General features: G+C 40.3%; 45 protein-coding genes, 1 tRNA gene, 1 other RNA gene, 1 pseudogene and 1 CRISPR repeat array (1 of these 49 running past the window's edge). Of the genes and pseudogenes, 34 read left to right on the plus strand and 14 right to left on the minus strand.

Annotated elements, in window-relative coordinates; translation table 11 throughout:
* Positions 1 to 100: 100 nt before the first annotated feature.
* Positions 101 to 174 (minus strand) — tRNA-Pro (locus tag OD355_RS08115).
* A 160-nt stretch (positions 175 to 334) separates the two neighbouring features.
* Between OD355_RS08115 and OD355_RS08120 the strand changes: the two genes are divergently transcribed.
* The 4 genes from OD355_RS08120 (at position 335) to OD355_RS08135 (ending at position 5,207) form a co-directional block, all read left to right on the plus strand.
* The gene (locus OD355_RS08120) at positions 335 to 1,363 is read left to right on the plus strand and encodes a phosphotransferase enzyme family protein (protein ID WP_263037965.1); all 1,029 of its coding nucleotides are present in this window, start codon (positions 335 to 337) and stop codon (positions 1,361 to 1,363) included.
* Positions 1,364 to 1,374: 11 nt separating this feature from the next.
* The gene (locus OD355_RS08125; protein ID WP_263037966.1) at positions 1,375 to 2,187 is read left to right on the plus strand and encodes an NlpC/P60 family protein; all 813 of its coding nucleotides are present in this window, start codon (positions 1,375 to 1,377) and stop codon (positions 2,185 to 2,187) included.
* Between the two features lie 131 nt (positions 2,188 to 2,318).
* Positions 2,319 to 4,709: an endopeptidase La gene (gene lon, locus OD355_RS08130; RefSeq protein WP_263037967.1), complete on the plus strand. Its 2,391-nt coding sequence runs from the start codon at positions 2,319 to 2,321 to the stop codon at positions 4,707 to 4,709.
* Positions 4,710 to 4,724: 15 nt separating this feature from the next.
* Positions 4,725 to 5,207, plus strand: a complete 483-nt coding sequence (locus OD355_RS08135; RefSeq protein ID WP_263037968.1) for a hypothetical protein — start codon at positions 4,725 to 4,727, stop codon at positions 5,205 to 5,207.
* On the opposite strand, the gene OD355_RS08140 is transcribed toward OD355_RS08135, so the two are convergent.
* Positions 5,204 to 6,442: an aspartyl protease family protein gene (locus OD355_RS08140; RefSeq protein ID WP_263037969.1), complete on the minus strand. Its 1,239-nt coding sequence runs from the start codon at positions 6,440 to 6,442 to the stop codon at positions 5,204 to 5,206. The genes OD355_RS08135 and OD355_RS08140 overlap by 4 nt on opposite strands.
* A gap of 221 nt (positions 6,443 to 6,663) precedes the next feature.
* Between OD355_RS08140 and OD355_RS08145 the strand changes: the two genes are divergently transcribed.
* Positions 6,664 to 7,344 carry a DUF4397 domain-containing protein gene (locus OD355_RS08145; protein ID WP_263037970.1) on the plus strand — a complete coding sequence of 227 codons (681 nt, stop codon included), beginning with the start codon at positions 6,664 to 6,666 and terminating at the stop codon, positions 7,342 to 7,344.
* Between the two features lie 82 nt (positions 7,345 to 7,426).
* Here the strand turns inward: OD355_RS08145 and OD355_RS08150 are convergent, their stop codons facing one another.
* Positions 7,427 to 7,708, minus strand: coding sequence for a hypothetical protein (locus tag OD355_RS08150; protein WP_263037971.1), 282 nt, complete (start codon positions 7,706 to 7,708; stop codon positions 7,427 to 7,429).
* A gap of 180 nt (positions 7,709 to 7,888) precedes the next feature.
* Here OD355_RS08150 and ssrA point away from each other — a divergent pair.
* The 5 genes from ssrA to OD355_RS08175 all read left to right on the plus strand — a co-directional run bounded on the left by ssrA (position 7,889) and on the right by OD355_RS08175 (position 12,731).
* Positions 7,889 to 8,266, plus strand: a transfer-messenger RNA (tmRNA) gene (gene ssrA / locus OD355_RS08155).
* A 301-nt stretch (positions 8,267 to 8,567) separates the two neighbouring features.
* A complete protein-coding gene (locus OD355_RS08160) occupies positions 8,568 to 9,152 on the plus strand; it encodes a YciE/YciF ferroxidase family protein (protein WP_263037972.1) in 585 nt (194 codons plus the stop codon).
* A gap of 122 nt (positions 9,153 to 9,274) precedes the next feature.
* Positions 9,275 to 11,413, plus strand: coding sequence for a catalase (locus tag OD355_RS08165; protein ID WP_263037973.1), 2,139 nt, complete (start codon positions 9,275 to 9,277; stop codon positions 11,411 to 11,413).
* Positions 11,414 to 11,450: 37 nt separating this feature from the next.
* Complete coding sequence (locus OD355_RS08170) at positions 11,451 to 11,699, plus strand: hypothetical protein (protein ID WP_263037974.1); 249 nt, start codon at positions 11,451 to 11,453, stop codon at positions 11,697 to 11,699.
* A 345-nt stretch (positions 11,700 to 12,044) separates the two neighbouring features.
* Positions 12,045 to 12,731 (plus strand): SMUG2 DNA glycosylase family protein, encoded by a 687-nt coding sequence (locus OD355_RS08175; protein ID WP_263037975.1) that lies wholly within the window; start codon positions 12,045 to 12,047, stop codon positions 12,729 to 12,731.
* Position 12,732: 1 nt separating this feature from the next.
* Here the strand turns inward: OD355_RS08175 and OD355_RS08180 are convergent, their stop codons facing one another.
* The gene (locus OD355_RS08180) at positions 12,733 to 13,035 is read right to left on the minus strand and encodes a hypothetical protein (protein ID WP_263037976.1); all 303 of its coding nucleotides are present in this window, start codon (positions 13,033 to 13,035) and stop codon (positions 12,733 to 12,735) included.
* A 147-nt stretch (positions 13,036 to 13,182) separates the two neighbouring features.
* Positions 13,183 to 14,220, minus strand: coding sequence for a UDP-glucose 4-epimerase GalE (galE, locus tag OD355_RS08185; protein ID WP_263037977.1), 1,038 nt, complete (start codon positions 14,218 to 14,220; stop codon positions 13,183 to 13,185).
* Positions 14,221 to 14,443: 223 nt separating this feature from the next.
* Here galE and OD355_RS08190 point away from each other — a divergent pair, with 223 nt between their 5' ends.
* On the plus strand, positions 14,444 to 15,736 hold the full coding sequence (locus OD355_RS08190; protein WP_263037978.1) for a TIGR00341 family protein: 1,293 nt from the start codon (positions 14,444 to 14,446) through the stop codon (positions 15,734 to 15,736).
* Positions 15,737 to 15,962: 226 nt separating this feature from the next.
* Here OD355_RS08190 and OD355_RS08195 read toward each other — a convergent pair whose 3' ends face one another.
* Positions 15,963 to 17,354, minus strand: coding sequence for an inorganic phosphate transporter (locus OD355_RS08195; protein WP_263037979.1), 1,392 nt, complete (start codon positions 17,352 to 17,354; stop codon positions 15,963 to 15,965).
* A 41-nt stretch (positions 17,355 to 17,395) separates the two neighbouring features.
* Positions 17,396 to 18,046 carry a DUF47 domain-containing protein gene (locus OD355_RS08200; RefSeq protein ID WP_263037980.1) on the minus strand — a complete coding sequence of 217 codons (651 nt, stop codon included), beginning with the start codon at positions 18,044 to 18,046 and terminating at the stop codon, positions 17,396 to 17,398.
* A gap of 321 nt (positions 18,047 to 18,367) precedes the next feature.
* Here OD355_RS08200 and cas6 point away from each other — a divergent pair, with 321 nt between their 5' ends.
* The 10 genes and pseudogenes from cas6 (at position 18,368) to cas2 (ending at position 27,332) form a co-directional block, all read left to right on the plus strand.
* Positions 18,368 to 19,153: a CRISPR-associated endoribonuclease Cas6 gene (cas6, locus tag OD355_RS08205; protein WP_263037981.1), complete on the plus strand. Its 786-nt coding sequence runs from the start codon at positions 18,368 to 18,370 to the stop codon at positions 19,151 to 19,153.
* Positions 19,154 to 19,339: 186 nt separating this feature from the next.
* On the plus strand, positions 19,340 to 19,522 hold the full coding sequence (locus tag OD355_RS08210) for a hypothetical protein (protein ID WP_263037982.1): 183 nt from the start codon (positions 19,340 to 19,342) through the stop codon (positions 19,520 to 19,522).
* Between the two features lie 4 nt (positions 19,523 to 19,526).
* The gene (cas8a1, locus tag OD355_RS08215; RefSeq protein WP_263037983.1) at positions 19,527 to 20,942 is read left to right on the plus strand and encodes a type I-B CRISPR-associated protein Cas8b1/Cst1; all 1,416 of its coding nucleotides are present in this window, start codon (positions 19,527 to 19,529) and stop codon (positions 20,940 to 20,942) included.
* 7 nt (positions 20,943 to 20,949) lie between these two features.
* On the plus strand, positions 20,950 to 22,047 hold the full coding sequence (gene cas7i, locus OD355_RS08220) for a type I-B CRISPR-associated protein Cas7/Cst2/DevR (RefSeq protein WP_263037984.1): 1,098 nt from the start codon (positions 20,950 to 20,952) through the stop codon (positions 22,045 to 22,047).
* On the plus strand, positions 22,047 to 22,715 hold the full coding sequence (cas5b, locus tag OD355_RS08225) for a type I-B CRISPR-associated protein Cas5b (protein WP_263037985.1): 669 nt from the start codon (positions 22,047 to 22,049) through the stop codon (positions 22,713 to 22,715). The genes cas7i and cas5b overlap by 1 nt, the downstream gene beginning before the upstream one ends.
* Positions 22,716 to 22,726: 11 nt before the next feature.
* Positions 22,727 to 25,054 (plus strand): CRISPR-associated helicase Cas3', encoded by a 2,328-nt coding sequence (gene cas3, locus OD355_RS08230; RefSeq protein WP_263037986.1) that lies wholly within the window; start codon positions 22,727 to 22,729, stop codon positions 25,052 to 25,054.
* Between the two features lie 3 nt (positions 25,055 to 25,057).
* Positions 25,058 to 25,621: a CRISPR-associated protein Cas4 gene (cas4, locus tag OD355_RS08235; protein WP_263037987.1), complete on the plus strand. Its 564-nt coding sequence runs from the start codon at positions 25,058 to 25,060 to the stop codon at positions 25,619 to 25,621.
* Between the two features lie 13 nt (positions 25,622 to 25,634).
* A pseudogene (locus tag OD355_RS08240) lies at positions 25,635 to 26,066 on the plus strand (GxxExxY protein).
* Positions 26,063 to 27,067, plus strand: a complete 1,005-nt coding sequence (cas1b, locus tag OD355_RS08245; protein WP_263037988.1) for a type I-B CRISPR-associated endonuclease Cas1b — start codon at positions 26,063 to 26,065, stop codon at positions 27,065 to 27,067. The pseudogene OD355_RS08240 and the gene cas1b overlap by 4 nt, the downstream one beginning before the upstream one ends.
* A gap of 1 nt (position 27,068) precedes the next feature.
* Complete coding sequence (gene cas2 / locus OD355_RS08250; RefSeq protein WP_263037989.1) at positions 27,069 to 27,332, plus strand: CRISPR-associated endonuclease Cas2; 264 nt, start codon at positions 27,069 to 27,071, stop codon at positions 27,330 to 27,332.
* Positions 27,333 to 27,540: 208 nt separating this feature from the next.
* Positions 27,541 to 35,035: a CRISPR direct-repeat array (repeat unit 30 nt; unit sequence CTTTTAATCGCACCATAGAGGAATTGAAAT).
* Between the two features lie 180 nt (positions 35,036 to 35,215).
* On the opposite strand, the gene murB is transcribed toward cas2, so the two are convergent.
* From murB to OD355_RS08275, 5 genes are read right to left on the minus strand one after another with little or no spacing between them, the layout of a single operon-like run.
* Entirely contained in the window at positions 35,216 to 36,235 is a 1,020-nt protein-coding gene (gene murB, locus OD355_RS08255; RefSeq protein WP_263037990.1) for a UDP-N-acetylmuramate dehydrogenase, read from the minus strand.
* Positions 36,236 to 36,244: 9 nt separating this feature from the next.
* Positions 36,245 to 38,323 (minus strand): putative porin, encoded by a 2,079-nt coding sequence (locus OD355_RS08260; protein ID WP_263037991.1) that lies wholly within the window; start codon positions 38,321 to 38,323, stop codon positions 36,245 to 36,247.
* 59 nt (positions 38,324 to 38,382) lie between these two features.
* Positions 38,383 to 39,666: an NAD(P)/FAD-dependent oxidoreductase gene (locus tag OD355_RS08265; protein WP_263037992.1), complete on the minus strand. Its 1,284-nt coding sequence runs from the start codon at positions 39,664 to 39,666 to the stop codon at positions 38,383 to 38,385.
* Positions 39,667 to 39,724: 58 nt separating this feature from the next.
* Entirely contained in the window at positions 39,725 to 40,063 is a 339-nt protein-coding gene (locus OD355_RS08270; protein ID WP_263037993.1) for a hypothetical protein, read from the minus strand.
* Positions 40,056 to 40,634, minus strand: coding sequence for an RNA polymerase sigma factor (locus OD355_RS08275; protein ID WP_263037994.1), 579 nt, complete (start codon positions 40,632 to 40,634; stop codon positions 40,056 to 40,058). The genes OD355_RS08270 and OD355_RS08275 overlap by 8 nt, the downstream gene beginning before the upstream one ends.
* A 73-nt stretch (positions 40,635 to 40,707) precedes the next feature.
* On the opposite strand from OD355_RS08275, the gene OD355_RS08280 reads away from it, so the two are divergent.
* From OD355_RS08280 to OD355_RS08290, 3 genes are all read left to right on the plus strand, one after another.
* Positions 40,708 to 41,460: a C40 family peptidase gene (locus OD355_RS08280; RefSeq protein ID WP_263037995.1), complete on the plus strand. Its 753-nt coding sequence runs from the start codon at positions 40,708 to 40,710 to the stop codon at positions 41,458 to 41,460.
* Between the two features lie 204 nt (positions 41,461 to 41,664).
* Entirely contained in the window at positions 41,665 to 42,078 is a 414-nt protein-coding gene (locus tag OD355_RS08285; protein ID WP_263037996.1) for a DoxX family protein, read from the plus strand.
* A gap of 108 nt (positions 42,079 to 42,186) precedes the next feature.
* Positions 42,187 to 42,699 carry a YceI family protein gene (locus tag OD355_RS08290; protein ID WP_263037997.1) on the plus strand — a complete coding sequence of 171 codons (513 nt, stop codon included), beginning with the start codon at positions 42,187 to 42,189 and terminating at the stop codon, positions 42,697 to 42,699.
* 68 nt (positions 42,700 to 42,767) lie between these two features.
* Here OD355_RS08290 and OD355_RS08295 read toward each other — a convergent pair whose 3' ends face one another.
* Entirely contained in the window at positions 42,768 to 43,016 is a 249-nt protein-coding gene (locus OD355_RS08295; protein ID WP_263037998.1) for a hypothetical protein, read from the minus strand.
* A gap of 149 nt (positions 43,017 to 43,165) precedes the next feature.
* Between OD355_RS08295 and ileS the strand changes: the two genes are divergently transcribed.
* From ileS to OD355_RS08310, 3 genes are all read left to right on the plus strand, one after another.
* Positions 43,166 to 46,594 (plus strand): isoleucine--tRNA ligase, encoded by a 3,429-nt coding sequence (gene ileS, locus OD355_RS08300; protein ID WP_263037999.1) that lies wholly within the window; start codon positions 43,166 to 43,168, stop codon positions 46,592 to 46,594.
* Positions 46,595 to 46,603: 9 nt separating this feature from the next.
* Complete coding sequence (locus OD355_RS08305; protein WP_263038000.1) at positions 46,604 to 47,572, plus strand: TraR/DksA family transcriptional regulator; 969 nt, start codon at positions 46,604 to 46,606, stop codon at positions 47,570 to 47,572.
* A gap of 431 nt (positions 47,573 to 48,003) precedes the next feature.
* Positions 48,004 to 49,350 (plus strand): IS5 family transposase, encoded by a 1,347-nt coding sequence (locus tag OD355_RS08310; protein ID WP_263038001.1) that lies wholly within the window; start codon positions 48,004 to 48,006, stop codon positions 49,348 to 49,350.
* Positions 49,351 to 49,870: 520 nt separating this feature from the next.
* On the opposite strand, the gene OD355_RS08315 is transcribed toward OD355_RS08310, so the two are convergent.
* Positions 49,871 to 51,895: a KUP/HAK/KT family potassium transporter gene (locus tag OD355_RS08315; protein ID WP_263038002.1), complete on the minus strand. Its 2,025-nt coding sequence runs from the start codon at positions 51,893 to 51,895 to the stop codon at positions 49,871 to 49,873.
* Positions 51,896 to 52,131: 236 nt separating this feature from the next.
* Between OD355_RS08315 and OD355_RS08320 the strand changes: the two genes are divergently transcribed.
* The 7 genes from OD355_RS08320 to rpsR form a co-directional block, all read left to right on the plus strand.
* Positions 52,132 to 53,106 carry a DUF6427 family protein gene (locus OD355_RS08320; protein ID WP_263038003.1) on the plus strand — a complete coding sequence of 325 codons (975 nt, stop codon included), beginning with the start codon at positions 52,132 to 52,134 and terminating at the stop codon, positions 53,104 to 53,106.
* 104 nt (positions 53,107 to 53,210) lie between these two features.
* On the plus strand, positions 53,211 to 53,660 hold the full coding sequence (locus OD355_RS08325) for a protein-disulfide reductase DsbD domain-containing protein (RefSeq protein ID WP_263038004.1): 450 nt from the start codon (positions 53,211 to 53,213) through the stop codon (positions 53,658 to 53,660).
* A 72-nt stretch (positions 53,661 to 53,732) separates the two neighbouring features.
* Positions 53,733 to 55,727: a protein-disulfide reductase DsbD family protein gene (locus OD355_RS08330; RefSeq protein WP_263038005.1), complete on the plus strand. Its 1,995-nt coding sequence runs from the start codon at positions 53,733 to 53,735 to the stop codon at positions 55,725 to 55,727.
* A gap of 70 nt (positions 55,728 to 55,797) precedes the next feature.
* Positions 55,798 to 56,709, plus strand: coding sequence for a J domain-containing protein (locus OD355_RS08335; RefSeq protein WP_263038006.1), 912 nt, complete (start codon positions 55,798 to 55,800; stop codon positions 56,707 to 56,709).
* Between the two features lie 11 nt (positions 56,710 to 56,720).
* Complete coding sequence (locus OD355_RS08340; protein ID WP_263038007.1) at positions 56,721 to 57,008, plus strand: chaperone modulator CbpM; 288 nt, start codon at positions 56,721 to 56,723, stop codon at positions 57,006 to 57,008.
* Between the two features lie 128 nt (positions 57,009 to 57,136).
* The gene (gene rpsF / locus OD355_RS08345; protein ID WP_263038008.1) at positions 57,137 to 57,493 is read left to right on the plus strand and encodes a 30S ribosomal protein S6; all 357 of its coding nucleotides are present in this window, start codon (positions 57,137 to 57,139) and stop codon (positions 57,491 to 57,493) included.
* A 2-nt stretch (positions 57,494 to 57,495) separates the two neighbouring features.
* On the plus strand, positions 57,496 to 57,671 hold the 5' portion of the coding sequence (rpsR, locus tag OD355_RS08350; RefSeq protein WP_263038009.1) for a 30S ribosomal protein S18. It continues 91 nt past the right edge of the window; 176 of the gene's 267 nt are visible here — the first part of the coding sequence; the start codon lies at positions 57,496 to 57,498; its stop codon lies off the right edge, out of view.

Here is a 57,671-nt window from a genome sequence, read left to right on the forward strand (position 1 = left end):
ATGTTCTTTTGTAGATTACGGCCAATGTATGGCGGTCTTTAGAAGTTGCCTGAAAATAAAAAACGGGGCAAAATAGATTTCTCTACTTTGTCCCGTCAAGTCGGGGTGGCAGGATTCGAACCTACGACCTCCTGGTCCCAAACCAGGCGCGATACCGGGCTACGCTACACCCCGTTAAGGGAATGCAAATGTAGGGGATTTTTATTTTTCACCAAAAAATATTTTCTACTTCCTAATTTTATATTTTACCGCAATCGTTTTCAATATAATCACTATCATTACTATCCTACCAACAAAACAAATAACTTTGTCTTATTTATCTTAAACAAATACCATGATTATCGAATCCGTAAAGAACGCATTTGGCTTCAGTATCATAGAAGCGAAACCGTTAACCACAGGCCTTATCAATTCTACGTTTATTGTCTCCAACCAGGATGGTCAACAATACCTTTTGCAAAAGATCAATACAAACGTTTTTAAAAATCCTTTAGCTATACAGGAAAATTACCAGCTTATTCAGGCGCATCTTTTACATAAAGAAAGTTTTAAGTTGCCGGAGTTGATCAAAACAGTCAATGGTGATCTGTTGTTCACGGATGAGGAAGGCGGCGTTTGGCGTGCATTCGAATATATTCCTAACTCTTACAGCCCGCTGGCTTCTACTACGGTAGAGGAGGCATCGCTCGTGGCTGAGTGCTTCGGTAAATTTTCCAACGACCTCACCGGGCTCGATACTTCCAAAATACAGGCTGTACTTCCCGGCTTTCACGATCTGGCATGGAGATACCAGCAGTTCCAGGATTCATTGCAAACAGCTACAGCTGAAAGAAAAGAAAAAGCTGCAACGCTCATCAGCAAGGCAGACGATTATAAATACCTGGTGGATTATTATAATGCCATCACCAACGATAAAGAAAATTATCCCCTGCACATCCTGCACCACGATTGTAAGATCGCTAATATTTTATTCGATAAAGATTCCAAACAAATTATCTGCCCTGTAGACCTTGACACTACACAGAACGGATTTTTCTTCTCCGATATGGGAGATATGATCCGCTCCATGACGCCAAGCCTGCCCGAAGGATCTAAAGATATCGAAGCTATTGAGCTGCGTGAAGATTTCTATAACGGCATTAAAAAGCATTACCTGCAAGCTATGAAAGACGAGCTTACACCCAAAGAAGTAGAGGATATTGATATGGCCGGTAAAATTATTGTGTACATGCAGTCCTTGCGTTTCCTTACAGATTATCTGAACAATGATATTTATTATAAAACAGAATACCCCGAGCAAAACTATTTCCGCGCAGCTAACCAGTTTAAACTGCTGGACCTGGTTGTAGAATTTACGAAATAAGATCTGATGAAATGCTCATTCTTGATAAGAATATTTCCCATACATGGTGCAGAAAGTTATGGTCCCCGGGTAAAGCAGATTTGCCCGGGTTTTTTATTGATAAAATTTCTGATCGCATACAGGCTGAAAAAGATGCATTAAAGCTTACATTTATTGCACGGATTTTGTTTAAAACTATTATGCGCTCCAAAATGTTTTTATGCTTTGTATTATTTTCATTCGTGTCGTGCGACTACATCGGCATGTTTCCACAGTCAGGTAATGACACTGCAATATATGCAGACAGCAGCGCAACATTGATCGATTCACTGCCTGCTTACGACAGCGCTAACCTGCTCAATCCAAACGACAGCTTCCGGCTGGATACTTCCAACATCAGCATCTTAAGTCCCGCTACATCTGTTGACACCAGGAACGTACGCCCCGCCGAACTGGTGAACTTTGCCCAAAAGCTTTTACATGTCCCTTACAGGTATGCCTCAGCAGACCCTGCACAAGGGTTTGATTGTTCAGGATTTATAACGTATGTTTTCAATAACTTCCATATTGCTGTGCCCAGGTCTTCCATTGATTTTACCCATGTAGGCATAGAGGTTCCTGTGAACGAAGCAAAGCAGGGCGACCTGATCTTATTCACCGGCACCGAATCAGACAGCTCATATATTACCCGGTCGGTAGGGCATATGGGCATTGTTACGCAAAACACAGACTCACTTCGTTTTATACATGCATCTTCAGGAAAGGCAAATGGTGTCACCATCACGCCATTGAATGAATACTATCTCCGGAGGTTTGTAAAGGTTATTCGTGTGTTCCCGGATTAATCGGACAAATCGTCAATTCATTTATTTTTATTTCCGACAAATTGTAGCCAAAAAACTGCATTACTGCTTTGGCATTTTAATTGAACATTCTTTCTTTCACAATATTGTATATTTATAGTCAAAATATTTGTATGAGTAAATTCTTTTTTGATTCACGTGAGGATGCTGATTTTCTGCCGATAATTCCCATGAACGAGCATGATGAAAATGATAAAAATATAGTCTATCCCGATAATGCCATTATCCTGCCGCTACGCAATACTGTTTTGTTTCCGAATGTAGTAATTCCCATCACCGTTGGCAGGGAAAAAAGTATCAACGCCGTAAATGATGCTTACAGGAACGATAAACTGATTGGCGTGGTTGCACAAACAGATGCAGGTATTGAAGAGCCCACCGTAGCTGATCTGGCGCAGATAGGCACCATAGCCAAGATTGTGAAGCTGATTAAAATGCCCGACGGTGGCACCACGGTGATCATCCAGGGAAAGAAAAGATTTGAATTGAAAGAGATTACGCAGGAAGAGCCTTATTTCCGCGGAAATATTTTAACGTTGGAAGAGCCGGAATTTCCTGACAATGAAAACTTTAATGCGCACATCAGCAGCATCAAAGACCTGGCTACCCAGATTATACAGCTATCACCAAACATGCCGCCTGAGGCAGCCGTAATATTACAAAACATTGAACATAATAGTTTCCTGCTGAATTTTATTTCGAGCAACATAGCGGCAGAACTCTCTGAAAAGCAATCCCTTTTAGCGTACAATTCTATAGAAAGTAAAGTATCTAAACTCATAGCGCTATTGCACAAGGAGCTGAACTTTGTTGAGCTGAAAAATAAAGTCACCAACAAGGCAAAGGGCGAAATTGATAAGCAGCAGCGGGAATATTTCCTGCAACAGCAGCTGAAAAGTATCAAGGAAGAGCTGGGCAGCGATAATGACCGCGAACTTAATGAAATGCGCAAGAAGGCCGAAGCTAAAAAATGGCCGCAGACTGCCGCAGACCTTTTCAATTTCCAAATAGCCAAGCTGGAGAGAATGCACCCGGGCACGCCAGACTATTCAGTGATGTTTAACCATCTTGACTTTATGCTTAGCCTGCCCTGGGATGAACATACACAGGATAATTATAATTTGAATAATGCCAGGAAAGTGCTTGATAATGATCACTTTGGTATGAAAAAAATTAAAGAGCGCATATTGGAATACCTGGCTGTACTGAAGTTGAAAGGCGATATGAAATCTCCGATCCTCTGTTTCGTGGGCCCTCCCGGAATTGGTAAAACCTCTCTTGGAAAAAGTATTGCACATGCAGTAGGCAGGAAGTATGTGCGCATCAGCCTGGGCGGACTGCATGACGAAAGCGAAATCCGCGGGCACCGGAAGACTTACATAGGCGCTATGCCGGGCAGGATACTGCAGAATATCAAGAAAGTGCATACTTCCAACCCGGTTATTATCCTGGATGAAATAGATAAAGTTGGCAGCGATTTTCGCGGAGATCCTTCCTCAGCTATGCTGGAAGTGCTTGATCCTGAGCAGAATAGCCAGTTTTACGACAATTACCTGGAACTGGAATACGATCTTAGTAAAGTACTGTTCATTGCTACGGCCAACAATCTTCAGAATATACAACCTGCCCTGCGCGACCGGCTGGAGATAATAGACCTGAGCGGCTATGCAATTGAAGAAAAACTGGAAATTGCCAAGCGCCACCTTATTCCAAAACAAAAAGAAGCGCATGGACTTAAAGAGCTGAAATTCAAATTTCCTGACAGAGCAGTTCAATATCTCATTACCAGTTATACCCGTGAAAGTGGTGTAAGAGAACTCGACAGGCAAATTGCTTCCATTATGCGGAACATAGCTAAAATGTATGCTACCGAAGAAACAGTACCGCCTGTGGTTACTGTGGAAATGATCCGTGAAATACTGGGCAACGAAAGATATACCAACGAAATTTACCGGAATGCCAATATGCCAGGTGTGGCGGTAGGCCTTGCCTGGACTTATGTTGGCGGTGATATACTATTTATCGAGGCGCTGCTGAGCAAAGGCAAAAGCGAGCTGAAGCTTACCGGTAATCTTGGAGAAGTAATGAAAGAGAGTGCTTCTACGGCTTTGACCTACATTAAAGCGAATGCAGAAAAAATAGGTATTCTCGCCGAAGACTTGGAAACTAAAAACGTGCACATCCACATTCCCGAAGGCGCGGTTCCTAAAGACGGCCCCAGTGCAGGTATCACTATGATGACGGCTATAGCATCGGCTTACCTCGGCAGGAAGGTAAAATCCCACCTGGCTATGACAGGAGAGATTACGCTACGCGGGCAGGTACTACCGGTGGGAGGCATTAAGGAAAAAGTGCTGGCTGCTAAGCGTGCGGGCATCAAAGAAATTATTTTATGTTATCTTAATGAAAAAGATGTGCAGGAAATAGAGCCCGCATTTATAAAAGGTATTAAATTTGTTTATGTAAAGACAATGCAGGAAGTGCTGGATATTGCAATCACTTAACCTTAAATACCTCTTATGCGTTATCTCTTATTTTTATTTTTAGTGTTTGTATGCTTTTCGTGCAACAGTTTCATAGCCGAGGAGCATACAACGGATTCCGTGATACAGGCAAAAGCTGCCCAATCTGCCAGCGAAAAGATCATGTCGCGTGTAGACACCATGTGTTATGAGCATATTTCGGGCGACGATATTTACACCTACCGCCTCGTGAGAGACAGTAACCTGGTTGCGGGCACTGCGGTCTACGATCATTTTGAAAAAGATGACAGCCGCGGAGCATTGAAAGGTGTTATTACAGGAGATATCATGCATCTCTGGTACGAGTTTCATTCAGAAGGGGTAAACTCCGTTAGTGAAAAGTATTTCAAGATTTCCGCCGATGGCATTACAGAAGGTATTGGCGCCTTTAATGTAAGAGGTGATACCAGCTATTTCACCGACACTGCTGCCATTAATTATAATGGAGGCTTATTTTATAAACGTATCAACTGCAATTAATTAGATTTTTTTCTGAATAATGGGGATCTTGGTTTTGCCTGTTTTTTCCTGATGTCAATTGTCTTCAGGTTCAGCAGCTGGAGCAGTCCATTACGGCGGATAATCACTTTCGTACGGCCTATTTCAAATTGCAATGCTTTCTTCAGCTCATCAAGGTCGTTGGTAAATTTGCTGTTGATTGCCAGCACTTCATCGCCGGCTGCAAAGCCTGCTTCCTCTGCAGGAGAACCGGGAGCAATCTCGCCGGCTACCACTTTACCTTCTACGAAGTAAAGTTCCAGTCCTGAATAAGCATAGTCGAAATGGTCTGTGTAATTTTTATTGGGCAGCAAGTGAAATTCTTTACTGGGATAATTAAATATACAGTTGAACCTCCTGTAGATATCATTGCCTATAATGCCGCCCATAGAAGGGTAATTGCTAATATTGTGTTCATCTTTAAAAATATTTACAGGTACATTTCTAAAAGTGTATTTACCTAATTTTAATTTCTTTATCAGTGTCAGCTGCATATTTATTTTACCTCCGAGTCCTTCTGCCTGTTTCAGGAAACGGTGTTTGTTTTTTGCTATAAAGGGATTGGTATGTAAATAATTTTCAGAGAACAAAATGCTTAAGCCTGCGCCAATGTCTGCCAGGTGGTTGAAAGTTGCCTCTCTTTCGTCTTCCACAAAAGCCTGGAGGTACGGCAGGGTAGCGATATAGGGTTTTAGCAGCATTCCTTTTTTAGGATATTTTATTTTACCCGGAGACCAGAAAGCCATTTCATTGCGGTCATAATTGATCTTTAGAATATAGCGCATCAGCAGGGGAGAGCCAGCAATGCCGTCAATCCTTTTACCATACATGGATGACAATACAGACAGGTTGATGATGTGAAAATTAATGCCGCTCACGTACAACCCGCTGATCTGAAGTATATTATCTGGTGAAAAAGCTACCTGTTGCGAACCGCCGATACCACGTACCCTGCGGGTTTCCCTGCTCATAGTGATTCCGGTGCGCAGCGCAGTAACAGAATCTAAGAACATGCCGCTGCTGCCGGTATCCATAATAAAGTTAAGCGTATCTTTTTGATGATTGATCAATACCGGGAACATAACTATACCACCGCTGAACCGGGAAAACTTTACGCGCGCCAGTTCTATGCTGGCTACCGCATGATTGTCTTGTGCTTCTGCAATGTAAGTGCAAAGGCTAAAGAACAATAGGAGTATATAAGTTGCGTAAAGCATGACTCAGGTATTAATCTATCATCGTTGTAGCTATTTAATTGTTCCTTTTATTATTAAAATAAAGATTACTGGTGTATCTAAGCGTTTCTAAAATTAATACAATAAAGCCACGTTTTTTTATTTTAATTGCTGTAGATTTTAAATTCCTGTAACGTTTTGCTAAAAACGTACGTATATACAACCGAACAAAGAATATTTTTTAAAATTAAAAAGTGATTGTTATGAAAAAATTGTTTTTTTCTGCCATATCTTCTTTATTGCTTGGCGGACTGTTATTAACTTCCTGTATGCCCTCTGCAGATGGCCCACCACCACCACCTAATGCGTTGTTTAACCTTGTCAATGCCTCTCCCAAGAGCGCAGACCTGAAGGTATCATTGGGCGGAAACCCTTCGGAAATGGATTACAAAGAAGTGTTCACCCGTTTACTGGCAACCCCGGGAACTTATAAATTCAAAGTGACTAATAAAGAAGGCACCAGAGAGTTTTTGAATAAAGACGTGGAGTTTGTTTCCGGCAAATATTACTCGCTGGTTCTCGTTGATACATTGAGTAAGATGGAATTGGTAGTATTGAAAGACAGCATTGTAAACGTGTCACAAGATTCTGCAAGGATCAGGTTTGCCAATATGGTGCCCGATGTGGAAAAGATGGATTTTTATATTAAAGGGCAGGCAGAACCAGTAGCTAAAGATGTAAGCTACAAAACAGCCGTTGAATTTATGCGCGTAAAATCAGCATCTTCTGTAATCATTGAAGCTAAGGCAAGCGGTACTAACGAATTGCTGGGTACATCCGAAGCAAAAGAGTTTAAAGGCGGCAGTATAAATACCATCTTCGCGAGCGGTTTTAAATCACTCACCGATGAGGGCAAGATTCATGTAGGGTTAATGCAACATTAATCCTTATGAGTTTGTAATTAGAGAATGGCTTACCGCCATTCTCATTTTTTTTTGATTGCAGGTAAAGCAATCAAGTGTTTTGTTAATGTTCACTTGCACCGATAAGGGTGCTGATACCAATAATGCTATTCTCTACGAGCAAGCCGAGATCGCTGTCTTTATCAATCCCGAAAATTTCCAGTTCTGCTTCTCCCTGCAAAAACCTGGTTTCATAGGTTATGTTTTTAGCCTGGAATTCGTCTTTAAATTTACTGAGCGCATCATCAATCACGCGCGCTATTTCAGCTTCTCTTTTTTTATTGGCAGCTGTAGCTTCCTGCATATTGTCGCTGTCAGACAGGTCGTAAGAAAATTTCTGTAACATAATAAATAGTTTTAAGTGTTAGGCTTCACTAAATTAGGCTAATATTTTTTTCCCCGGTAAAACAGATGCTTAATCATTTGTAAAATATTAAACTGTTTATAGATTTTAGTATCTAACAACTGGATTTATTTAGCAGCAAACATGTAAATTTGCTGTTTAGTTCTTTGATAAAGATTATTTGGGGCTGTACTGGTTTTGACAGCATAAGTAATTATAGGTATAAGCATGCAGTGCGTTGTGTAATTAGCACTTAAATATGAATACTCGAACTTTAAATGGCAATAATAATTATGCCATGGCTGCCTGATCATGAATTAGGTTGTCATTAGGGCCGCGTTGAGCAGGTTTTTCTGTTACCACGCTCCGCCGCCGACTTATCAAACAAATACAGGATGCTGCGTTTGAACACCGTGACAAACGCTTAAGATCATCCGGTTAAGCGATGGGATTGGTTTGTTCTTTTCCTGCCTTTTGCCGACAATCAATAAAGAACTAAGCATGTAGAAGGCTTATGGCGACTATGTTTGGACAGCGGTTCGACTCCGCTCAGCTCCACTTTTAAAAGGGAAACTTCGGACAGGTGTTTCCCTTTTTTCATTTTATACCCGCATCTTACCTTGCGAATTACAGATTGCAGATTGCAAATTACAGATTACAGATTGCAAATTATCCATTCTCAATTATCCATTGTCCATTAATATTTTCACTTCGCAAATTCATTACTACCCTTATTCCTGCATATCACATACATAATTTTTAATTGGTACAATATTAGCTGCCTTTGAGTAAATCCAGTTATGGAAGCAATAACTTGTAATAACTATAAACTCACTATTCACCATCTAAAAAAATTACCTTAATGGAAAAGAAAAAAAACGTTGCTGAAAAAAGCACGGCTAAGAAAGTTCAAGCCAAATCTGATGTTGCCAAAAGTTTATATGACTTGTTCGAAGACGGCCTGAAAGACATCTACTGGGCAGAACATGCACTGGTACACGCATTGCCGAAAATGTTTGAAAATGCAACCGACAACAAGTTAAAAACAGCCATAAAAGAACACTTAGACCAGACAATAGTACAAGTGGCAAGGCTCGAAGAAGTATTTGCATCTATCGGATCTAAGGCTGAAGCCAAAAAATGCGATGCTATGGAAGGGCTCTTGAAGGAGGGCGAATCCATCATGCAGGAAACTGAAGCCGGCGCAGTGCGCGATGCAGGGATTATCAGCGCTGCACAGAAAGTAGAACATTATGAAATGGCTACCTACGGTACACTCGCAGCTTATGCTAAAACACTCAATGAAAGAACGGCGCTTAACCTGTTGCTTAAAACGCTGGGCGAGGAAAAGAAAGCAGACTGCCTGCTAAGCACCATAGCCGATACTACACTTAACTCACAGGCTATGTCAGACAGCTTCCAGGCTAAAAAAATAAACGCTGTTTAATTGCAGGTGTTTAGCTAAATCAATGAAACGAAGCATACCACTTTATTGCTGCACAGGAATATATTATGCGGAGTATTTCGATCAATACCGGCATCAAATAAAAAAACTAAAAAATTGTACGGATGAAAATCAATGAAAGAGAACCATTTGAAAATGGCGCAAATCCCAAAAAAGAACAATTAGGAAAATTCACGAGCGATAGCCAAGGCGAGTTAATGAATACCAACCAGGGCTTAAAAATAAATGACGACCAGAATTCTTTAAAAGCCGGAGACCGCGGCCCTTCTTTGCTGGAAGATTTTATTCTCCGGGAAAAAATCACCCACTTCGACCATGAGCGTATTCCAGAGAGAATTGTACATGCGCGCGGGTCTGCTGCACATGGCGTATTTGAATTATTTGAACCTCTGGGCCAATATACCAAAGCAAAGTTTCTGAACGATACAACTATAAGGACCCCTGTGTTTGCCAGGTTCTCAACCGTGCAGGGATCCAGAGGGTCTACAGACATGGCGCGCGACGTGCGTGGCTTCGCTGTAAAATTTTATACAGAAGAAGGTAATTATGATCTCGTAGCCAACAATATGCCTATATTTTTTATACAGGATGCCATCAAGTTTCCCGACCTGGTGCATGCTGTAAAGCCTGAGCCTGATAATGAAATTCCACAGGCAGCTTCGGCGCATGATACCTTCTGGGATTTTGTTTCTCTGATGCCTGAGACTATGCACAATGTAATGTGGTTGATGAGTGACCGCGGAATACCCCGCAGCTACCGCATGATGGAAGGTTTTGGCATACATTCATTTCGCTTTATCAACGATCAGGGCGAAGCACATTTTGTAAGATTTCACTGGAAACCCTTGCTGGGCGTGCATTCCCTCGTGTGGGACGAGTGCCAGCGCATTGCAGGTAAAGATACCGACTTTCATCGCCGGGACTTATGGGAAGCAATTGAATGCGGCCATTTCCCTGAATGGCATTTGGGCGTACAGATCATCCCTGCAGAAGATGAGCATAAATTTCCATTCGATCTTTTAGACCCGACTAAATTGATTCCGGAAGAGTTAGTGCCTGTAAGGATTGTAGGGAAGATGACCCTGAATAAAAACCCTGATAATTTCTTTGCTGAAACAGAACAGGTGGCTTTTCATCCCGGGCATATAGTGCCGGGCATCGACTTTACTAATGATCCGTTGTTGCAGGGACGTTTATTCTCCTACACAGATACGCAGCTATCCAGGTTAGGCGGCCCTAATTTCCATGAAATTCCTATCAATAAATCTATCCCGGAAGTTTTCAACAATCAGCGCGATGGTATGCACCGCATGCAGATCAATAAAGGAAAAGCTTCTTATAATCCTAACACTCTTGGCGGCGGATGCCCCTTCCAGGCTATGGCTGCTCAGGGAGGCTTTAAATCTTTTGAAGAGCGCATTGATGCATCAAAGATCAGGAGAAGAAGCAAAAGTTTCTTTGATCACTTTAGCCAGCCTACACTCTTCTACAACAGCCTTACACAACATGAACAGCGGCATTTGCAGGATGCCTTTGCATTTGAACTGGGCAAGGTAAAGACTGTGCCTATACGCCAGAGAGTAGTAAATATGCTGCTTGAGGTAGATGAAAACCTCGCCAACATTGTTGGCAACAAGTTGGGTTTAATACCGCAACGCCTGCCGCAGCCAATTACAGACAGCATTCCGGCGGATGACAATCCTGCTGACTATCATTCCTTCAAAGCCGAACTTCCGATTGATGCATCTGCACCATTAAGCATGGCAAACACTGTGAAAGACACCATTAAAACCAGGCGTATAGCCATATTAACGGCTGACGGCGTGAATGATGAAGCGTTTACGGTTGTCAAAAAAACCTTGTGTGAACTGGATGCAGTTGTCAAGATCATTGCACCTTTCCATGGTTTTGTAAAAACAGCGGGCGGAGATGAATATCCTGTTTGCGAAAGCCTGCTGACTGCTGCATCTGTAGTGTTTGATGCGGTGTATGTACCTGGCGGCGGCAGTGTGCAAACACTTATGACCAGGCCTGAGGCGGTACACTTTATTGCAGAAGCTTTCAAACATTGCAAGGCTGTAGGCGCTGATAGCGAAGGAGTTGAACTTTTGAAAATTGCATTACCGCATGATATGGTTCCTTCACCGGGTGTTGTCACCGGCAATAACCTCGATGAGTTTATTGAAGCGGTAAAACAGCACCGTTTCTTTGAAAGGGAGGAGAACCCGGTAGTGCCTGCATAGTTTATCTTATTATAAATTCACAATAAAAATTAAAAACATGGCAACCAATCAACAAAACACAGACCCGCATTACGGGCAGCATGATGAGGACCTGCAACAAGACCAGGAACTCAACAATGATTCAGAACTTGAAATGGATAATGATGCACTTGACGTAGACCCTACTCAGTCAGGCATTATCGAAGAAGATTTAGAAGAGGATGAGATATACATTGATGATGAAGATTTGGATGATGAGGAAGATGATGAGGAAGAAATGGATGAAGAGGAAGATGATGAATTGTAAAATCTACATTCTGGTAAAAATCGGATCGTCTGTAAAAGATGATCCGTTTTTGATTGGTGAAAGGTGAGTGGGAATGGTGAATGGTAAATGGTAAATGGTGAATGGTAAATGGTGAATGGTGTCATGTACTGCATTTGGTTTAATATACCCCGCTCCAAACCATTCGCAGGACAGGGTTGAAAAACAATTTATTAATACTACCTCATGTTATATCCTTTGCGATCCGCCATATGAGCTTGGCGTGAAAATAAAACGGTTTTATGAATCCATTTATCAACACTAATACGGTTGTAATTGTTGAATTTAGATTATATTGGTTTTCCATTATTAATAAAAATTACACCGTTGAGTACTATTGCCGAAAAAGTGATTGCCTTTAATAAACAACTGCACTACACAGGCCTGCTGCCGGATGCATTCAGTGTGCTGAATCCTTTTCGTCAGAACCCGGAGACGATAAAGGTAATGTCTGAATTCTATTATAAATTTTATAATGATAACCGCCAGAGGAAGTTTCTTGTCGGCATTAACCCCAGCCGGCACGGCGCAGCGCTTACAGGCGTACCATTTACCGATACAAAAAGACTGCAAAGTGCATGCGGCATAAAAATGGAAAAATGCTACTCGCATGAGCCATCGTCTGTTTTTATTTACGAAATGATCGAAGCTTATGGTGGAGCAGCAGCATTTTACAACAACGTTTATATCAATTCCCCCTTTCCGCTGGCCATTATAAAAAATACAGCGAACGGCAAATTCCTGAATGCAAATTATTATGATGATAAAGATTTGTTCCGGGCCGTGAAACCTTTTATGGTAGCCTGTTTGAGAGAACATGTTGCATTGGGACTGCAAACCGACAGGGTATTTATATTAGGAAAAAAGAATGCACAGTTTTTAGAAGCTATTAACCGTGAAGCAAAATTATTTGGTGAGCTGGTTGTGCTGGAACATCCGCGTTTTATACAGCAATACAAATCTAAAGATAAAGGCCTGTATATAGAAAAATACATAGAAGCCTTGGGAAGCTAAGCTATTGATGCCGCCTTGCTTTATTCACTACTCGCCAGAAGTTTTCTGCATCAGTTGGCAAAGGCAATGTTTCCAGGTTGTTGTTTATGAGCAATGCATCAACATCTGCGTGATCAGATTTTTGACCCGAGAAATAGCTGATTACGTCCTGCAGCGTAAAGCCGGTTTTAAAATCATCGCGCAATTCAGGGGCATTGGCATAGCACACTTCATTAGCCGGCTGATCTTCTAAGAATAACAATCCCGTATTGGCTTCAATTTGCCGGATAATGTGCAATGGTATATGTGGCTTTGCAAGGCTCATATTTTTTTCATACATGGATTATTTCAATACCACCATTCACTAAATTAGCATAAAATATTTATCAGTAAAAATTAATCCTACATTGATATAAAGAAAAAGGCTGGCACAATGGTGTGCCGGCCTCTTGAACAGTGTATATTATTCTTGCTATATCTTAGCCAGTTCAGGATGCTCTTTTAATTTAAGCTCCCATTCCCACGCAGTGCGCATCATATCTTTAAGATCGTATTTGATTTCCCATTGCAGGTTATCTACCGCAAACTGGTTATTGGCGTAGATGGCCACAATATCGCCGGGGCGGCGCGGCCCGATGTTGTAGTTCAGTTTTTGCCCGCTTACTTCTTCAAACGCTTTGATGACTTCCAGTACAGTATATCCGTTGCCTGTGCCCAGGTTAAAAATATCGCATTTAGATTTATTGTTCTCGCCCTGCAGGTATTGCAGCGCAAGGGTATGCGCATGTGCAATATCGGCCACGTGAATATAATCTCTCAGGCAGCTTCCGTCCCTGGTGTCGTAATCATCGCCATGCACGGTCATATCGGGAAGTTTACCAATTGCTGTCTGTGTAATGGCAGGCACCAGATTTTGAGGCCGGCCAATAGGAAGCTCACCGATCTCAATGGACGGGTGCGCACCCACAGGGTTGAAATATCTTAACAGGATAGTATTTGAATCGTTCACCTTGGCAAAGTCTTCTATGATCTGCTCTGCCATTTGCTTGGTAGCGCCGTAGGGCGATTCAGCTTTTTTTACAGGCGACTGTTCTGTAACCGGTATGGAATCAGGGCTACCGTAAACAGTGCACGAAGAGGAAAATACAAAATAAGGTATTTTGAACTCATGCACACATTTCAAAATATTGATGAGGCCGAAGAGATTGTTCTCATAATACATCAAAGGTTTTTCGGTAGACTCGCCCACGGCTTTATACGCCGCAAAATGTATCACGCCTTCGATATCATTATTCTCCTGGAATACAGCGTGTGTGTCTTCAAACTTCTTTAAGTCTACCTGGTAATTTTTTACTTTTACTTTTGTGATCCTTTCAATGCCTTCCAGTAAATGTGTGCTGGAGCGCGAATTATCGTCAATGGAAATCACTTCAAACCCGTTTTCTATCAGGTCTACAATGGTGTGTGATCCTATGTAGCCGCAACCTCCCGTTACAAGTATTTTGCTCATGATGTTTTTATAATTTACTTGAAAACGAAGTTATCTATTTTTATCCATGCAATAAAATTGATTTTACGAAAACGATTGACAGGCTGAAAATTAAAGCTACTGCCGGTTACACTCATTAGTTTTTCAATACCTGTACGAACTCTTTTTCGCGCTTGCTGTATTTTTATTATTTTGCTTTATCAAATTTACATTCAGGCGGAGCCTGCTGAAAATAATTAGTGCTATGAACCTGTTCTTAAAACATTTTAATATTAAAAGTGAGCTTGAACCTTATGACATTATTTTTGAAAACATAGAAAAAGGAATACCGTTCAAAGGCACTAATCTCTGGATATTGTTCTTTGCCATCATTGTAGCATCCGTTGGATTAAATGTAAACTCTACTGCGGTAATTATCGGCGCCATGCTTATCTCTCCTTTAATGGGGCCGATCATGGGACTGGGTTTATCTATCGGCATCAACGATATTGACCTGTTGAAAAGATCTTTTAACAACTATGTGGTAGCTGCCGCTATAGGCCTGGTAGCGTCAACGATGTATTTTCTGGTCACACCTTTAGATGAGGCGCATTCAGAACTGCTGGCACGTACATCTCCCACCGTATACGACGTGTTGATAGCTTTCTTCGGCGGACTGGCAGGCATCATTGCTACTTCCAGCAAGCTGAAAGGCAATGTGATCCCGGGCGTGGCTATTGCTACCGCGTTGATGCCGCCCCTTTGCACAGCAGGGTATGGCCTGGCAACCATGCAGTGGTATTTCTTCTTCGGCGCACTTTACCTGTTTTTTATCAATACGGTGTTTATAGGCCTGGCAACTTTGCTCACCGTTCGTTTCATGAAATTTCCATTGCGTAGCTGGCAGGATAAAAGAAAAGAAAAAAGATCGAACAGGTATGTAACACTCATTGTAATACTTACATTAATTCCAAGCATATACTTTGGCTATGATGTGGTAAAGACCACACGTTATGAGGAAAGAGTAGAACGATTTATTGAACATGAAGCAAATTTCCCCAATGATTATCTCTTAAAAAAGCATATCAACGCAGACAAGAAGGAAGTGACCCTGATCTATGGCGGCGAGCTGATATCCGAAGCACAGATAGATTCCGTAAGGCAACAACTGAAAAAGTATGAGCTGCACGATACAAAACTGGCTATACAACAGGGCTTTGCTTATTTAAACAACAACCATATGCAAGATGAAACCAACGCTGCGCTGAATGACCAGATGCTGAAATTGCAGGGCATCAAGTCAAAATACGACAGCCTCATGAGTTTGCAGGCCACAGCCGGGCAGATCTATAAGGAATTAAAGGTACAATACCCGCAGGTGAGATCCTTTGTTTTTCAGCCGGTAACGGTGATGGCTGATTCTGTAAAACAGGAAATATGGCTTTCCATTATCAGCCACTCCGGCAACATATCAAACCAGGACCGGATAAGAATAGGCCAGTGGCTGAAAGTGAGGTCCGGACAGGATTCCATCAGGTACATTTATGACAGAAGGTAAATTTATTGAGATGACCCTGAAAACCAGGCATACTGCAGATTTCAAAAAATAATAATTTATAAGTAAGCATGGGTAAAATTAATGACACATGCGTAATGTGCTTTTAAGAAAAGCTCATACAACTCAATAAACATTATTGAAATTAGCGCCGCAATGCCGCGTGTCTACTCTGGCGCCCGTAGCGATTCGGCGGAGCAGGCTTTTTTGCATATTTTTTCAGGCAAGCTTAGATAAAAAACTGCACTATTGCATAAATTACTGCTCCAAACAATGCACTGATAGGAATGGTGAGCACCCATGCCCACAATAAGCTTACCGTAACGCCCCATCGCACGGCAGATAAGCGTTTGGTAGCGCCTACACCAATGATAGAGCCCGTAATGGTATGCGTAGTGCTCACAGGAATCTTGAGCATTTCGGTAAGAAACAGAGTAATAGCGCCGGCAGTTTCCGCAGCCACGCCTTCAAACGGTGTTACTTTCGTGATCTTGGTACCCATTGTTTTAATGATCTTCCAGCCGCCGCTTAGCGTACCTATTGCAATTGCGGTATAGCAAGCCAGCGGTACCCAGTTTACCATACCATCCAGGCTGTACTTCGCAGGGTCGAAAGCTACAAACGCTGCCATGATAATACCCATTACTTTCTGTGCATCGTTACCTCCGTGGCCAACGCTGAAGGCCGCGGAAGATACCAGTTGCATGCGCTTAAACCACTTTTCTGCCCGCATGTAGTTGAGTGAGTTGAGGAATAACGTGAAGATGGCCATTACAAAAATAATGAAACATAAAAGGAACCATTTCATGTTGTGCCCGAACAGCAATACTTTCAGCGCGTAGGGTTTGTTGCTGGTCAGCAGCTTGTTGGCATTTTCGTAAGTCTTCTTTTTTACCATGTAAGAAGACTGGGCTTTGTGCAACTCTTTCTTCTGTTCGTGGTTCAGGTTGGTAGCGCCCTGGTATTTGGCTGTTACAGTTTGCAGTTCCTGGTCAGCTTTTACATATTCTGTTTTATGTTTAGCCGTATCCACTACCGGGTCATGTATCATGTTGTAAAACAAAAGCACCGAACCGATAATGATAGCGAAGGATAATAATTTGGTAACAATACCTTTGCGGAAAGAGTTCAGGAACCAGATAGAGATAATGAATGCCATGATCATACCCATCAACGGCGCCAGTACAATAAATATCACGGTGGGCACGATCTTGTCCATGCTCACGATTTCTGAAATGCCCAGCCCGTCTCCTGTGTGGCTGATGTAAGCATGAGCCACGGCTGCGCCTGCAAACCCGCCGATAAGCGTATGCGATGAGGAAGAGGGAATACCAAACCACCAGGTAAGGAGATTCCAGGAAATGGCGGCAATCAACCCTGCAAGTATCACATACAAGGTTACAAAATCTGATTTTACAATTTTTCCAACGGTCTCTGCCACGCCATGATCAAAGATAAAATAGGCAACAAAATTAAAAAAAGCAGCCCAAAGAACAGCCTGGAAGGGCGAAAGCACTTTGGTGGAAACCACGGTAGCGATAGCGTTTGCAGCATCGTGGAAGCCATTGATATAGTCAAAAATTAATGCAAGAGCAATAACAACAATGAGTAGAGTGAGCATAGAATGTGTATATAGCAGGTACTAAAACAAGTGATTATTTCTTACGAGTATTTAATGATGATGGATTCAATAGCGTTTGCTGCATCTTCCATTTCATCGGTTGTTTTTTCCAGCATCTGGTATACTTCTCTCTTCTTGATCACTGTTTTTACATCCTGTTCTGTATTAAAGAGGTCTTCAATGCAAAGGTCATAAATATCATCTGCCTGGTTTTCTATGCTGTTGATCCTCACGAGTGCCTCTGTCATTTGCTTCACTGTTTTCTTATTGCGCATACACCTGATGGCGCGTGCTACTTCGGCTGTACCTTCCTGTATAAGGTCTGCCATTTTCATAATACAGGAATCGCTGGTATCTACTTTGTAAAGATGAATTCTTTTAGAGGATGCATAAATGCCATCGCAGATATCGTCCAGGGAAAGCGCCAGTGCGTGAATATCTTCCCTGTCGAAAGGTGTAATAAAATTACGGCTCAGTTCTGTCAGCAACATATGTGTGCTGTTGTCATTCTCATGTTCCAGGTCATCAATTTTAGATGCGATGATTGTTTTTTGTTCCTGTGTATGACAATGAACCAGTTCTTTTAGTTGTCTGCCCATTTCTTCTACGGTTTCAGAAATTTCTTCGAACATATCGTAGAACATGGTGTTTTGCGGTGTGAACATCCTTCCGATTGTATTGATTACGCCCATTTTAAAAATTTTTACAAAATTACCACAACTCACTTTGAGAATGCCTTGATAACAGATAATTAATACAAACTTAATATAGAGGAGATTTTGTGGATAACTCGTTTAGAAGAGGAGAGATTAATTGATAAGGGATAGTTTATAATGGATAGTTCATAATGGAAATGAAGTGGTGGTGGAGAGAGGAGAATTTAATTGAATATGAAGAGGAAGTTTAAATTTCTATCTGTAATTTGAAATTAGAAATCTGCAACCTGTAATTAAAATAATAAATAATTAAATATTAAAAATAAATCTTTAACTTTAAAGGGAATTTACTAAACTATGAGATTCGGTATTACGCTAACCAGCAACATCAGGCATACAATTCCAATGAATTATCAATATCCGCTCTCTGCAGCGATCTATAAAATAATTGCCAAAGGCGATGCGGAGTATGCTTCATTCCTGCATGAAACCGGCTATGGCAAAGGATTTAAGCTTTTTTGTTTTTCTGATTTGCGGGGTAAGTTTAAGGTCAATGGAGACAGCCTGACAATGCAGGATTCTAAAGTTTCATTTGAAATCTCCTTCCATCTGCCCGAAGCTTCGCAGAATTTTGTAAAGGGGTTGTTTTTGAGCCAGACACTGGAGATTGCCGATAAAAAGAGCTGTGCTGTCTTTACCGTTGCTTCAGTGGAATCCTTGCCGAACCCCTTTTCTGGTAAAAAAGACAATGAGATTATACAGGCTTATTTTCAGCCAGCCTCTGCTGTGGTGGCCGGAATTAAGAATGAGAAGGGCAATTATACCTTTTTGTCTCCTGACGATCCCCGCTTTGCGAAAATATTGCTATTCAACTGGAAAGAAAAAATTAAATCGGTATTTGAGGAGTCCGTGGAGGATAAAATCTTGTCTGTTGAAATTGTGGCTTTGCCAAAGCCGCCAAAATCGCGCCTTATCACCGTGAAAGCCGGCACGCCGGCAGAAACAAAAATCCGCGGCTGGTTGAACTTTGGGTTGCGCGTGACAGGTGAAAAACGGTTTGTAGAATTGCTGTGGAATACGGGTGCGGGGATTTATAATAGTACAACTGGGATGATTGAATACATAAATACAAAAGCTCACTAATATAATATTAATGAGCTATTTGTAAGACTTATCTAATATTTCAATTCCTTTATGGTTCGATTTTTAATAAGTCACGATCACAAAATTAATAATTTATAAACAAAAATAGACTATAATAATAAAAAAATTAAACTTACCTAATTGGGATATTTATTCTACTTTTGCTTAAAGTAAAATAAATATCAAATGATTACGGATGATGGATATTATTTTGATTGGGACGATTTAGTTCAATATGCTGATTTTAAAGTAAAAGAACTCTTGTCACAATCATATACATTCAATGAAATAATTAATTTTATTGACGATGAAGATTGGAGAATTATTACAAAGACTTTATTAGTAAAAAAATATGGATTTAAAAAGTAGTACAATGACTGACTTTTATATAGATCCCACCGGAGACCCTTTTGCCGACGTGGGTGGGATAGTAATTAAATATTTACGAGAACAACCTCCATACGATGGAAAAAACATTTTGGAACTCATCGAAGCTGTCGCTAAAATTTATGTGAGCCACTGGGACGGGAAACTGCACGCCTTTTTTCTCAATTCAACCATAACCCAGCCTGCCTTTAAAGGCCAGCGGAAGATTGATGAAACCGTGAAGTTTTACAAAAGCCTTCTAGATGAAACAGCTCCTTCTCAGGAGGGTTTTTGCAGAATTTCCGGACGCCAAACAAAATTATTTGCTGCTGGCAGAGATAACCATATTCTCTCCGGCTCTGGTACTTTTGTTAATTTTCATCACAATTTTGATGCGGGATTACTTCTTTCGAAAGAAATATTAATCCGCATGTTCTTTGTGCCACTCGGCTTGATGCAACTTAGTGATAAAGTTGCAATGGTTACTAGTAATTATCGGAAGGTGACGGCGTTCTTTGTCACAGAAAATTGTAAAAAAAATCTACAAGCTGTAACAAGTGGAATTGCCAATGGTGTACTCAAATCAGAATTTAATAATCCGGCAAATGCCTTGTTTGCATTAGCACACACTTATATAAACACACATCTCAGAAAGTTACTTATATCCGGAGATGAAGATTCTCTTTTTAATGCGTCAAACGTTACGCTAAATCTTTATCATTTTACTAACTTCGGAGCCAGCCCGGAGGTGAATCTCTATATTTTGGGAGCACCGATATTTAAGTTTTATGCCTTCTGTAATAGATTGTTTGTAAAAGACGGATGGAATAAATTTATACGCAGCTATTATCATAACAGTAAGCATAAAAATGCCCGTTATAATGAAACTGAAGAAATTTGGGAAGAAAAGGAGTCTGCCATAGGTTTTGAGGAGTACCAGACTTGGAGAAATCCTGTTTTGGAAAACCTTCTATACGATAAATCAATTCTCGGATATATCCTTAAATGGACAGCTAAACACTCCTTCCCATTTGTTATTGTAGAAAAATATCAAACAATCATTAGAAATATGGAAAAAAAAACCATTGATAAAATCAAGCAGATTGCTGATTTTATTGTTCAAGATCGCCCAACAGACTTTATTACGAAAAGTATAAAAAGATTAAACGGTGAAAAAAACCCACAGGGTCTCAGACAGTTTTTTATCAAACTGGTAAGTGAAAATTATCAAAATAATGCCAGCGAACCTTTGATTTCTGTGGCTGATTATGCTGATTATCTCTTTCCTGATGGGGGCAACTGGAGGGAAGTAAGGGATGTTTTGCTGATAGCTATTTATGAAAAACTTCACGAATTTGACAAGACGGTGGAAATACCCGAAATGGAAGAAATTGAAGAAATTGAAACTACAAACTTTAATTAATAAAATTATGAAACTCAAAACACAGGGATTTATCCTATTGGACGTGGACGTAGTGGCTCTAAATAATGCAGGCAAGAATGCTCGCAGTAATTTTGACAATGCTGTTGCCACTAAAAAAGTGTATAAAAATGGCCGTTCCTATACTTACGTTTCCGGGCAGGCCTGGAGATATTGGTGGCGTGAAACACTTCAACAAAATTTTAATTGGGATTTATCTCCAATTACCAGGGATAACAAGATCGCATTCACAGCTGCCGACCCCATTAAATATGCTGATGATGACATTTTTGGTTATATGAAGGCAGCAAAAGATGTAATAGTAGATGAAGAGGGCAATCCTATTTTGGACAAAAAAGGCAAAGAACAAACAGAAAATGTAACGGTAACCCGTGTATCACCCCTTAAAAATTCTGTTATAGTTTCGGTAGGCTCTACTCAGACCGCAGAAAATTGGTCTAGCATGGCGAGACAGGAAGGAGACTCTGTACCCTATGTAAAAGAGGAATACAGTGCCGTGATGAAAGGAATGTTCTCGCTAGATCTTGAGCAGGCTGGAACATTCTCCAACTACAACAAAACAGGGTTTAAAAATCTAACAGAAAAACTTAAAGAGGAAGCTCTCAAAAATGGTGCTACCGAAATTGAAGATGATAAAGTGAAAGATAGCAAAGGGAATGCGCAAAAGCTGGTGAGGTTGCCGAAAGAAGTCAGAATTAAAAGAATTGAAGACACCATCAAGGCATTGAAAACTTTGTCTGGTGGAGCAATGCAAACCAATAATATGGCTGATGTAACGCCGAAATTCATCGTATTAGCAACCACTAATACGGGCAATCATCCTTTCTCTCATATTGTGTCCAGCGAAGGTATTAGTAATGAAAAAGCCTATCTGAATGTTGAGGGTATAAAAGAAGTTCTAAAAGATTATAAAGAACAATTTGTAGGAAAAGTTTTTATCGGTAGAAGAAGTGGATTTCTGGACGATTATGCGCAAGAGCTTGAGCAGTTGAAATCATTAGGAGATGGTTATCCTCAAGTACAGTTAGGATCAATTAATGAAACTATTGATAATTATTGTGAACAGTTGAAAAACCAAATTTCATAATGGAATTTTATACCATTGATATCAGAAGCTGGACAGCCAGCTTCCGATATCCAAATTTGATTAGTGGCATACAACCCACGCTGGAGGTACCGCCCATCAGTACGGTCTTGGGCCTTATTAATGCGGCTGCCGGGAAGTATCTTGCCCACAAAGAACTTACAATCGGATATTATTTTGAGTTTCAGGGAAAGGAACTGGATTTGGAAACCATTTATATGATGGATACAACCAAAGGCAAACCCAATAATGCGGCTAAATCCAATGTAATCAAAAGAGAGTTCCTGTTTGATAATTTCCTCCGAATTTATACTCCTGACGAAACGATTGCAAACTATCTCAAAAATCCTTACTTCCCTTTGGTATTGGGAAGAATGAATGATTTAGCAACAGTAGAGAGTGCATACATTGGAAAAAAAGATTTAGGGCAAATTACTAATGCAGATAAAATTCGTGGACAGGTAATTCCTTTTGAAAATAATTTTTTGCCCGGCGCAATTCAGGCATTACCTAAATATTTTTCAGATACCATTCCACGAAGAAATATTGGAACTGAGGCCTATTCTGTCATTAACTTTAAAAATAATGTACAAAGCGGGCTGAGGGCATACCGTGATACCGTAAATAAAAAAGAAGTTGACATTTATATGCACGAACTGACTTTTAATTAAACTTAAGCAGAATGGAAATTCTGGCAAAATCAGAACCCCGGATAACACTTCAAGAACATATTGACGATTGTCTTATCATTCTTGAGCATCTAAAACATTCTTTTGAGGCTGTCCCGGAAATCATTACAGATTTTGATTTTTGGGAGGTTTTGAGGTTGGCTGTGATAACCCATGACTTAGGTAAGGCACACGTTGAGTTTGGAAAAGTTTTAAGAGGTGAATCAAATGTTTGGAACCGGCAGCGGCACGAACTTTTTTCTCTTCCGTTTATCACTGGCTTAAATGTGGATGACAAAACCAAAAGCTTAATCAATCTTGTGGTTGCAGGACACCATAAAGATTTTAACACACTGCATCAGAACTATATCGCGGGAGCATATGTGGATGAAATCTTTACAGATGAATTCGGTGATGAGGGGTTGCTGTCATACGAAAAGGAATTCCAAAAAATTGACGTTGAAAATGTTCTACTTTTCCTTAGACAGAACTATAACATTGATCTGGGTAAAATTTCTATAAAAAATCCAGGTACATTCATTTTAAATTACCTGAATAAATCCTATTCACAAAAGACAAAGGATTTTTTAACGGAACAGTTTGAGACGCTTTTGCTTTTTGGTGCTTTAAAAGAGTGCGATCATTTAGGCTCAGCCAGACTAAGAAACATAGAAGTATTGAACAAACAATCATTCAATTTTTTGCAAAAGCAAAGGCAAACATTGATAAGTGAAAACAAAGATTTCTATTCTCACCAAAAGAAAGCTTCAGAAACGTTCGGCAATGTTATTTTAACGGCACCTACCGGATCAGGCAAAACAGAAAGCGCTATGCTTTGGCTTAAAAATAACATTGAAAACTTTGGACAGGGTAGGGCATACTACATACTTCCTTTTACAGCGTCAATAAATGCAATGTTTGAACGACTGTCAGATGATGAAGCAGGGATGGGTAAATCAAAGGTAGGAATGCTCCATGGAAAATTGCAGGACTATTTATATGATTATTTAGATAAGGACATACAGTACGCAAGTATTTCTAAAAAGGAGGCAATCCAAAACGTCCGGGAAAAATTTAAAACGCTTGCTACACCGCTGAAGGTGATAACGCCTTTCCAACTGACAAAAAACTTATTTGGTTTAAAGGGGTTTGAACAGGGAATATTTGAATGGACAGGCGGCTACTTTATTTTTGATGAGATTCATGCTTACAGTCCTGAAGTATTTGCACAGATAAAGGTATTTCTTGAATTCATCGTCAACAAACTTAATGGTAAGGTCTTCGTAATGACCGCGACAATGCCTACTTTTTTAAGAGCGGAATTGCACGCAGGGGTAGGAATGCATACAGATATTGTGGCAGATGAAAATCTTTATAAAAACTTCAACCGGCATCGTGTAATTCTTCGTGAAGGCTTGCTTTCTGAAAATATACCCCTAATAGAAAATGAACTAAAAGCAGGGAAAAAAGTGCTGGTGGTCTGCAACACAGTTTTACAGGCACAGAACGTTTATGAAGAACTAAAAGATAAAGCTAACAAGGCAGTATTACTGCACAGTGCTTTTACCGGCGAACATAGAAATCATAATGAGACAATTTTAAGGGAAGGAGAAAAAGATACAAACAGTCCGGTGCAACTGCTTGTTGGAACACAGGCTATAGAAGTAAGTCTTGATATAGATTATGATGTTATTTATACTGAACCTGCTCCCATTGATGCACTTATTCAGCGATTTGGCAGGGTCAATAGGAAACGGGAAAAAGGTATTTGTCCCGTAAATATTTTTAAAGAGTCTCAAAAGAATGACCGATATATCTACGAAAGTAGCCTTGTTAAAAGAACCATAGAAGTTTTTGAACGTTTATTTTCTTCAGAAAATAATATTCTTGAGGAAGCAAAATTGCAGGAATATATTGACTTTGCTTATCCAGCTTGGAATGAAAAAGAAAAGGATAGATTTGATACTATTTATAGTTTGCTAAAACATTTTACAGAAACAGGTTTAACACCATTTATACATTCAAAAAACAGGGAAGAAGATTTTTATAAGCAATTTGATGGTATTAAAGTTTTACCGCAAAGGTTTAAAGAGCGTTTTGAAAAATATCTTACGAATTATGATTTTATCGGAGCCGAAAGACTTAAGGTTCAAATCAGGAAAAACAAGTTCGCTCAATTACTTGCTGAAAATAACAATAACTTATACAACACTTCCTTCAACTTTGAAACCGAAAAGGGAAAATTGCTTTCTGTGGATTACTGGATATTGACCAAAAAGTATGATGAAGACTTAGGCTTACTCTATAACGAACAGGAAATTTGGGAAACTGAAATACTATAATCTATGCCTCTCACCGCCACCCATATCAACTACTACATCGTCTGTCACCGCAAACTATGGCTTTTTGCCAACGGCATCAATATGGAGCATACCAGTGAAGTTGTTTACGATGGCAAGCTGCTGCATGAAACCAGCTACCCGCAAAGAGCCGAAAGGAATGAGGAAGTGAAGTTATCTGCAGATTATGGAGGAATACAGCTAACCGGCCAGATTGATTTCTATGACGTAAAAAATAAAACTATTCACGAAACCAAACGCAGCGATAAAGTTGAAGAGGCGCATGAATGGCAACTGAAATTTTACATATGGCTGCTGGAGTTAAACGGCATTGCCGGTGTACAAGGAAAAAATGAATATCCAAAACTAAGAAGCACACAGGAAGTATCGCTCTCGGATGACGACCGCACTTTTTTGAAAGAGCTTCTTCCAAAAATTACTGAACTGGTACAAAGCGGGAACTGTCCGCCAAGGATCAACGCTAAGATTTGCAAGAGTTGCAGCTATTATGAATTGTGTTATGTGGAGGAGATTGAGTCTGAACCGGGATTTATAGGATTAAAAGATTAGCCGTTTAAATATGATGAAATATTCATATATTACTGAAAGGATAATTAAATGTGCCATGAAAGTTCACAGCGTGATTGGCAACGGATTTCAGGAAGTTATTTATTAACGGGCAATGAAAATTGAAATGAAAAAAGACGGTCTCATATTTTTTCGGGAGTTTGAAATGCCGATTTATTATGATAACATACAAATAGGCACGAGAAGAGTTGATTTTTTAGTTGAAGACATAATAAGCGTTGAATTAAAAGCACTCATACGGTTAGAAAACGTTCATTTGGCACAGGCAATAAACTATCTTGAAGCTTATAATATAGAGATTGGCTTATTACTCAATTTCGGTGTAAACAGTCTGGAATTTAAGCGCCTCACTAACAAGAAATACAGGCAATCGAAAATCCCAAAAATCCTTTCATCTCATAAAAACACGGTTCAGACTGTATCATGAAAAAATCTTACTACCTCTTCAACGCCGGCCGCATGAGCCGCAAAGACAATACGCTGAAGTTTACCCCGGTTGATGAGGAGGGAAATGAGCTGCCGCCTAAATATATTCCGGTTGAGGGCGTTGATAACCTGTATTGCTTTGGAGCGCTTGATGCCAACAGCGCTCTCTATAATTTCCTGGGAAAAGAGCAGATCAGTGTACATTTTTTTGATTACTATGAACATTATACCGGAAGTTTTTTATCCAAAGAATATTTGCTGAGCGGGAAAGTAATTATCCATCAGGCCGGTCATTACACCAATAAAAAGAAAAGAGCATTGCTGGCCAGAAAATTTGTGGAAGGTGCGGCGTTTAATATGGTAAAGAATCTGCGTTACTACAACAATCGGGGTAAGGATGTCAGTCAGCAAATAGAAAAAATCGAATTGCTTTCTTTAGAATTGCGGCAGTATGATCAGGTAGAAGCATTGATGGGCATTGAAGGAAATATCAGGATGGTTTATTACGAAGCTTTTGACCTGATCATTAATGATTTTGCAATGGGCAACCGTACGAAACAACCTCCTTCAAATGAAGTAAACGCACTCATCTCATTCATGAATATGATGTGCTACACACTCTGCCTCGACATGATTTACCATACACAACTCAATCCAACCATTAGCTATCTGCATCAACCGGGCGATAGAAGGTTTTCACTTGCATTAGACCTTGCAGAAATTTTTAAACCAATATTGGTTGACAGGACTTTGTTTGCTTTATTGAACAAGAGAATAATTACTTCCAAAGATTTTGACAATACATTCAATTGTTGCCTGCTAAAATCAAACAGCAGGAAGAATGTAGTAAAGGCTTGGGAAGACAGGCTTAATGAAACAATCAGGCACCGCAGCCTTGCCAGAAGCGTAAGCTATAAACATCTGGTAAAGCTTGAATGTTATAAACTGGTAAAGCATATACTGGATATGGAGGAATATAAACCTTTTAAAGCCTGGTGGTAATATGTACGTAATCTTAGTGTACGATATAGAACAGAAGCGTGTAGGAAAAATGCTTAAATTGTGCAGGCAATATTTGAACTGGATACAGAACAGCGTGTTTGAAGGGGATATTACTGATGCAAAACTGAAGGAGCTGCTGTATAAGGCTAATAATATTATGGATACCGGATACGACAGTATAATTGTGTTTAAAAGCCGCAATGAGAAATGGCTGGATAAGCAGGTAATCGGCAAAGAGAAAAACAGCATTGACAACTTTATGTAAGTTGTCGGTGAGTGTGTATTATTCGGTATTGATAGTTCTTTGACATATTGGAAAAACAAAAAGCATTCATAATCATACGGTTTAGAAAGTTGTCGGTGCACGCTATAGATTTTATTACCGGACGTCGACAACTTTTACTACTAATTTTGCATAGCTTTGCAAGCTGAAACCCCTTAAAACAGGGCTTTTTTAGTCGTCGATGTAGCGGCTTTTAATCGCACCATAGAGGAATTGAAATATAATTTGCAACTTTCCATCCATGTCCGCCTTTTTTCTTTTAATCGCACCATAGAGGAATTGAAATATGGCTAAAGCAACTGTAATGCCTTATAAGGAGGTACTTTTAATCGCACCATAGAGGAATTGAAATAAAAGTATTGAAGAAATAAAGCGTGCAGGCAAAAGTCTTTTAATCGCACCATAGAGGAATTGAAATATTTTTATCAGGAATCACCTGATCAACCGATGTGACTTTTAATCGCACCATAGAGGAATTGAAATAAATTAGAAGGTATAATTAAAACCGCTTATAATTTCTTTTAATCGCACCATAGAGGAATTGAAATTTTAACGACAACCTTGCCGAAACCATCAAGGAAAACCTTTTAATCGCACCATAGAGGAATTGAAATCGAGAAAAAAGCCTTTCCTAATTGCCCCATCACGCCTTTTAATCGCACCATAGAGGAATTGAAATGCGCAGATGCTATCAACATGAAGGAGTTCGACACTCTTTTAATCGCACCATAGAGGAATTGAAATAGATATATGAGGGAATGCCGGTAAACAGAAATGTAACTTTTAATCGCACCATAGAGGAATTGAAATTTAGATATTGTGAGTGTAGCCGATTTCAACGCCTTCTTTTAATCGCACCATAGAGGAATTGAAATTTTGATTAAGAGTTTGTTGCAAAATTCTACACAATTCTTTTAATCGCACCATAGAGGAATTGAAATAGGATTTAAGCAAAGGAGAAGGCAAAAAAAAAGCCGCTTTTAATCGCACCATAGAGGAATTGAAATTATTTATCGGGTTTAGTACAAAATTACAAACCGTATCTTTTAATCGCACCATAGAGGAATTGAAATATACTTGAACACTCCTTTGTGCATTTTCTTTATCCTTTTAATCGCACCATAGAGGAATTGAAATTCAGTATAACCATTCGGGTTATCAAAATAGCCTATTCTTTTAATCGCACCATAGAGGAATTGAAATAAAAGGCTATGTGAAAAATCACAGCGTAGGGATGAACTTTTAATCGCACCATAGAGGAATTGAAATCACAGAAAGCACTTGAAGAAGCGAGAGAGATTAACTTTTAATCGCACCATAGAGGAATTGAAATGCGGTTTTGCCGGGAATGGTTACAGAATTAGCAAGGCTTTTAATCGCACCATAGAGGAATTGAAATGTGTTTTCCACGATATGGTACGTGTGTAGGCTTTAACTTTTAATCGCACCATAGAGGAATTGAAATTCATCAAATTTAAAGTAAACTATACTACCTATTGATACTTTTAATCGCACCATAGAGGAATTGAAATTCAGTTTTGCAGTTTCGTTTAAATGGCGGGATACTTCTTTTAATCGCACCATAGAGGAATTGAAATTTCGATGCTGAAATTAAAGATGGCAAGGTTGTTATTCTTTTAATCGCACCATAGAGGAATTGAAATAATAGAAGGAGGATTAATTCAAAAAGAAGAACAAGCTTTTAATCGCACCATAGAGGAATTGAAATTAGATGAACCAAGCAAAAAACATGAAACAACTAACAACTTTTAATCGCACCATAGAGGAATTGAAATTCAAGCAGGGCCGCTCTCGTCTCTTCGTCTTGCGCTTTTAATCGCACCATAGAGGAATTGAAATGTAACAGGCCTGTTGGCAGCAGCAACGGCTTATACTTTTAATCGCACCATAGAGGAATTGAAATTCCGGCAACAAAATCCTATAATCTCCAGGTTTTACTCTTTTAATCGCACCATAGAGGAATTGAAATTTTAATGCCCCCCATGCAGGCGAAGTCACGCCGTCCTTTTAATCGCACCATAGAGGAATTGAAATTACGTCCGGGCCACCTGCAATCCTGATCCTGAAAGCTGGCTTTTAATCGCACCATAGAGGAATTGAAATTTATTACGCAAGGCGGATGGAGTGCAGATCCTTTCTTTTAATCGCACCATAGAGGAATTGAAATTTTCTGACAAACAAGTGCATGCATTTAATTACGACTTTTAATCGCACCATAGAGGAATTGAAATATTTTGAGGAGCTTTTATAACTCGCTCCTGCGTTCTTTTAATCGCACCATAGAGGAATTGAAATTCAATTATAGTGGGCAAATCTTTACCTAACATATCCTTTTAATCGCACCATAGAGGAATTGAAATAAAACACACAAGCCCGCGCTATGGTAACGCTATACGCTTTTAATCGCACCATAGAGGAATTGAAATTCATTAGTTTGTCGGCTTCTTCATCCTCTACTTTCTTTTAATCGCACCATAGAGGAATTGAAATCCTATGAAGCTAATAAGAATGATAATGTAAATGATACTTTTAATCGCACCATAGAGGAATTGAAATACGGCAATAAGTTCGAGGCAAATAAACCATATCCGCTTTTAATCGCACCATAGAGGAATTGAAATAACGAACCTATTGAAGTCATTCGCGAGAGGTTAAAAACTTTTAATCGCACCATAGAGGAATTGAAATCAAACTAACTGTTCGCTTCGCCCTACAACATCGTGTCTTTTAATCGCACCATAGAGGAATTGAAATTTTCCTTGCTTCTGTTATTGTTATTTCTGTGGCTTTCTTTTAATCGCACCATAGAGGAATTGAAATAACACAGAAAACAAGCCGCAGGTAAACCACAAAGACTTTTAATCGCACCATAGAGGAATTGAAATCTTTTAATTTGCAAGGTTTCGGAAGCTCTGATGGTCTTTTAATCGCACCATAGAGGAATTGAAATATCATAAATAAGCTCGTATTCTGTCCTTGAAATTCTCTTTTAATCGCACCATAGAGGAATTGAAATGCCGTCTGTGTGTTTCAGCGGAAAGTTTGTTGAGCTTTTAATCGCACCATAGAGGAATTGAAATATGTTAGGGATACTCAAACAGAGGTCATCAGCAATCTTTTAATCGCACCATAGAGGAATTGAAATAGTATATTTAGTTAAGAGTTTGTTGCAAAATTCTAACTTTTAATCGCACCATAGAGGAATTGAAATTCGAAGGCAATGAACATCTTTTAGGAACTACAAACCTTTTAATCGCACCATAGAGGAATTGAAATTAAAGGATATTGTGAACAAAAGGAGCTGGCGGCACTTTTAATCGCACCATAGAGGAATTGAAATTTGTCAAGTTTTCAACGGTTACAATGTAAAGTATCTTTTAATCGCACCATAGAGGAATTGAAATTACATTCAGGTTGTTAATTGCTCCTGTACCTGTCATGCTTTTAATCGCACCATAGAGGAATTGAAATGCTTATTGAACTTATCGTCTTTGATAAGTCGTGGGCTTTTAATCGCACCATAGAGGAATTGAAATCTGGATAAGCTAAAAGACCTTATACAGCCCTACGGAACTTTTAATCGCACCATAGAGGAATTGAAATTCTGGGACATTGAGAACTTCGCCAAAGGGGCGCTAAGCTTTTAATCGCACCATAGAGGAATTGAAATTTTATAGTAGTTAGATTATTAGTCTTAGCTACTACATCTTTTAATCGCACCATAGAGGAATTGAAATTTGGCATACAATAAAAAGTCCTTACCGTTTATTGTCTTTTAATCGCACCATAGAGGAATTGAAATTTTTTAAATACATCGCATTCGCCATGAATAAAATCCTTTTAATCGCACCATAGAGGAATTGAAATCTTGTTCTTTGGCCCGCTATCTTTTCTATTTTTATTCTTTTAATCGCACCATAGAGGAATTGAAATCATATAATTCCTGAGCTCCTTTATTAAATTTGTACTCTTTTAATCGCACCATAGAGGAATTGAAATGTTCTTGTGTTGACGGCATTACCTCGAGCACATCAACTTTTAATCGCACCATAGAGGAATTGAAATTTAATAATATTGTCAATATCTTCGAATGTTAGCCCTTTTAATCGCACCATAGAGGAATTGAAATTTTCAACGGTAGCTTCTTTTAAGTTGTATCTCATCTTTTAATCGCACCATAGAGGAATTGAAATCAAATATACCGCATTTATGATAAAGAAAAAAGTTTCTTTTAATCGCACCATAGAGGAATTGAAATATCAAATAACCTATAAACTTTCACATAAACTTATTCTTTTAATCGCACCATAGAGGAATTGAAATTACCATAATACCGATATATCATTATTTGCATCCGGCTTTTAATCGCACCATAGAGGAATTGAAATTTGTATGGACTAAAGAAAATTGAGATTGGGGATGCTCTTTTAATCGCACCATAGAGGAATTGAAATAAACAATTATACTATGCGTTTGTCGAGGGGAGGGAACTTTTAATCGCACCATAGAGGAATTGAAATATTGGCAAAGGCGGCAGATATAACTGTAAAGTCTACTTTTAATCGCACCATAGAGGAATTGAAATACCTCTATGCGGCGAATTGTAGTAAAGTGCCAGCCGGCTTTTAATCGCACCATAGAGGAATTGAAATATTAATAAGGCCGCGAACGTTTTCGCCCACAACCCACTTTTAATCGCACCATAGAGGAATTGAAATTTTATATTCACAGATAATGCGATAGACTTTAATATACTTTTAATCGCACCATAGAGGAATTGAAATCTGCTCTAACCCGCTATACAAAGATTTGATAAATTCTTTTAATCGCACCATAGAGGAATTGAAATACCTCTATCCTGCGAACGGTAGTGAAGTGCCAGCCCTTTTAATCGCACCATAGAGGAATTGAAATAATGAAACAGTGCACCCGGTGCAAGCAGTACAAACCCTTTTAATCGCACCATAGAGGAATTGAAATGTATCTATTCCTACTGATGTTGTTTTATTAACAGGCTTTTAATCGCACCATAGAGGAATTGAAATTTTGCAGAAGCAGCAGATAAGACTTACAGTAAGATGACTTTTAATCGCACCATAGAGGAATTGAAATTCGTCCAGGTTATCCAAAACTATTTGGAAGCATAATACTTTTAATCGCACCATAGAGGAATTGAAATTATTATGTAACTCAAGTTATTACTAACACTGTTGCTTTTAATCGCACCATAGAGGAATTGAAATACCCTAAATCGGCAATACTTTGTGATAGCTTCCTGCTTTTAATCGCACCATAGAGGAATTGAAATTTCTTCAGAATGGAGCGCACGTATGGTATCACAGCTTTTAATCGCACCATAGAGGAATTGAAATATCGGTGGTGCAGTGGCAGACGGATTAAAAACGTTGTCTTTTAATCGCACCATAGAGGAATTGAAATATAAATACGGCTAAATACGAAATGGCAAGATTTGACTTTTAATCGCACCATAGAGGAATTGAAATACATTTAAATCGTTAAAATATTCCTCATTGTGCTCTTTTAATCGCACCATAGAGGAATTGAAATCCAAACAGCATTGTTTATTGCGACCCACCTTACGACTTTTAATCGCACCATAGAGGAATTGAAATTCAACAACGCGTCTATGATCTCATTTCCATCCCAGACTTTTAATCGCACCATAGAGGAATTGAAATCTGATATTGTTATTGGAGGAGGAGCCGCAGGGTGTTCTTTTAATCGCACCATAGAGGAATTGAAATAAAAGAGTTTGTAAACGACTTCAATCAATCACAAGTCTTTTAATCGCACCATAGAGGAATTGAAATCCAGTTCGCCCAATATTCAGAAGTCTTAGCTTTTTCCTTTTAATCGCACCATAGAGGAATTGAAATCTCTTTATCTTCTTTATATCTTTTTTTGCCGTGATTACTTTTAATCGCACCATAGAGGAATTGAAATAAGGTTGCATGTAAATCACCTGTTACGCATTCGCTCCTTTTAATCGCACCATAGAGGAATTGAAATACCTCTATCCTGCGAATAGTAGTAAAGTGCCAGCCCTTTTAATCGCACCATAGAGGAATTGAAATGTGTCGAACCAGAGCCAAACCAAAATAAAGAACATAACTTTTAATCGCACCATAGAGGAATTGAAATGCTTTAGACGGTTCAGGGTATTATCGAACTATGATAACTTTTAATCGCACCATAGAGGAATTGAAATAAAGAAAAAGCAAAAGAGTTAATTCATTTCTACACGCTTTTAATCGCACCATAGAGGAATTGAAATTTTCAGGAACGTAGGGAACTATGCCAGCGGATACACTTTTAATCGCACCATAGAGGAATTGAAATTTAATATTGCTTGTGCTATGTTTTTCATTTTAATAACTTTTAATCGCACCATAGAGGAATTGAAATACATGAATAATACACAGGTTGAAGCATTCAGAAAGCTTTTAATCGCACCATAGAGGAATTGAAATGCTAAAGAATTTGTCGTAATCAATTACGTCTTCTGTTCTTTTAATCGCACCATAGAGGAATTGAAATCCAGAAGCGTAAGAAACTATTTTATCTATATTCGCTTTTAATCGCACCATAGAGGAATTGAAATCCGCTTCCCTTTGATTGTGATGTGGAATTTATAATCTTTTAATCGCACCATAGAGGAATTGAAATTTTGATGTGGACAACCTTACCATTTCTTACACAAAACTTTTAATCGCACCATAGAGGAATTGAAATTCTTTGAATGATAAAGACGGTCACCCCGAAAAGAGACTTTTAATCGCACCATAGAGGAATTGAAATCGAATTGAACAGCCCCAAGAGTCAATAATTCCCGCTTTTAATCGCACCATAGAGGAATTGAAATCTGACTTAATGCTTGTTAACCAATTTTCATCACCCTTTTAATCGCACCATAGAGGAATTGAAATTTAGGATTTAATCATGTGGTTCTGTGGTTAGCTTCTTTTAATCGCACCATAGAGGAATTGAAATCTTTATCAATCAAAATTGGCAATATACCGTAAGTCTTTTAATCGCACCATAGAGGAATTGAAATAAAGAAATACGGCGCGTGGCTTAGAAAAGAGCGTGACTTTTAATCGCACCATAGAGGAATTGAAATTTAAAGGTGAGAATGAGAACAATGGTACAAAGCCCTTTTAATCGCACCATAGAGGAATTGAAATTCTGGTTTGTCTCTCACCAGCACTTTGTCAAACGGCTCTTTTAATCGCACCATAGAGGAATTGAAATGGTGGTATTAGTATGCTTGGCAAAAATATATCATTCTTTTAATCGCACCATAGAGGAATTGAAATATAGGTGCTGACTATTTATAGCCCCCCCTATTCGCTTTTAATCGCACCATAGAGGAATTGAAATCTAACATAAACGCTTCAGGCAGTGCAATGCCGTACGCTTTTAATCGCACCATAGAGGAATTGAAATTGTTATAAGCTGTAAATTAAACTTTTTGAGCGATGGCTTTTAATCGCACCATAGAGGAATTGAAATCTTATAAAAACCACGATGAAATATCCAGCATGCTCGCTTTTAATCGCACCATAGAGGAATTGAAATTAATAACTTGAATTTGCATTTAAGCCATCATTTAACTTTTAATCGCACCATAGAGGAATTGAAAGTTTGAAGAGTTCCAGATGCGGCATTACGGCAATGTCTTTTAATCGCACCATACACGTGAAATTGATAATTGCATCACTACATCACTGGATAACTGGATAACTCTTTTAATCGCAGTAAAAGCATTGAAATACATCTACCGCCTGTGCGAAACGATTATATCACGCTGCAAGTTTTCCACTTTACCTGCCTACAATATTCACTTCCCGTTCCAGCTCAATGCCAAATTTGTTTTTCACATCGTCAATGATTTGCCGGGAGAGGGTATAGATCTCATCACCGTTGGCAGTGCCGTAATTGACCAGTACCAATGCCTGCTTCGGATGCACGCCCGCGTCATTTTTCCTGTAGCCTTTCCAGCCTGCCTGTTCTATCAGCCAGCCCGCGGCAATCTTCTTTTCATCTGTGTGTAATGTAGTGTACACGGGCATTTCAGGGTATTGCTGTTTCAACTGGTCAACGAACGCGGCCGGCAGAACCGGGTTTTTAAAGAAGCTGCCTGCATTGCCGGTTACCTTCGGATCCGGTAGCTTGGATGTGCGGATGCGGATCACCGCATTTGATATATCGCGTATGCCGGGGTTATCGATTTGCATCTTTTCCAGTTCGCTCCTGATAGCGCCATATTCCACATGCAGGATCGCTTTTTTCGGAAGCCTGAAAGTGACGTTCAAAATAATATACTGATCCTTTAAAGCGCGTTTAAAAATACTCTCCCGGTAGCCAAACCGGCAATCATTCGCATTAAAAATGCTGATCGTTTTATCGTGCACATGCAGCGCCTCAAGCTGGTGAAAAACATCTTTTATCTCTACGCCGTAAGCGCCTATGTTCTGCATCGGCGATGCACCTACGCAGCCGGGAATAAGGCTCAGGTTTTCAAGGCCGGGATAATTGTTGTCAATACAAAAAAGCACAAACTCATGCCATACTTCACCGGCATAAGCTTTTACATAAAAATAATTGTCATCTTCACCAACCAGCTCTTTTCCTTTCAGCTCATTCTTTAATACAAAACCGTCGAAATTTTTTGTAAGCAAAATATTGCTGCCTCCGCCCAGCACCAGCCGCTGTTCTTTATCTGATATAGCTAACAGTTGCCTTAACTCTTCTACATCGTGAAATACAGCAAAATGCCTGGCTGTTGCATCAATGCCGAAAGTATTGTACGCTTTTAAAGAGAAATGATCATGAACCTGCATCGGACAAAATTAATTGATGAAATTCCAGAAAATGCCAACCCTGATCCAAAGCCCGGGCTTGGGATAATAAGGCCTTACAAAAGAAAAATTATTAAAGCCGAATGTTTTATTCTGGTAGCTCAGGCTGTTTAAGTTGGCCGCTTCTGCAAATAGCCTGAAACGCTTGATCTTAAAATTGAGGTAGTAAGAAATGTCCGGCAGATTGCTGATGCGCATGGTATCGTTGTAGAAAAAATTACCGGTGAAAGGCGAATAGTGGTCCGGCTTGTAAGGCGTATTATACCTCACTTCTATGCCTGTAGCAATATCTAAGTTCTTATAAAAATGACCTTCAAAAGCAATACGGTTGCGCGTGAGTACCAACGGCACATTTACAGGTACATTACCCGCCTTCTGCTGTACATATATTTCTGCATACCACTTAAAAAACTTACCCAAAGGCGTCTCTTTTTCCGCGCCCACCTGTAATAAATTAAACAAGGAAGTATTTTGCTTTGCGGTGAAATAATCAGTAAAGTATGCATAGTTCAGCATGGCGTAATAATTGCCTGTAAGGCTGAGTTGCCATGAAGGCACATTGATCTTTGCAAAGGCATGAGTAATGTTTTCTTTAGCAAACTTGCTCTCACCGGTGATCACCGGGAAGTTTGAATGTGGTTGAAAATTATTACCTATAAGCTCTATGTATTTCGCACTGTCGGCCGATAGAAATCCTTTGGCCGATGTGTTGAATATGAATGATGGCGTGCGGTTTACGTTGGTAAAACCAATAGAAATGTCGCCGATCCTGGTGCCAAGGTTGCGCTTAAGATTGGCTGTAGCCATATAATCCCCGAAGTAGTCGCCCAATGCAAAGAACCTGCCTGATGCAAGCATATCCCATTTCTGGTTCCTGGTTTTGTTCCTGTATTCACCGCCGACAATAACGTTGTAATAATTTTTTTTGAACCGGCCGAAATCTCCGCCGAGCAATTGAAATTCACCAAACACTTTCACAAACTGTGCTATATTCTTTTTGTCGGGGTAAGTGTAGATGGCAAGCTGGTTGCTCAGCTCTTTCCATTTATCTTTATACATTACCGTATCGTTCTGTACAATCAGCCCGTAATATTGCAGGTAGCTGTCCGGGTTTGGATTTACATCCTTGAAACTGTATTCATATTCTGCATATTTTGCAGCGTGTTCAAATCGTAAGCGCGGATAAAACAGGCGGACCATAGTACTGTCATTTACTTGCAGGCTGTCTTTCTGCCCGAAGTCGTAGGAGTGCCTGTAGTACAGTGTAAAGTCCTTGTTTTCATTGCCTGAAGATATAGAAACTTTAAAAGGGCTGGGGCTTGCATTGCCAATGCTTCCAATACGTGTAGCCGCTATGTAAGGGCTGTTTACGCCTTTGCCTTTTAATTCATCAAAGTTAATGATGCCGCCATTTACAGCGCCCCTGTTCGAATTCCTGACGCCTATCAGGTTCATGCTGTATCTCTTATTTTTGCTTTGCGAAGATATGTTGGCGCGCATATTACTATGGTTGCTGTTCTGGTTGCGGAAAGCGCCGGGAGCATTCAGCAACCGGTATTCAAATGTAAAATTTACAAGCTCCTTGCGGTTTTGCGTATGCAATACATCAATCACTTGCTCCTGCCTGGTACCCATCATATAAGCCAGTGTTGTAAAGGGGCGGGTAGTGGTAAAATATTTTGTACCCTCAAGCGTATACCTGAACGGGTCAAACATATGGAAGCCGGCATCCCAACCTGGCTGCATATGCAATGGCCTGAAAAGCAGTGATTGAGAGGGTGTGCCTATATTTCCCAGGTCGGCATAGGTGTAAGGCACAGGCAACATTTTGTTGAAATCATTGATTGACGTATCAATACCATGCGTGCCGGTAGAATCAAAAAAACGGTAACTGATGGTAATGCTGTCTTCGTGCGGATTGCGTTGGGTAAGCGTATCTGCAGTATTGCCGCCGCTCCTGGAAAACCTGCCGCCGATATCATTCAGCCTGTCGAACTGCGCCTGCACACCTGAGCATACAAGTATGCTTAATAATGTAAACAGCAGCTGTTTGTTATTGACCAATTTCATTATTTTATTATCCGGCAAAATTAATTGAAAATACGCGCGCAAAATTAATGAATTGCATGTTATTCGCATTTGTATTTTTCACCGAGCTTTTTTTCTTTTTCCGAAGGTAAGAAAATAAGCCTTAAAGAAGAATCGTTGCTGAAATAGCTGATCATCCAGTTAATAAAAATGATGAGTTTGTTTCTTACACTCAGTATCAGCATCAGGTGCAGGAACATCCACACAAACCAGGCGAAAACTCCCTGGAACTGCCAGTTCGGCAAGTCTACCACTGCTTTTAGTTTACCCACTGTTGCCATTGTACCGGGGTCTTTGTAAAAGAATTTCTGCTCCGGTTTTCCCTTAAGCCTGTTCTTTAAATTTTTTGCTAAATTTTTAGCCTGGTTGTTGGCAACATTAGCCAGTTGCGGGTGCCCGTTGGGAAAATCTTCGTTTTGCATTAAGGATACATCGCCGATCGCGTATACGCCTTCGAGGTTTTTTACGCGGTGGTATTCGTCTACTATCAGCCTGTTTCCTTTACCCAGAAACTCTTTGCCGATACCATCCGGTACATTTCCGGTAACGCCTGCAGCCCAGATCAATGTTTTGGTCAGCAATTGCTGATCATTGCCATAGATCAGCATTTTACCGTCGTAATCTTTTACAAAGGCATTCAATACTACTTTTACACCCAGCTCTTCCAGGTATTTCTGAGAATATTCCTGTGCATTTTTACTCATGTTCGATAAGGTGTGCGCGCTGCCTTCTATCAGGTAAATTTCCAGCTTTGAAAAATCTGTTGAATGATAATCTTTCGGCAAAATATTTTTTTTCATTTCTGCCAATGCGCCTGCAAGCTCTACGCCGGTGGGCCCGCCGCCTACCACAACAATGTTCATATAAGCTTTCTTCTCTTCTTCGGTATTGCAGGCAAGCGCTTCTTCAAAGTTTAGTAAAATTTTGTTGCGCAGCGCTATGGCCTGTGGCGTGGACTTCATGGGGAATGCATAGGTCTCAATATTCTCATTGCCGAAATAATTATTCTTACAACCTGTCGCAATGACCAGCTCATCGTAATCATATTCATCATTTAGTGTTAATACTTTTTTAGCCACAGTGTCTACATATTTTACCGGTCCTAAGCGCACCTGTACATTAGACGCCTGCTGAAAAATTTTTCGAAGTGGAAATGATATGGATGCAGGCTCCAGGAAAGATGTGGCTACCTGGTAAAACAGTGGCTGAAACTGGTGAAAATTATTTGTATCAATCAGTGTAATGTCGTAATCCGTATTTCTGAGGTATTTGGCAGTACGCAGCCCTGCAAAGCCGGCGCCTATGATGATTAGTTTTATACTCATGGCCTTAGTGTTTTGGTTGGACTGCTAAGGTAGGGCATTTAATAAAGCAGGAAATAATTTATTTATATCCCTGTAATATTACAAAGGCGATCAGCAAAAGGATTATGATGAAAAATAGCACATATAAGGCTAAATTCAGGTCTTTGAGCTTTTTTCTTTTCCGTTCAGGGCGGGTGTTTATCTGTTGCTTCAGCTTAGAGTCTATAGACAGCACATCCTTACGCATCTTGGATACCGAGCTGTAAGCCTGCAGGCCTTCCAGGGCATCTTTGAGAAACGGATCTTCCAGCATCTCTTTTTCAAGCCGGTTTGCTTCCTCACCGGAAATGTCCTGGTTCAGGTATTTCAGCAGATCCTCTTCGGAATATTTGATTCGTATATTGTTGTTTTCACCCATTTGATCTTTGCTGTTTTTTCTCCATAAATTGTTTCAGGTTTCTTTTGCCGTTCTGGATAAAGCTTTTTACCTGCAAAGTGCTGAAACCGGTTATCTGCTCAATTTCTTTGTAAGATTTGTTTTCAAGATAAAAAAGTTCTACACACCTGCGCTGTTCACTATTCAGCTCATCCAGCGAATCATGCAGGTGTTCAAAGATATTTTCTTTTTCCAATTTTTGCTGCAGTTCATTGTCTTCACCGCGATCGTGTTTATCATCAAAAAGCTCTTCTGTTTTGAGAACAGCATGCTTTTGTTTCCTTATTTTGATAAGGCAGTGATTCTTAGATACGCTGTATATCCATCCTTTGAAATAAGAGACTTTGTGTTTTTTTATCTCATTAAGCGTGTGAAGAAATATTTCCTGCACGCTGTCTTTAGCGCTTTCTTCATCGTTAAGGTATTTCATGCACACACCCAGTAGCAACATGGAATAGCGTTGCAAAAGAATGCCCAACCAATAATCATCATTGGTTTTGTAAAAATTATTCAGCAATTCTTCATCACTGCTGTATTTTTTCTGCTCAATCACAACATGAATTTATGTAATTATTTTATTACACAGTATTAATTTTATAATAATTCCATATCTTGCCAATCATTCTATGCATTTCGTAATTGCTATAACTCCTCTGAACCCTTTACGCGCAGAAGCATCTCACCGTGCGGAGATGGTAAATCAGATGCTATTTGGAGAAACAGCCCAGGTAACAGGGGTTAGTGACGACTTCTACCGGGTAAAAACTACTTTTGACAATTATGAAGGCTGGATACAGAAATCGCAAACGCTGGATGTAACCAAAAAATTTTTTCGCAAAAAAGTCAAAGGCATTTCTACCGAAAACAGGAACATTCTTTTTAACAATGAACCCATGTTGCTGCCCGCAGGCGCCCCCGTGCTTGATACAAATAACATTGAACATATTCCCTTAAAATACGGCAGGGTGCCGCTAAATACAGGCCTTACGCGCAACAGCCAAAACATTATCAGCATTAGCAAAAGTTTTTTGAATGCGCCGTATATTTGGGGTGGCAGAAGTATGTTTGGCATTGATTGCAGCGGCTTTACCCAGCAGGTGTTCAGGATGTTGAATGTTTTCCTGCCGAGAGACGCTTATAAACAATCAGAAGAAGGGGAGGTGATTGGTTTCCTGCCGGAAGTGCAGTGCGGCGACCTGGCTTTTTTTGATAATGCTGAAGGCAGGATCACCCATGTGGGAATTTTACTGAACGATAAGCAGATCGTGCACGCATCGGGCAAGGTCAGGATTGATAAAATTGATACGGAAGGCATTATTAATGTGGAAACCTGCGTAAGGACACATCATTTACGCATCATAAAAAGAATAACGTACTAAAAATAGATGCATCAAATAAGCTATAAGATTAAATATGCAGATCAACCGGAATGGGTACTAAATCTAAACATGCCGATAACCATAGAAACAAAAAATCCAGCCCGTTAGCAGGCAAAAAGGAAAAATATAGATAACCTCGCATAAAGCGGTTTGGTCTATTGGTGTATTTCACCCCCAACTACCTGGACCATTAAAACATAAAAAATGAAACTAACAGCTACAAAATACAATACAACCGCGCTCGACTGGGGCTTACTTCTATTAAGAGTTTTTACAGGCATTGCCATGATAGCCAATCATGGATTGGGGAAAGCGCAGAAATTACTAAATGGAGGTGAAATAAAGTTTGCTGATCCTATTGGCATCGGCGCTAAGGCTTCTTTATCCCTGGCTGTTTTTGCAGAAGTCTTTTGTGCCCTCCTGCTTATATTTGGGCTATTTACAAGGCTGGCCACACTGCCTTTGATAGTCACTATGGCAGTCGCCGCATTTGTTGTACACGCAACAGATCCTTTCTCCAAAATGGAATCAAGCCTGCTTTTTTTATTTGTGCTGTTCCTCTTGTTTTTAGCCGGCCCGGGTAAGTACTCGGTTGACAGGATGATATCCAAAGGTTAATAATTATTTTGCTGCTTGATTATTTCTTAATCTAGTTCAATGTTCCGCTGTTGCGATGTGGGTAGCTTTGCCCCATAACATTGATTATTCACTAAAAAAACACAGATTATGGCAAGCACAACATGGATTATTGACAAAGCGCATTCAGAAATTACTTTTAAAGTAAAACATATGATGATCTCTACTGTCAGCGGGCGATTCAATGATTTTGATTCTACCGTAGATACAGATGGAGAAAATCTGTCTACAGCTAAAATACAATTCAGCGCAGAAGTAAACTCTATAGACACCAGAAACAGCCAGCGGGACGGCCATTTGAAATCGGCTGATTTCTTTGATGCAGAAAATCATCCGCAGATTACGTTTGTTTCTACAGGTTTCGATGGAGCGCATCTCACGGGCGACTTAACTTTAAGAGGCGTAACAAAACAGGTGACGTTATCTGTTGAAACCGGCGGCATTATTACCTCTGACGGACAAAAGCGCGCAGGCTTTGAAGTAGAGGGCAAGATCAACCGGAAAGATTTTGGGCTTAGCTGGTCGGCATTGACAGAAGCGGGCGGTATGGTAGTAGCAGATGAAGTAAAGATCAGTGCAAACGTTGAATACGTGCAAGCGTAACCATACCTATGCATACAACAAAAATCTGTCACCATTTTCCGGCGACAGATTTTATTTTATCAAAACCATTATTCCCTGGGTGTTGCCAGGCTCGGATCGTAGGAGAATAGGATTTCTCTTGCCTGCCCGCTTCCTGGTGCATCTTCTTCAATTTTTTTAAATCCTCTTCTTTCGAGTTCCACTACCTGGAGTTGAATGTCATTTTCTTGCTTATCATCTGCCTGTAGTGCAAAAACATTCTCTTCCCTTGCCTGCAAGCCAAGTTCCTGTGCTCTTTGTTTTATTTCTTCGGTGGTAAGTTGTTGCTGTTGGTACATATTTATTTTTATTTATTGAATAATACTATGAAAACAGCAATTTCCAAACCAAACTTTTATGCGTTACTACAATGATTTTGTAAGATCATGCATCTTAGCCTAATTACTATTTTATTATTAACTTTGCACACATTTTACAACAAATTTCAATGAGTAATAAATATAAAGAGTTTGCTTCGCTGAATCTGCCGCAAATAGAAAAAGAGGTATTGAGTAAATGGCAGTCTGAAAATGCTTTTGAGAACAGTATTCAACTGCGAAAAGACGCACCGTCATTTGTTTTCTACGAAGGTCCGCCCAGTGCAAACGGCATGCCCGGTATTCACCACGTAATTTCCCGCACCATCAAGGATATGATCTGCCGCTACAAAACCATGAAAGGCTATAAAGTAGAGCGTAAGGGCGGATGGGATACGCACGGTTTGCCTGTAGAGCTTGGCGTGGAAAAGGAACTTGGCATTACGAAAGAAGATATTGGTACAAAGATCACAGTTGAAGAATACAACAAGAAGTGCCGGGAGGCTGTATTGCGTTACAAAAAGGAGTGGGACGATCTTACTACAAAAATGGGTTACTGGGTAGACCTGCACAATCCCTATATTACATTCGAAAACAATTATATTGAAACGCTCTGGTGGCTATTAAAAAAAATGTACAACCGCGGCTACCTGTATCAGAGCATTTCCATCCAGCCATATTCGCCTGCCGCCGGAACCGGTTTAAGTTCGCATGAACTGAACCAGCCCGGTACCTACAAAGATGTGAAGGATACCAGCGCTACGGTGTTGTTTCAGTTGCTTAAAAATAAGAATGAAGGCAATGCCGCTGCGGAAAAAATATTTAATGCCTTAGCTGACAGCCAGGCTGGTACTGAGCCCGCTGTCTACTTTATGGCATGGACCACCACGCCCTGGACACTGCCTTCCAACTTAGGGCTCACTGTAGGCCCTAATATTGATTATGTGTTGGTGCAGACTTTTAATCCTTACACGTACGATCTGCAAAACGTAATACTGGCAAAAAATCTTGTAGGGAAATATTTTAAAGCCGAGGAAGAAAACGGTTCTTTTGACGATTTTGAAGCCGGCGATAAAAGCATCCCCTGGAAAATACTGGCTGAATTTAAAGGCCTGGAATTAGAAAACCTGCGCTATGAACAACTGATGCAGTACGATGCCAATACGGCTGCTATCAGCGGCGGCGACCCTTTTCGGGTGTTGGTTGGAGATTTTGTAACCACAGAAGATGGTACCGGCATTGTACACACAGCTCCGGCTTTTGGAGCCGATGACTACCGTGTGGGGCAGAAGTACGGTATTGGAGTGCTTACTATGGTAGATAAGGAAGGAAAGTTTGTAGAAGGCATGGGAGAGTTTAGCGGCAGGTATGTGAAGAACTATAAAGATGATAATGACTATCAGGATGTTAATGTAGATATCTCCATTAAATTAAAGAAAGAAGGTAAGGCTTTTAAAGTAGAGAAGTATGAACACAGCTATCCTCATTGCTGGCGTACAGACAAACCGGTTTTGTATTATCCGCTGGATGCGTGGTTTATTAAAACTACCGCTCAGAAAGACAGGATGATAGAACTGAACAAAAAGATCAACTGGAAGCCAAAGTCTACCGGGGAAGGCAGATTCGGTAATTGGCTGGAAAATATGGTTGACTGGAACCTGAGCAGAAGCCGCTATTGGGGCACTCCCTTGCCGGTGTGGAGAACAGAGGATGGTACTGAAGAAGTTTGCATAGGCAGCGTTAAGGAACTGACTGATTTGTATATAAAGGCCTCCGAAGCAGGGTATAATAAACATATCACGTTAAAACTCAACAATTCATTGCTTGACATTGACTTGCACAAGCCAATTGTAGATAATATTGAATTGCTTTCTGCCTCAGGTAAACCTATGAAGCGGGTACCGGACCTGATAGATGTATGGTTTGACAGCGGTGCTATGCCTTTCGCCCAGTGGCATTTTCCTTTTGAGAATAAAGAAAAATTTGCTGAAAACTACCCGGCGGATTTTATTTGCGAGGGTGTGGATCAAACCCGCGGATGGTTTTATACGCTGCATGCCATCAGTTCACTCGTGAAAGAAGATGTGCTGGAGGAACTGAGGACTGCCGGCTTAGAGGTTGATGAAAGTAAATATCCCGGTAACGCTTTTAAAACAGTGGTATCCAATGGGTTAGTTTTAGATAAGTATGGTAATAAAATGTCTAAACGCCACGGCAATACCGTTGATCCTTTTGAAACAATTGATAAATATGGTGCAGATGCCACACGCTGGTACCTGATGACTAACGCATCACCCTGGGACAACCTCAAGTTCGATATTGATGGTATCAAAGAAGTACAACGGAAGTTTTTCGGTACATTGTACAACACTTACCAGTTCTTCGCTTTGTATGCCAATGTAGATGGTTTTGCTTTCAAAGAAGGCCGTATAGCTGATGATAACAGGCCTGAAATTGACCGCTGGATATTATCCACCCTTCATTCATTAGTAAAGACAGTTAATGAAAACCTGGAAGAATATGAACCAACCATTGCTTTCAGAGCTATTGACCAATTTGTAGATGAACATTTAAGTAATTGGTATGTAAGGCTTTGCAGGCGCCGTTTCTGGAAAGGTGAATATGAAACCGACAAAATTTCTGCTTACCAGACTTTGTATGAGTGCCTGGAAACAGTCAGCAGGCTTATAGCGCCGCTTGCTCCTTTCTTCAGCGACGAACTTTTCAGAAACTTAAATGCTGTTACAAACAGGTTTGAAGCCACAAGTGTACATCATACGGATTACCCGGTAGCCAACGAAGCGCTGATCGATAAACCCCTGGAAGAGCGAATGGAGCTTGCGCAGGATGTTTCATCACTGATACTTTCTCTCAGGAAAAAAGAAAACATCATTGTACGCCAGCCTTTGCAGAAAGTATTGATACCTGTATTGGATGCCCATATGAAAACCCAGCTTGAAAGGGTGGAGGACCTCATTAAGTCAGAGACGAATATTAAACAAATAGAATACATAACAGAATCCAACTCTGTAATTTCAAAAAAGATCAAGGCTGATTTTAAATCTTTAGGTAAAAAGCTCGGCCCAAGGATGAAAGCAACGGCAGCGGAAATTGAAAAGATGTCTCAGGAAGATATTGAAGTTCTGGAACAGACGGGCACCTTCACGCTTACGGTTAACAATGAGCCCGTGGAGTTGGTTCCCGGAGACGTAATTATCACTGCGGAAGATATACCCGGCTGGTCAGTAGCAGGCAAAGGAAAAGTAACCATTGCCCTGGATATTACTATTAACGAGGAACTGAGGCAGGAGGGCAACGCAAGAATGTTTATAAATCGTGTACAAAATATTAGAAAAGAACGTAAATTTGATCTTTCTGATCGTATTTTTGTACAAATTTTAGACAGTCAGGCTTTAAAGCCATCCATAATTAGATTTAAAGATTATATTTGTGCGGAAATTTTGGCAGATGAACTAACATTTGTATCACATCTGGAAGACAGCGTTGAGGTGGAGGTGGACAATAACCTGTTATACATTACAATTCATAAAAAAGGTTAATATTTTGATATGGCTACTACAAAGAAAAAAGCGGTACAACAATCGAAAGTGAGCAAAACAGCGCCGAAGGCACCGGTGAAAAAAGCTGCAACTGCGAAACCGGTTGCTAAAAAAGCTGTAGCTAAGAAAGCTGCTGCAGTTAAAAAAGCAGCTCCTAAAGTAGCGGCGCCTCCCAAAGCGGCGATAAAAAAAGCAAGTACTGTTAAAAAAGCTGCCCCGGTAAAGAAGGCGGGTGCTGCGCCTATGGCAAAAAAAACAGTAAAAGCTGCAGCTCCTGAAAAAGCGGCTGTTCCTGCAAAAAAAGCTGCAACTGCGCTTGCACCAAAGAAAACGGCTGCAACCGCCAAACCAGCTTCTAAGCAACCGGCTGCTCCTGTTAAAGCCGCGGCAGCGCCTGTAAAGAAAAACGATAAACCCGCAGTAGCTAAAAAAGCAGCTAAAGATGCGCCTGAGATAGCCAAAAAAGTAAAGAAAGAAAGTCAGCCTTTGAAAGAAGTGAAAGTGCCTAAGATCTCAACTACTTCTAAAAAATCCTATAAACCTTCTTATACACCGCTGGAGCAGAGAGAGGCCGACGGCAATCAGCAACCTTTGGTAACTTATTCGGAAGAAGATCTGCAGGAGTTTAAAACACTCATCTCAAAAAAATTAGCAGATGCAAGGCGCGAAGTAGCCTATTTACAGGGCATCATTACGCGTAAAGACGATATGGGAGGCGATGTTGAAAGCAGGTACATGACTATGGAAGACGGTACCGTAAGTATGGAAAGAGAGCAACTAAGTCAAATGGCAAGTCGCCAGATTGCTTATATTGATAACCTGGAGAAAGCATTAATCAGGATTGAAAACAAGACTTATGGTATTTGCCGTGTTACCGGCAAGTTGATTGATAAAGCCCGCCTGCGTGCAGTACCTCATGCTACCTTAAGCATTGAAGCCAAACTCAACAGGAGGAACGGCAGCAGCAATGCGCAATAATTTAATTTAGTTACAATAAAATACAGGCAGCTTCACAAGGGCTGCCTTATATTTTTTATAATCTGCAAACCCTTGGTGACCTACAGAATTTTTAACCACAATAAGCATAAGGCTGATACAAAATACTACAAAGATGACGTCCTTGTCATCATGGAAGGTCAGCATAACATTTTATTCCTGTTCGGCTGTAATCCGTAATGCTCCAATACGCCTTAGTATGTTCAACTGTGCTTTGATTTCCGCTATTTCCATACGCTAAATTATTTTTTGCATCAAATGAATATTTATTTTACCTACGGATATATACTTATATGCATAAATAGTCGCTCCTTAATTTGGTATTAAAGCATTGATATTCAATAAATTATTTACTATTTTTCTTGTTTTTTATTGCCGGATTTTGTAAATTCGAGCTTTAAAATCTTGCAAATATGTTGGGAAAAAATCCTGAAAAACAGCCTGAACTATTTCGCCCGATGTTGGTGGACTTTATTGACAATAAGCACGAACTCGTTTTGCTTGCCGACAAAATAGATTGGGATTATTTTGAAAAAGAATTCTCTGCGCTATATTCCAAAACGGGCAATCCGAGCCATCCGATCCGCTTTATGGTGGGCTGCCTGCTGCTGAAGCACCTTTACAATTTGGGAGATGAAACTCTTGCATCTACCTGGATTATGAACCCCTACATGCAGTATTTTTGTGGCAGAGTTTTCTTTGAACACAAGTTTCCCTGCGACCCAAGCAATTTTGTTCATTTCCGAAAAAGAATTGGCGAAAACGGCATTGAAAAAATCTTTGGCTATAGCGTAAAAATGCATGATGCTAAAACAAATACCTCAAATTTTGTTCTATCGGATACGACCGTTCAGGAAAACAATACCACTTTTCCTACCGATGCCAAACTGTGCAAAAAAGTGATTGATTATTGCAATGCCATTGCTGAAAACGAAGACATCAAACAAAGGCAGCGTTACACGAAAGTCAGCAAGCAATTGTTGCGCAACACCTACAACGGCAAGCATCCGAAAAGAGCAAGGCTGGCTAAAAAATCCCGGGAGAAATTAAAAACCATTGCGCGGCGACTCATTCGGGAACTGCAACGCAATCTCACACCGGCACAACAAATTTTTTACAGCAAACAGCTTTCGCTCTACACCAGGGCGGTGAACCAACAACGAAACGACCCCGATAAAATTTACAGCATCCACAAACCATTTACTCGCTGTATTGCCAAAGGAAAATCGCATAAACAGTACGAGTTCGGCAATAAGGTCGCATTGATAACCACCTCGGGCAAAGGGAAGAAAATCATTCTCGGCATTAAGGCATTTTTACAGACACCTTACGACGGCCACACTATAGAGCCCCTCTTGGAGCAAATGGAAGCAGGCGGTCAGCGGCTCCCGAAAGAATTGGTTTACGACCGCGGCGGAAAAGGAAAGTCGGAAATAAAAGGTGTAAAAATCTCTGTTCCAAACAAGGCCAGGAAAACAGATACCGCCTATCAAAAACAAAACAAGCGCAAGAAGTTCAGAAGCAGAGCGGCAATAGAGCCTATCATTGGGCATTTGAAAACAGACTTCAGGCTGGCTCAAAACTACTTCCTGGGAGAATCCGGACCACAAATCAACGCATTATTAGCCGCAACAGCATGGAATATGAAGAAAATGATGGAAATTCTCAAAGAGAAAATCATTTTCTATTTTTCATATTTCCTGCAAATGGTCTTTAATTGGCTTTTCAATCATAAAAAATTAAAAATACAAACTTGTTAAGGAGTAACTAAATAAGCAAATGAAATAGCCATAACCAAAGTTGCATATCAACCGCGAATGAATAAAGGCTATTCCATGTGACCATAAAGAAAAATAAATATACACACATGAAATAGCCATAAGCAAAGTTGCATACCAACCGCGAATGAATAAAGGCTATTCCATGTGGCAACTAAAAAACAAATAAAATATACACACATGAAAATTTTATTTCATTGCAATAAAATGGCTATTTTATTAACTTTGCTGTATAATTGAGGCGATTATGGCACAGACAGTAGAATTAATAGTTAAGAATATCAAAAGTTTGAGAGAGGTTAAGCACCTTTCTCAAAAGGAAGTATGTGCAGATTCGGGTGTCCGCAATGACAATACAGCCGCATTGAGAATAGAAAGGTGGAACCCTCTGTTTCTACATTTGAAAAACGGGCTTCCGTCTTGAAGTGGATACGGCCGAGTTTTTTGACGAAGGGTTGCAGCCTGTTCTGTAAGAGTAGGTCCCCCTTAGCTGCTCCATGCTTTACACCTCCTCCCCATGTTTGTAAGTCCGTTTCAGTGGAATAGTCCTGGTGGTAGATACCAGTAACGGGAATTTCTCCACATGCACATAGCTTGGGTCAAGGCCAAAGCTGCGTTCTTCGCTCAGGCTGTATTTCTTTATGCCAAAATACAATTTCATGATCAGCCTTTCAAAATAAGGTAGTTCATTGTCGGTGGAAAGATATTTTTCCATTACAATAAAATGCCAGTCGCCGGCAATATTGTTTCTTTCCAGGCTTTCGTAACGGCTGGTGATGTTCACTTCTTTATTAGCAATGAGGTCTTCCACCACCCGGCGCATCATGGCTTGTATCTTTTGTTCTACCCTGAAGCCCAGCCTGAACTCCACGCGGATAATATCGTTGGGAATAATGTGCTCTACGGTGTATTCTGACGTGTACGGGTCATCCAGTGTATCCACATGCACAAACCAATAGATATCAGCACGTTTCGGCTTCCTGTTCAAAATGGAATAGATGATCTTATGCTCAATTTCCTTAGGATTATCTGCGCTGGTCATGTAAACCAGGTGGGTAGTGTACCGGGCAACCGTCTTATCATTGCTCAACTCCTGGATCATGGGAATATAATGCTCAAGGCGCACAAATTCCACGTAGCGGTTCTTGATCTTGCGGCTTCTGTACCACACATACATGATGGTAAACAATATGCCGCCGATTATGAGCGTTACATAACCGCCGTGCGGGAATTTTTCGAGGTTAGCTATAAGGAAAGATATTTCTATAGTGCCGTAAACACCCAGGAACAACAATATAAGTGATTTTTTTACGCGTTTTTTGATAAGATAAAAGGCAAACAACAATGTGGTTGTTATCATACACAAAGTAATGGCCAGGCCATAAGCGGCTTCCATCCTGGATGATTTCTGGAAATACAATACCACGCCGACACAACCTGCCCATATCAGGAGGTTCAGGCCGGGTATAAACACCTGTCCTTTCTCTTCTGAGGGATATTTTATTTTCATCTTGGGCCATACGTTCAAACGGATAGCTTCAGAGATAAGGGTAAATGAACCGGAAAGCATGGCCTGTGATGCAATGATGGCAGCCATGGTGGCTATAACAATACCTATGATCCTGAACCATTCAGGCATGATCTGGTAAAACGGGTTTTCCAGTATCTCAGCTGCCGGGAATTTGCTCGAAAAAGTTTTGTCTGCCAGTAGTTCTGTATTGGCGAAAACTTTGCCTTTCATGGTTAGCAGGTAAGCAGACTGTCCCATGTAATTGAGTATTAAAGCAGCTTTTACAAATATCCAGCTTATGCGTATGTTTTTTTTGCCTGCATGCCCGAGATCGGAATATAGGGCTTCGGCACCCGTGGTACACAGGAATATGGCTCCTAAGATCCAGAATCCATGCGGGTATTGCGTCAGCAGCCGTGCAGCATAGTAGGGATTGAAAGCCTTTAATACACTGTAATCGTGGTGGATGTTGATGATGCCCATGATCGCCAGCATGGAAAACCACACAAACATTACCGGGCCGAAAGCCCTTCCAATGTTTGCCGTGCCTAATTGTTGCACGATGAATAACCCTGAAAGTATTGTCAGCACAATGCTCACAACACTGCTTTGCCGCATGGTTTCAAGGCCGGGGATCTGCCGGATACCCTCAATAGCAGAGGTAACGGTGATTGGCGGTGTAATGATGCCGTCAGAAAGCAGAAATGCACCGCCGATCATAGCCGGAAAGATCAGCCACTTCTTCTGTCTTCGTACCAATGTCAGCAAAGAAAATGTACCTCCTTCACCTTTGTTATCTGCATTTAGCATTAGCAATACATACTTCACAGTTGTTTGCAGGGTTAATGTCCAGATTATGCAGGACAGGCCTCCGAGTATCAGTGTTTCATCAAGTATTTTACCATTGATCACAGCGCTGAAAACGTATAAGGGAGATGTGCCGATATCACCGTAGATAATACCTAAAGCTACTAACAGGCCTGCGGCGCTTAGGGTGTGGATGTTTCTTTTATTCACTTTGTAAAAGCTTTGAAGTCTTCTGCATACAAAATCTATGCAATGTTAGGGTATATTTAAATCTAATATTATTTTTTACCGCTCATTTTTATGAACATTCGTTAAAACAATGTGTTGTGGCAATAAGTGATGCTCATTGTTTTCTTTACTGAAAAGCTGCGGGCGGGAAATTTATAAGGGGCTGATTGGGTGCGCACAGGAATTTATCGGTTATATTTGTTGCAAAATATTTATCCTTGGTTTCCTTATTTAAAGAAAAGTCTGCTGTTTCTGTTTTTTTACTGATACTGCTCAGTGCGGTAGTGCATGTATCTTTTTTGTTTAATGCACCTGCTGTGGTTGTCACTGCCAAAGACGGACTGATAGATTTTATAATGGCGCCAATGAAAAACTGGACGCCGGTTTTCCTGTCTTTTTTATACCATCTTATCGTGATTGTACAGGCGCTAAGATTAAACTACCTATTGCAGAGCAGGAAAATGTTGCCGCAGGGGTATTTACCGGCTATGGTTTATATATTATTTACAGGGCTGTATCCCTTGTGGAACAATATGACACCCGGTTTATTCATTAATTTTTTCATTATCTGGATGTTCAGCCTGTGCTTACATTTGTCTCACAGGGATGATAAAAATGGTATTGTGTTCAATATCGGTTTCATAGCCGGGCTATGTGCGCTGCTGTATATACCTTCTTTCATGCTGGTGTTAATTATGCTAATCGGTATTTTTACTTTTACCACTTTTACCTTAAAAACGTTTCTTATTTATTTACTTGCCGTTATCCTGCCGTTGTATTTTGCAGTTTCCGTTTTTTACCTCACGGATATGCTGCCGCTTGCTATGAAATACATTCCTGATTTCGGCTGGGAGATACCACAATTCAAAGACAGCCGTGAGCTGATTATTGCATTTTCTGTACTGGTATGTATGGTGGTACTTGGATTAATGAAAACACCCTACGCCAACATGCTGATTGTTGCCAGGAAGGGCTGGTCTTTAATGCTCACTGCTTTATTGTTGCTTTCTGCGGGCATTGTATTTTTAGAAGACCATTCCCTGGAAACACTGATCATCATTGCCGTTCCTGCGGCAGGCATAGCCGCTAATTTTTTTATTTACAACCGGTCTAAAATTGTTTCTGCCTTATTTTTCTGGGTAATCATACTGGCCTGCTGGTATGTAGGATGGGGAAAATTTATTTTAAAATAAGCTTCAGCAAACCTATATTTGTACTACCTGAATTTAGAACTATTTAATTTTAAACCTTTTGTATTGAGTGTTATCAAATGATCATATTTAAACCAAGACAACATATGAAGAAATTATTACTGACTTTAATTGTAGCATTTGTAGCATTTTCTGCTTTCAGCCAGAAAGACCCGGTATCATTTAGTTCCAGTGCAGTTAAAAAAGGAAACGGAGTTTATGAGGTAACTATTGTAGCCAACGTACAGAAGCCCTGGCATATCTATTCCCAATTTACACCCTCCGGCGGCCCGGAACCAACAGAGATCGTTTTCTCTAAAAATCCGCTGGTAACGCTGGACGGCAAAGCCAAAGAGATAGGAAACCTGAAAACAGTGTACGACAAGAATTTTAAGACCAATGTTAAATTCTTTGACGGCAACGTAAAATTCGTACAGAAAGTTAAGGTAAAAAATAATGTGAAGACATCCCTAACTGCAAATGTCAATTATATGGTGTGTGATGACAATCAATGTCTGCCACCAACCAGCAAATCCGTTGTTATAAAATTGCAATAAAACGCGCTATATTTTTGATAAGATTAAAGTCTGCTTAGATTTGCAGACTTTTTCATTTTTAATATTATTTGCATGAAATATTTTTCCCCGTTAGTGTTTGCTTTCTTGTTATGCTCCCTCACAGGTATGGCACAAACAAATTCTCCGGTTACCTTTAAATATGAAGTTCAAAAAGTAAACGACAGTCTTTCCAACCTGAAAATAGATGCGACTATTGCTGAAAACGTGCAGTTGTTTACCACAAAAAAATTCTCTGAAGAAGATGCGTTTATTACCCAGATAGAATTGGACGAGCGTATTAAGCAGTTTACACGTGCCACAGATACGATCACCGAGATCGGTACACTCGAAACCGAAAACAACCAGGCTGTGGGTGGAAACATTCATTATTACAAAGATAAAGTTACTTTCCTGGTGCCTTTGCACAATGTAAAAGAAGCAATTACGATCAAAGGCCTGATCACCTGGCTGGCCATGCAGGGAGAAAATTTCCCCAGCGGCGTAGAAGAAATAGTGACCGTCTACGACCCGGCCAAACAAAATGCTAAAGTATCGGAAGCAGCAGAAGGTGGCCTGAACGCGGCCGCTACAGCCCCTGATAATAGTAATCAATCTGCATGGGCCTTATTGGGTTTAGGATTTTTAGTTGGCCTGGCAATGGTGTTTACGCCCTGCGTATTCCCGCTTATACCGGTTACGGTCAGTTTTTTCCTAAAGAAAAGCAAGAGCAGGGCAGAGGGCATTCGCAGCGCTTTTATCTATTCATTATCTATAATCGCTATTTATACCATTCCCACGCTGATCATTACAAAAATATTTGGCGATAAGGTATTGTACCAGGTATCTACCAGCGCAGGGGCAAATATTTTATTCTTCCTCATCTTTTTGATTTTCGCCATTTCGTTCTTTGGCGCTTTTGAACTAACGCTGCCGAGTAAATGGGCCAATAAATCTGATGAGAAAGCGCGCAAAGGGGGTGTAATGGGCATTTTCTTTATGGCGCTCACACTGGTAATTGTTTCGTTTTCCTGCACAGGCCCCTTCGTGGGCAGCATGCTGGCAGAAGCGAGCTCAAAGGGTACAGGCCTGGGTACAGTGCTGGGTATTTTAGGTATCAGCGCTGGCCTGGCATTGCCATTCAGCCTGTTTGCTTTATTCCCGTCTATGCTCAGCAGCCTGCCAAAGAGCGGCGGCTGGTTAAATACCGTGAAAGTTGTATTTGGTTTTGTTGAACTGGCGCTGGCATTAAAATTCCTGTCTATGGTAGATCTGCAGTACCATTGGGGTTTATTAAACAGGGATGTATTCCTGGCTGTATGGATCGTGCTGGCGGTGCTTTTAGGATTGTATTTATTGGGAAAACTGAAGTTCAACCACGACAGCGACCTGAAATACATCAGCGTGCCGAGGTTGTTCTTAGCCATATCAAGCTTCTCATTTGCTTTGTATATGCTGCCCGGCCTTTGGGGTGCTCCTTTAAAATTCTGGAGCGGAATTTTCCCTCCGGCGTCCACCCAGGATTTTGACCTGAACAAATTGCAGTATATGTCCGGCAACCACACAGCGAGCTTTGCTACCGGTACGGCGCAGCCTCCCAAATTGTATGCAGATAAACTGCACGTGCCCTTTGGCCTTACAGCCTATTTCGATCTGGAAGAAGGCATGGCAGCGGCCAAAGCGCTGAACAAACCGGTAATGCTTGACTTCACGGGCTGGTCCTGTGCCAACTGCCGGAAAATGGAGAACGAAGTGTGGAGCGATCCTGAAGTATTGAAAAGAATGCGCGAGAATTTTGTACTGATCAGCCTGTACGTAGATGAGAAAACGGATCTTCCGCCTGCACAGGTTTATACAGATGAGAACGGCAAAAAAATCACCAATGTGGGCGATAAAAACCTTGACTACGAGATTACCCGTTTTGGTTTCAATGCCCAGCCTTTGTACATGTTCCTTGATACGGATGGCAAAGAGCTCAGCAATATTAAATACGGCTATAACTCTAACATTGAAAAATTTATCAAACACCTGGATGCGGTAAAAGCAGAGTTTGAAAACAGGAGTAAATAATTTTATAACTCCTTTAAAGGCTAATGTATTAGATTTGTATACAGATAACTTAAACTTATAAATCTGATACATGGCTTTTATTGATTACTACCAGATACTGGGCATTGATAAGAATGCTTCGCCTGATTCTATAAAGAAAGCGTACCGTAAACTGGCCCGCAAATACCACCCGGACCTGAATCCCAACGATAAAGTGGCCGCTGAAAAATTCAAGCAGGTTAACGAAGCCAATGAAGTACTCAGCGATCCTGAAAAACGGAAGAAATACGATCAGTACGGGGAGAACTGGAAACATGGCGAAGAATACGAACAGGCGCGGCGTGCACAGCAGCAGCAGTACCAGTCCGGCGGCGGGCAGTTTTATTCACAGGCAGATTTTGGCGAAGGAGATTTCTCAGACTTCTTTGAACAGATGTTCGGAGGTGCTGCAGGCGCCGGTTTCGGGCATCGTGCTTCGGGTGGCAGAAGCCGCCAGTACAAAGGGCAGGACTTCAATGCAGAAGTGGAAATTGCCCTGCGTGAAGCTTACACAACACACCAGCGCACCTTTACCATCAATGATAAGAACGTACGCATTACCATTCCTGCCGGTATTGCAGACGGGCAGAAGATACGGCTGAAAGGATATGGCGCCCCCGGTGTAAACGGCGGCCCGGCTGGCGACCTCTACATTACTTTTAAGATTTCCGGCGATACACAATTCAAAAGGCTGGACAACGATCTTTATACCAATGTAAACATTGATCTTTATACGGCTGTTTTAGGTGGCGAGATAACTGTAGATACCATGGACGGTAAGGTAAAACTAAAAGTAAAGCCCGGAACACAGAACGGTACCAAAACACGGCTCAAAGGCAAAGGCTTTCCCGTTTACAAAAAAGAAGGGCAGTTCGGTGACCTGATAGTAACTTATAACGTGCTCATTCCAGTGAATCTTACTGAACAGCAAAAAGAATTATTCAAACAATTAGCGCAATCTTAAAAACTGGGATCATGGAAAGAAATTTAATTTTAGTTGAAGAATATTGTACCAATTGCAGCGTGGAAACTTCGTTCATTGATTCTCTGGAAGAGCTCGGATTGATTGAGGTAATTGAAATGGAGAGGCAGCGTTTCATTGATGATGCATTTGTGCCCGATCTGGAGAAATTTACAGCATGGCACTATGACCTCGACATCAGCCCTGCCGGGATAGACACTATTCACCAGCTTTTGCAACGCATGGAAAGCATGCAGCACGAAATAGATGACCTCAAAAGAAGGTTGCGCTTTTTTGATTAAGCTTAAGAATATTTTGCCCTTTAAGTTTCTGCTTCCCACACGATGCAAAAAAACTTATTTATTTCCCGATAATATCTTACCTTTGCACCTCGAAATTTAATTATTTAACCAAAAACAAATTCAGGGTAATGAACAATTACGAATTGATGGTGATTTTTACCCCTGTGCTTTCTGACGAAGAATTCAAAACCGCTCAGAAAAAATACGCCGACTATATCACAAGTCATGGCGGAGAAATCGTGCACAGCAACCCCTGGGGATTAAAATCACTGGCGTATCCTATCCAGAAAAAAACCACAGCCATTTACTGGGTTCTGGAATACAGTGCGCCATCCGACTTCAATGAGAAGTTTAAAGTACAAATGAACCGCGATGACCAGGTTCTTCGTCACATGATCACTGCACTCGATAAATACGCCGTCGAGTACAATGCCAAAAAGAGAAGTGGTGTAAAAAATACCGAACCTGAAAAAGCAGCAGAATAATTATGGCTAAAGCAAATGAGATCAAGTACCTTACTGCACACAAACAGGAAAAACAACAGAAAAAATTCTGCCGTTTTAAAAAGTATGGTATCCGTTATGTTGACTACAAAGACACTGAATTTCTAAAGAAATTCATCAACGAGCAGGGTAAATTATTGCCTCGCCGTTTGACAGGTAA

The organism is Haoranjiania flava, assembly GCF_025631005.1.
Lineage (GTDB): Bacteria > Bacteroidota > Bacteroidia > Chitinophagales > Chitinophagaceae > Haoranjiania > Haoranjiania flava.

What these genes read in the sequence shown, in the direction of transcription:
- ileS (WP_263037999.1), top strand. Translation starts at nt 43,166, where the DNA reads ATGAGTAATAAATATAAAGAGTTTGCTTCGCTGAATCTGCCGCAAATA.
- OD355_RS08340 (WP_263038007.1), top strand. Translation starts at nt 56,721, where the DNA reads ATGGAAAGAAATTTAATTTTAGTTGAAGAATATTGTACCAATTGCAGC.
- cas3 (WP_263037986.1), top strand. Translation starts at nt 22,727, where the DNA reads ATGGAAATTCTGGCAAAATCAGAACCCCGGATAACACTTCAAGAACAT.
- OD355_RS08200 (WP_263037980.1), bottom strand. Translation starts at nt 18,046, where the DNA reads ATGGGCGTAATCAATACAATCGGAAGGATGTTCACACCGCAAAACACC.
- cas4 (WP_263037987.1), top strand. Translation starts at nt 25,058, where the DNA reads ATGCCTCTCACCGCCACCCATATCAACTACTACATCGTCTGTCACCGC.
- OD355_RS08160 (WP_263037972.1), top strand. Translation starts at nt 8,568, where the DNA reads ATGGAAAAGAAAAAAAACGTTGCTGAAAAAAGCACGGCTAAGAAAGTT.
- murB (WP_263037990.1), bottom strand. Translation starts at nt 36,235, where the DNA reads ATGCAGGTTCATGATCATTTCTCTTTAAAAGCGTACAATACTTTCGGC.
- cas1b (WP_263037988.1), top strand. Translation starts at nt 26,063, where the DNA reads ATGAAAAAATCTTACTACCTCTTCAACGCCGGCCGCATGAGCCGCAAA.
- OD355_RS08140 (WP_263037969.1), bottom strand. Translation starts at nt 6,442, where the DNA reads ATGCTTTACGCAACTTATATACTCCTATTGTTCTTTAGCCTTTGCACT.
- OD355_RS08145 (WP_263037970.1), top strand. Translation starts at nt 6,664, where the DNA reads ATGAAAAAATTGTTTTTTTCTGCCATATCTTCTTTATTGCTTGGCGGA.
- OD355_RS08190 (WP_263037978.1), top strand. Translation starts at nt 14,444, where the DNA reads ATGAACCTGTTCTTAAAACATTTTAATATTAAAAGTGAGCTTGAACCT.
- OD355_RS08125 (WP_263037966.1), top strand. Translation starts at nt 1,375, where the DNA reads ATGCTCATTCTTGATAAGAATATTTCCCATACATGGTGCAGAAAGTTA.
- OD355_RS08310 (WP_263038001.1), top strand. Translation starts at nt 48,004, where the DNA reads ATGTTGGGAAAAAATCCTGAAAAACAGCCTGAACTATTTCGCCCGATG.
- cas8a1 (WP_263037983.1), top strand. Translation starts at nt 19,527, where the DNA reads ATGACTGACTTTTATATAGATCCCACCGGAGACCCTTTTGCCGACGTG.
- OD355_RS08260 (WP_263037991.1), bottom strand. Translation starts at nt 38,323, where the DNA reads ATGAAATTGGTCAATAACAAACAGCTGCTGTTTACATTATTAAGCATA.
- OD355_RS08135 (WP_263037968.1), top strand. Translation starts at nt 4,725, where the DNA reads ATGCGTTATCTCTTATTTTTATTTTTAGTGTTTGTATGCTTTTCGTGC.
- cas2 (WP_263037989.1), top strand. Translation starts at nt 27,069, where the DNA reads ATGTACGTAATCTTAGTGTACGATATAGAACAGAAGCGTGTAGGAAAA.
- OD355_RS08210 (WP_263037982.1), top strand. Translation starts at nt 19,340, where the DNA reads ATGATTACGGATGATGGATATTATTTTGATTGGGACGATTTAGTTCAA.
- cas7i (WP_263037984.1), top strand. Translation starts at nt 20,950, where the DNA reads ATGAAACTCAAAACACAGGGATTTATCCTATTGGACGTGGACGTAGTG.
- galE (WP_263037977.1), bottom strand. Translation starts at nt 14,220, where the DNA reads ATGAGCAAAATACTTGTAACGGGAGGTTGCGGCTACATAGGATCACAC.
- OD355_RS08280 (WP_263037995.1), top strand. Translation starts at nt 40,708, where the DNA reads ATGCATTTCGTAATTGCTATAACTCCTCTGAACCCTTTACGCGCAGAA.
- OD355_RS08305 (WP_263038000.1), top strand. Translation starts at nt 46,604, where the DNA reads ATGGCTACTACAAAGAAAAAAGCGGTACAACAATCGAAAGTGAGCAAA.
- OD355_RS08265 (WP_263037992.1), bottom strand. Translation starts at nt 39,666, where the DNA reads ATGAGTATAAAACTAATCATCATAGGCGCCGGCTTTGCAGGGCTGCGT.
- OD355_RS08195 (WP_263037979.1), bottom strand. Translation starts at nt 17,354, where the DNA reads ATGCTCACTCTACTCATTGTTGTTATTGCTCTTGCATTAATTTTTGAC.
- lon (WP_263037967.1), top strand. Translation starts at nt 2,319, where the DNA reads ATGAGTAAATTCTTTTTTGATTCACGTGAGGATGCTGATTTTCTGCCG.
- rpsF (WP_263038008.1), top strand. Translation starts at nt 57,137, where the DNA reads ATGAACAATTACGAATTGATGGTGATTTTTACCCCTGTGCTTTCTGAC.
- OD355_RS08180 (WP_263037976.1), bottom strand. Translation starts at nt 13,035, where the DNA reads ATGAGCCTTGCAAAGCCACATATACCATTGCACATTATCCGGCAAATT.
- OD355_RS08120 (WP_263037965.1), top strand. Translation starts at nt 335, where the DNA reads ATGATTATCGAATCCGTAAAGAACGCATTTGGCTTCAGTATCATAGAA.
- OD355_RS08290 (WP_263037997.1), top strand. Translation starts at nt 42,187, where the DNA reads ATGGCAAGCACAACATGGATTATTGACAAAGCGCATTCAGAAATTACT.
- OD355_RS08330 (WP_263038005.1), top strand. Translation starts at nt 53,733, where the DNA reads ATGAAATATTTTTCCCCGTTAGTGTTTGCTTTCTTGTTATGCTCCCTC.
- OD355_RS08335 (WP_263038006.1), top strand. Translation starts at nt 55,798, where the DNA reads ATGGCTTTTATTGATTACTACCAGATACTGGGCATTGATAAGAATGCT.
- cas6 (WP_263037981.1), top strand. Translation starts at nt 18,368, where the DNA reads ATGAGATTCGGTATTACGCTAACCAGCAACATCAGGCATACAATTCCA.
- OD355_RS08150 (WP_263037971.1), bottom strand. Translation starts at nt 7,708, where the DNA reads ATGTTACAGAAATTTTCTTACGACCTGTCTGACAGCGACAATATGCAG.
- OD355_RS08165 (WP_263037973.1), top strand. Translation starts at nt 9,275, where the DNA reads ATGAAAATCAATGAAAGAGAACCATTTGAAAATGGCGCAAATCCCAAA.
- OD355_RS08270 (WP_263037993.1), bottom strand. Translation starts at nt 40,063, where the DNA reads ATGGGTGAAAACAACAATATACGAATCAAATATTCCGAAGAGGATCTG.
- OD355_RS08325 (WP_263038004.1), top strand. Translation starts at nt 53,211, where the DNA reads ATGAAGAAATTATTACTGACTTTAATTGTAGCATTTGTAGCATTTTCT.
- OD355_RS08170 (WP_263037974.1), top strand. Translation starts at nt 11,451, where the DNA reads ATGGCAACCAATCAACAAAACACAGACCCGCATTACGGGCAGCATGAT.
- OD355_RS08295 (WP_263037998.1), bottom strand. Translation starts at nt 43,016, where the DNA reads ATGTACCAACAGCAACAACTTACCACCGAAGAAATAAAACAAAGAGCA.
- OD355_RS08285 (WP_263037996.1), top strand. Translation starts at nt 41,665, where the DNA reads ATGAAACTAACAGCTACAAAATACAATACAACCGCGCTCGACTGGGGC.
- cas5b (WP_263037985.1), top strand. Translation starts at nt 22,047, where the DNA reads ATGGAATTTTATACCATTGATATCAGAAGCTGGACAGCCAGCTTCCGA.